The organism is Shewanella sp. 10N.286.51.B7 (assembly GCF_002873615.1).
Classification (GTDB): domain Bacteria; phylum Pseudomonadota; class Gammaproteobacteria; order Enterobacterales; family Shewanellaceae; genus Shewanella; species Shewanella electrodiphila.
Window position 1 is genome coordinate 1 of the sequence record NZ_MCUF01000058.1, and the last position, 57,671, is coordinate 57,671.

Consider the following 57,671-nt stretch of genomic DNA (forward strand, 5'->3'; position numbering starts at 1 on the left):
ATATAATAGGTTAATTTTTATATGGTCTATATTTCTTTATCTTTATAGTATTATTAAAATTTTTCACTTAAATTAAAAAAGTATCCTAATAAAAAACTGGTTCAAAACTTGCTGTGTTTAGTGATAAACGCTTTGACTGAGTTGCACTTGCGAATAAATTTAATGATTTGGAGAGTACATGTTTGATAATCAATCTATTCTGATCACAGGCGGTACCGGCTCGTTTGGGCAGAAATATACCAAAACTATCTTGGAGCGTTATAAGCCAAAAAGGTTAATCATTCTGTCAAGAGATGAACTTAAGCAATACGAGATGCAACAGGTTTATAACGATCCTTGTATGCGGTATTTCTTAGGTGATGTACGTGATGCAGATCGAATGCTGCAAGCGTTTAAGGATGTTGATTATGTTATTCACGCAGCAGCTATCAAACAAGTACCAGCGGCAGAATACAATCCAATGGAATGCATTAAAACCAATATTCATGGTGCAGAAAATGTCATTAAAGCTGCTATCGCAAATAACGTTAAGCGCGTCATCGCACTTTCTACTGATAAAGCTGCTAATCCGATCAACCTGTATGGCGCAACAAAGCTTGCGTCAGATAAATTATTTGTAGCAGGCAATAACATTGTCGGTGAAGGGCGTACACGTTTTTCTGCGGTACGTTACGGCAACGTAGTCGGTTCACGTGGCTCAGTAGTACCATTTTTTAAATCACTTATTGAGAATGGTAAAACCACACTTCCAATCACACATCCCGATATGACTCGATTTTGGATTACTCTCCAAGACGGCGTTGATTTTGTGCTGAAAAACTTCTCTAGAATGCAAGGTGGTGAGATTTTTGTACCTAAAATTCCTTCAGTACGCATTACTGATTTGGCAGAAGCCTGTGCTCCAGGAATGAAACAGGAGATTGTCGGTATTAGACCTGGCGAAAAAATGCATGAAATCATGTGTCCAGGTGATGACTCACACCATACTATCGAATTTGATGATCATTTTGTCATTACACCAAGTATTGCATTTTTTGGTAAAGACCATGATTACTATACGAATAAACTAGGTGAATCAGGTGAACTCGTGCAGTTAGGATTTGAATATCACTCAGGAAATAATCCAGACTTTCTATCCGTAGAACAAATAAAACAACTTGAGGATAATTAGTCATGATTCCTTATGGGCGTCAATCCATTTCACAGCAAGATATTGATGCCGTGACCGATGTTTTACAATCTGACTTTCTTACTCAAGGGCCGCAAGTACCTCGATTTGAAGCTAATATAGCCGCTTTTACACATTCGAAATTCGCAGTAGCAGGAAATAGCGCAACATCATTATTGCATGTCGCTTGCCTTGCCCTAGGTGTGACCTTTAAAGACACTGTCTGGACAAGTCCAATATCTTTTGTTGCTTCATCAAACTGTGCTGTTTACTGCGGTGCGACTATAGATTTTGTTGATATTAATTATGAAACAGCCAACCTTTGCCCAAAAGCATTGGCAAAAAAGTTATCACAGGCAGCATTAAATAATAGCTTACCTAAAGTTATTATAGCGGTACACATGGCTGGTCATAGCTGTGATATGCAAAGCATTGCGCAACTGGCTCGTCAGTATGGAGTTAAAGTCATCGAAGATGCTGCACACGCAATAGGTGGCAGGTATCTTGATTTCCCTATAGGTAGTTGCCAGTTTAGCGACATTACTGTTTTTAGTTTTCATCCCGTCAAAATTATCACTACAGGTGAGGGAGGCGTCGCAACGACTAATGACGCTAAACTTGCAGAAGCGATGAAACGTTCATGCAGTCACGGCATCACTAAGCAGTCTGAAGAGTTAATTAATTCGGATGAAGGTGACTGGTATTATGAACAACAATCATTAGGTTTTAATTATCGTATAACTGATTTACAGGCTGCTTTAGGCAATAGTCAATTATCATCGCTTGAGAGCTTCGTTGAAAAAAGAAATAGTTTAGCTAAACGTTATGTTGAACGATTAAAAAACACCAATGTTCAAATTGTATTACCTCTAGAAGAAACGGTTAGTGCCTATCATTTATTCATTGTTTTACTGCCCCAAAAAGTTGACCGTAAAGAAGTATTTAACGAAATGAGGCAAGCAGGAATAGGTGTGCATGTGCATTACATACCAATTCACCTTCAACCTTTTTATCAAGAGTTAGGTTTTACAAAAGGTGATTTCCCTCAAGCTGAGTCATATTATCAATCGTGCCTGACGCTACCCATTTTTCCAAGTTTAACCGAAATTGAACAAGACTTAATTTGCGAAAAACTCAAGGGGTTACTTAATTGAAAATAGCAATTATTCCTGCTCGTGGCGGTAGCAAACGAATTCCTAAAAAAAATATTCGTCACTTTTGTGGAAAGCCTATCATCGCCAGATCAATTGAGGCAGCTGTTGAGTCAGAGTTATTCGATCATGTGATTGTGTCGACTGATTGCTTTGAAATTGCAGAGATAGCGAGAAGTTATGGTGCAACGACCCCCTTTATGAGACCCGCTGAGTTATCTGACGACATGGCGACAACCCGTGTAGTTGTCAATCATACTATTAATTGGGTGATTGATAATGTGGGCAAGGTTGATCATGTTTGTTGTTTATATGCCACAGCCCCATTTGTTACAGCAGAGGCTTTAAAGCTGAGTTTTGACCAATTACTCAATATGGGGACCGATTTTTGTTTTAGTGTAACCAGTTTCGCTTCAGCGATTCAACGTGCCCTTTATATGGATGATTTCGGTCATGTAAAAATGTTTGCTCCTGAGCATCGACAAAGTCGTTCTCAGGATCTTATTGAGGCTTACCACGACGCAGGGCAGTTTTATTGGGGTAAGTCTGAGGCATTTTTAAGAGGCGATATTATGTATTCAGAGAAAGCGACTTCATATATCGTCCCAAGATACCAAGTTCAAGATATTGATACAGAAGAAGATTGGCTGCTTGCTGAGCGTTTATTTTTAGCTGGAAGCATGTGACACAGGTTTTAATCCGTACCGATAGCGGACAACATATCGGCAGTGGCCATATCATGCGCTGTTTGACTATAGCCAACTCATTGTCCAGAAAAGGGGCGACTGTCACTTTCTGTTGCCGTAACCATAGTGGTCATCAGGCTAAAGTTTTGGAAGGTTTTAATGTTTTACAGCTTTCTGAATCAGCGCAATATATCCAAGGCGATGGAGATTACCCTCATAGTCATTGGTTAGGATGCACTGAAGCGCAAGATGCCGAGGACACATTAGAAGCTGTCAAGCATAAAGGAATTAAACCTGATTGGATTATTGTTGATCATTTCTCTTTAGGTGCACAGTGGGAGTCACGAGTTGCAACAGAGACTCAATCTCAAATTGTTGTAATCGATGGTTTGAGAGATAGGCCTCATCAATGTCAGATGCTAATAGATCCTACTTTAAATAGTCGTCCTTGTTCGCCGAGTGACGGAAGAGTATATATAGGACCTTGGAACATACCGCTTCGTGAAGAATTTAGGGGTGTTAATCCGAGTTTAAGAACACAGCTTAAAAAGGTGTTTGTGTGTTTCGGTGGTGTTGATAAAGATGATGTAACAGGCCAAGTTTGCCAAGTGTTATTGCAGCGTTCACTTCGTCAGGAATTGGATAGAGTCGATGTGGTGGTGGGGGCTTCGTATCCCCATATTGAGCGACTCGAAGCTTTATGTCGTCAACATGCTAACTACTTGAACCTTGAGGTTCAATCTTCGCAAATATCGCAGTTAATGGAACAGGCCGACTTAGCAATAGGTGCTGGTGGCGGTATTTCTTGGGAGCGCTGTGCTGCTGCTTTACCCGCTTTGTGTTGGACGATTGCGGACAATCAATCTGTACCTAATGAACAATTAGCTAAGTTAAATGCAATCATGCACTTAGGTAAAGTAACTACGGCATTAGAACAACAGCTAGAATCGGCTATTTGGTCATTAATAAATCAACCTAATCAGCTGCAGTTAATGTCACAGAGTGCAAAAAAAGTGATGCAAGGATGGCAAAAAAGAAGTGTGTGGATGGCAGAGTTAATTAACTAAGTTATTCGTAATCAGGAATAAAAGAATATGAGTAAAAAGCGAGTGGTCATTATCGGCGGCGCAGGCAATGGTGCAGTCTTAGCTCAAATCATTATGGATATGCAGCGCGCGGGCGATGCAATAGAGCTAGTGGGTTTTCTTAATGACCATCATAGCGCTGGTGAGTTACTTTTCCACTGGCCTGTACTAGGGAAGTCTTCTCAGTGGCAAGAATTAGATAAAGATATCTTATTTGTATTCGCGCTATTAAGCGTGGGAAAAATGCGTGAGAGAGCAGATTTATTAAAATCTTTAGCTATTCCTTCGAGCAGGATGGCAACTTTAATCCATCCTAGTGCGATGATAGGTTTCGATTCTCAAATTGGCGCAGGGAGCGTGATTTGCTCACAGGTATCGATTCAGCCGCAGGTGAACATAGGCGAAAACGTCTTGGTAAGAGCGGGAGCTAATATTGGACATGATGTTCAGGTATCTGATTATGTTGATATTGGCCCGAATGTTTGTCTTTGTGGATATAGCAGTTTGTGCGAAGGTGTTCATGTTGCAGCAAATGCAGTTGTACGTGATGGGTTAAGCCTTGGTGCTTATTCAGTAGTTGGTGCAGGTTCAGCACTGTTAAAAGATGCTGGCGAAGGTTCGACTTGGTTAGGGAATCCTGCCCGCCGAGTTAGCTAAGTAAAAGGTGGTTAAATGTTCGAATTTAAAGGTAATCGTAATTATTTACATGGAACAGATTTTTATTTGTTCACTGTTGAGTATGCCAAGAAGAACTATCCAGAAGGAGCCAGACTGACACAACTTAGCTTTCGAAAACTTGCTCGTTTCCAATGTGAATTAATGACACAAAAACCTGAAACAGGAACAATTGTAGCAACAGGAAAATTCCATCTAACCGATGGGACTAAAGTCCCGTTTTGGTGGGTTGAAGGTAGTGCTTCAGTCGAAGGACGCTATGAGTTTGATGAAGATGGATTAGTTTCTAACGCACAGATGACAACTCATCCAGCAACAATCAATATGCTTAAACCTTCAGGAAACTATACCTGTATTGAAGTGCTCGTTGCCTTAACTAAGAAAATGCACAATGAGATCGCGCGACCAAGCAAAGGGAAGTGGTTATTTGGCCAACTAAACCTTACGAAAAGTTTACCGATACAGTATGAAGCAGCAGAAATTAGGCTTCAGTCGATGTTACATGACAAATTTTCGGTTTCTGAAGTATGGCTGGATGGACAATTAATGGGGCAAATTAGGTTTATCGTGGAGGGGCAATAATGGATATTGGCATAAAAGCGGTAGCAAGTTACATTCCGTCTACCGCAATTGATAATCTAGAGCAGGGGCGTCAATTTGGTGAATCTGCTGAGTTTGTTGAGTCTAAACTTGGCGCCCTTGTTTTACCTCGAAAAAGTCCGCAACAAGAATGTTCAGATTTATGTGTTGCAGCTATTGAACAACTAGTAAAACAGCAGCCCAGTTTTGAAAAAGACAAAATCGATGCTCTTATTGTTGTGACTCAAAATGGTGATGGTGAAAACATTCCTCACACAGCAGCCATAGTACAAGAAAAAGCAGGCCTGCCGAAAACAATAGCCGCTTTTGACGTGTCTTTAGGCTGTTCAGGTTATGTTTATGGTCTTTATATCATCAAAGGCTTACTGCAAGCTGCAGGGCTCAAACAGGCATTATTAGTGACAGCCGACCCCTATTCAAAAGTCATTGACCCTGCAGACAGGGTCACTTCAATGTTATTTGGAGACGCCGCAACCGCGAGTTGGATTGGTCATGAACCTGTTTTTAAACTGGGTTCTGTGCTGTTTGGAACTGACGGCAATGGAGCAGAAAGTTTGCAAACAAAACAAGGCATTTTGTCAATGAATGGCCGACAGGTGTTCAACTTTGCTTCGGTGAATGTGCCTAAACATATTAAAGCGTTGCTAGAAGGTAGCGAAATGTCTGAGGCTGATATTGATGCTTTTCTTATCCATCAGGGAAGCGCCGCGATTGTGGACACGATTGCGAGGCGTTTTAAAGACAAGAACCGCTTTATTAAAGATCTCAAAGATACTGGTAATACCGTTTCATCCTCTATTCCTCTTCTTATTGAAAAGCACGCGATGAGTAGTGAATGGAACAATATTGTGTTGAGTGGATTTGGTGTGGGTTTCTCCTGGGCCAGTGCATTAATTCATAGATAATAAGGAGGCCATTATGGTCAATTTAGAAGTAATTAAAAAAGCGCTAGAAGAATCTGGCGCAGTCGATCTTGAAGCGCTAGCACTTGATGTCACTTTCGAAGACGCAGGATTTGACAGTCTAGACATGTTTAATTTATTTGTGGAACTTGAGCAACTTACAGGCCATCAAGTTTCTGACGAAAAGGTTGATGAATTGACCACACCTGCTGCTTTGATTGCTTACTTTGATAGTTTAAATGACTGATTGGCTCCCGAAAAAGGCCATCATCATTGCTGAATTATCAGCCAATCATAATGGTAGCTTAGAAAGAGCTTGTGACACTATTAGAGCTATGGCAGCTTCTGGTGCCGATATTGTAAAGGTTCAAACATATCGCCCTGAATCATTATGTCTTGATATTGATAATGACTACTTTGGTAAGCGCAAAAAAGGCTTATGGAAGGGGAGGACGTTATGGAGTCTTTACCAAGAAGCCGCATTGCCTTATGAATGGCATCAGCCTTTACAAACGCTTACCCATGAGCTGGGGATGGAGTTTTTCTCAAGTCCATTTGACCTTGAAGGGGTGGACTTTTTAGAAAGCCTTAATGTGCCATATTACAAAATTGCCTCCTTTGAAGTTAACCATATTCCCCTGATAGAAAAAGCAGCACTAACAGGTAAGCCACTTATTATCTCTACCGGTGTTGCTGATGATAAAGATATCGAACTAGCCCTTAATACTTGCTTCAAGGCTGGTAACTTTAACGTTGCTTTACTTAAGTGCACATCTCAGTACCCAGCAAGCTTAAATGATGCCAATCTGAAGATGATCACCGATATGCAGCAAAGATTTAAGGTACCCATAGGATTGTCAGATCACACAATGGGCTCACTAGTCCCCATGACTGCAGTGAGCCTAGGGGCAAGAATCATTGAAAAGCACTTTACCTTAAATCGAAATGATGGCGGCGCCGATGGCGCGTTTTCTATGGAGCCCCATGAGTTTCGAGAAATGGTTGATCAGATCAGAGCTGTTGAGTCCTGTTTAGGTGAAGTGAGTTACAAAGTGACTGAAGAAGATAAACTACGCCGCCGTTCGCTCTTTTATTGCCGAAATCTATCCGCTGGAGAAGTGATTGGTGAAGAGGATATAAAAGTGCTGCGTAATGGTAGTGGCTTACAGCCTAAATATATGGAGCAGTTATTGGGTAAAGCCTTAGAACGCAGTGTAAAAGTGGGTGAACCTGTACTTGCAGATGACCTGCCGAATAAAGATGACTGGCAAAACTAGATACAGTAATGAAAGGATGTTTTTCCATGTGGACTGAACAGATTGAACTAATTAGCACAGATATGAAGCAAGCTGATTCCAAATATTTGCCTACCAGCTTTTGGCAATTTGGTGCTAAAGGTTTGCAGCAGGATATTGAAACCAATGGCATTGAGAACTTTCGGGGGCTGAAAAGTGCCTTGTCATTCTTTGTTCCTACCTATACTTTCCATGGTTGGGCATCATCACCTGCAAAATATCAGGAAATGATGACACTGTGCGAAACGCACTTATCAGGAAATCAAAAAGCAATCCTATCGATGCAGGACTTCTTGTCTGGTGAAAATCATGCAAGAAGTGATTTTCGAGTTTACAAAGCGAGCGATAGTAACAAAAAACCTTTCACTGATAACTTTAATGAAAGCTCAGTTGGCTCACCTGTTGAGCAATTTGAATTTGAAAATCGTAAGTTTAGTCGTTCAAGTTTAAACTATTTATTAGGTCTCAATTTTTTAAAGCAACAACTCGCTGGTGTACCTATTAAAAAAGTATTAGAAATTGGCGGTGGTTTTGGCTCGTTAGGTGAAATCCTGTTGAGTGATGAGCGAAATGACACTTTTTACTTAAATGTTGATATTGCACCCACTTGTTTATTTTCAACATACTATCTTCAGTCTATTTTCGGTCAAGATAATATTGCTGATTATAAAACCCTGACAACTTGTGATGACTTCTCACTAGAAAATCTATCAAGTCAGTTTCAAGGTGCGGTAATGTGCCCTTGGCAGCTTCCAAAAGTGACCGGTGAGCTGGATTTGTTTGTTAATTTTATCTCGTTTCAAGAAATGGAACCGGACATAGTTGAAAACTATTTGGGTCATGTGTCGCGATTAAACTGTAAATATGTGCTTTTAAGGAACCTAAGAGAAGGTAAGCAACTTGCCATTGATGGAAAACGAGCAGGTGTTAAAAAGCAAATTAAGGGAGAAGATTATGATGTTTTCTTACCTGATTATGAATTACTTGCCACCAATGTTCATCCGTTTGGCTTTGAAACCATAGACGGTTTTCATTCAGAACTGCGTCTGTATAAACGTAAGAGCTAAATCGGGAATTAAGAAAGGTTGGTATGGTCTCCCCACAAGTGAGTTTGGTTGACTTTAACCAAAGTTAACCAATTTTAACTAAATATTATTTATCAATATGTTACATTGAATTTGTTGTTTTTGACATTAACCAAAATTACTGTAAATTAGTCAAAATAGTTCCCTATGGCGGCACATAGGCGGCACAATATTTGAGGCTAAGTGATTATGGTAAAAGAATTAACCTTCACAAAACGTTGTTTTGAACAGCTAAAAATAGCCCCAAAACGCTATAGAATTGCCGATTTAGGCCTCAGAGACTCCGTAAACGGCCTAATTTTAGAAGTTATGCCATCAGGGAAAAAGTATTTTCGCTTTAGGCGCAAGCACTTAGGTAAAGACGTCACTGTTACAATAGGACTCTCCCCAGACATTACCATCGAACAAGCCCGTAAACAGGCTAAAACAATAGCGGTTAATATTGCTCAAGGGGTTAACCCTAACGAGTCAAAACGAGAAGCAAAACAAGCCCAAGCATTAGAAGATGCACTGTCCATAACGGTTGCTCAATTGTTTGATGCCTACGTTGCAGAGTTCACCATTAAAATTAAGTCAGGTGAGCGCCGTCAAAAATCCTTAGATGATGTTTATTCGATTTGGAATAAGCATATAAAAACGCGCATAGGTCATTTAAAAGCTGAAACCATTACGATTGTTGATGCTGATAACTTTATAAAACTCATCATCACCAAAAGTTCTGTCGCGATTCGCAATAAATGTTTAACGCTGCTCAAATCGATGTTTAGCGCCCAAAACCCCAATCCATTTTTCCATATCAAAAAACTCGCTGGTACTAAACGAGAACGTATTTTAAGTGAGCTTGAAGTTAGGCGATTGCTGCAAGCCCTAGAGCTTGAGTTACCTATCTATCGTGATGTTGTCATGATGCTACTGCTTACTGGTCAGCGTAAAAGCTGTGTGTTCAGTATGGAGTGGCGCGAGATTGATCATCAGCGGGGCATTTGGCTTATTCCGACCAGTAAAATGAAAGTTAAAAAGCCTCATGCTGTGCCACTCACTAAAGAAGCGATGGAAATTTTAACTAGGCGCAGTCAAGACGCTAATCAAGGCGAACGCTTTGTATTTCCCAGCGAGCGCAGTCAATCAGGCCATGTTATCGAAAAGGCAGGTAAGGGCAGTTTCTGGCATCGCATTACAGAGCGTGCAGAGCTTCGTGGAATAGAGAAAGGGGATAACGTCACCATACATGATTTAAGGCGCACTATAGCAAGCTGGAGCGTCATGCGTGGCGGTAATATCCAAACAACCAGTAAGTTATTAGGTCATAGCGATATTAGCATCACAGCCAGCACTTATGCTCATTTGGATATTGAACACGTTCGAGAAGAGTTAGGGATCACTACAGCACATTTACTTGGGACGTTTGAGGAAGAATCGAATGTTGATAGATTGGTGAGAGAGATAAAACAGCTCTCTCAAGAAGAAAAGAGAGAGCTGTTAGGTAAGATTGCAATCAACTAAAATAAATGTTTACACTGCTTTCACTAATTATGATGGTAAAAGGATAGGCTGTTTTATAAGCAATCTATTTTTGTATATTGGTCTTAACTTTTATCTAGTAATGTTTTCAAACATGTTAGGATCAATATCTAGCATCCTTGATTTAAATTTTTACAATTAATGCTAACAAATAAATCCTTCTGGATTGGATTATAATTTGTTCTCATCTCTTAACGGTATAATCTTATCATTTATTCTATTCACCTTTTTTATGTTGTCAAAGTTGTGTTTTGCTAAGCTTGATTTAACTAAATTTTTTAGGAGTTGTATTGATTTTTCAGAGGCGAAACTAAACTGATATTCAGACAATAACCTTTGATGTACACCAAATAAATAGAATGAGTTTTTACTCTCGTTGGCTATATAGTCATTTATATAATCAGCCCAACCATTAGGGCGGTTGGATATAATGAGTAAATTTAATAAATGCTTATGCAACATATTACTTTCAGCCTTAGCCCTATTTAAAAGTGTGGTTCCAATTTTTTGAGAGAATATATCTTTCTCAAACCATTTTATAATATTGGAAGGCGTTGAAGATACTACTTCTATTAGTCTTTTTTCTGGCTCTTTTGAAAAGTCTTGATTTAGCCCAAATCTAGCGCCACCAATTATAAAATAACCGTTCTTGCTGAGTGCTGGTGAAATAGATGTTAAAAAACTTGATAGTTGAGACCAAGAAAGTAATAACTCTTCTAATAGTTTATGTCGTGCTTTAAGGTTTCCATAGTTACTATTTCTAAGAGTAATAGCCCCTGTATGTATTGTTTTCATTAGTCTTAAGAATGAATATTCCTCTAGAATTTGAGTTATATCTTGTGTGAGAGGCTTAAGGTGGTTATATGATTTGTCAGCATAGCTATCCTTAATAGATGTCGGTAAGTCTGAGTTTAAAATGCCATTGGAAAGATCCTTATTAAGCTTATTTAAACCTTCTGAGGTTGGGTGCCATTGAAAATCATCGAAAACGTTAAAATCAGTAGGGAAATTACATTTATCTATAACAGTGTTTCTAATGATTTTTAAATCGTTAGTTACTTGGCTTATTGCATCAGTTCGTTTTCTATCTATTCCTGTATAAAACTCAATCATTTCAGGATAGTTAATGTAATTCATGTCGGATAGGATGTAAGAAGAAAACTCACTATTATTTAACATGCCATGAGCAGCAAAGTAGAACACCCAATAACTAAACTTAAAGTAGTAAAAACCTCCACTGAATGCAAAAATGTTATATTCACAAAAAATTTGAAAAATAACATTTATATCTAGATCTATTTCATTGTTTTCACAGAAATTAGTTAGTTCGTCAATAAATTCTTTTTCTGTAAATTGGTATTTTTTGTTTTTTATCATTAGCATACAGAAGTGACCAACTGTGTGTTCAGTATCAAGAAGGTCTGGGCGTGTTTTATATCTGGGTTTGAAACCTGCATTGAAAATATAACTCAAAACCCTGTTAATCATATCAGGTCTATTCACTGGGCTATCATCAAATTTGTCTTCAGATATTTTAAGAATAGTCAAACAGTTATATGGTGTGCGAGGTATATTGATCGCCTCAAGGTCAGAAATAACTTTATTTAACACTCTGTTTTCGTGTTCAATAAATTCTTCATTTATATTATATTGTTTAACTAAGCTCCTTACAGAGCTTCTTGGTAGCGCCCATAAGTAAATTTTTTCAAATTTTCGTTGGTTAAGTTGGTCTTCAGATTCCGCTAGTAAAGGGTGAACCTTAATTGTATTTAATATTACTATAGGAATAGAAATAAACATGTCATGAATAATGTTTATTATTTCTTCTGAGTTTTCAAGGACACATGATAACTCGTCAATTACAAGACATTCTAATTCAGAAGTGGTGAGTTTTGCTTCTTTTATTTTTCGGCTTATTACTTTATTTATATTGCCTTTCTTTGCCTGTAAAGATGAGGCGTCAAGGTATAACCAAAAAGATTTTTCAGAGTTTTCCCAAGCTGATTTACACAAATAGTGTGCCAATGATGTTAATCCATACTGCTGTGGCGCATGAATAATAACATCCTTGGGGTTATTAATGATTGAATTTATATCTATTTTGTTGCTTTTTTTTACTTCCTGTGAGGGGGTTCCTTCTGTAATATTGTATAGCTGAGGTTCAATCCATACATCATTATTATCTATGATCGCTGATAGTGAAGTTTTAAGGTTTTCTGATAAACGACACTTTATAGATAAATTATCTTCAACAGATAGATTAGATGTGATTTCTATCTTTGTATAAGATTTAGGTTTTATAACTTCTTCTGTAACTTCTTCTGTAATTTCTTCTAATGGATATACCTCTAATAAATGTTTAGAGCAAATAGCGTAATTTTTAGATTCACTTTTTTGTATGCAAATTATACCTACAACCTTATCTGAATCCTCACATATAACTGGCGAACCACTATACCCATTTGAAATAGGTTCTGGAGTGGTAAGACCTATTGTGCTAATTGAAGTAAGGGGGCTCTCAATTTTTATATTTCTTTTGACTGAAATGGAACTTATAGGTTCCCTAATTTTGCTTCTCATTATTCGACTGTAACCGATAACTTTAACAGTATTTATATTCTCTTTAACCTGAACATGTAAAGGTGGATGGGAGACTCCTTTAACATATAAAACCGCTAAATCTAATCCATTATCGTATTCATTAAGAATTATTTTAGGTTTTACCCCTTCAACTAACATACTCGAACCACAGTTGTTAACAACATGTCCGCATGTTGCGATATAAGCTCCTTCATTATCAGTTTTAATGACAAAGCCAGTCCCAAGTTTAGTATCTTCTTCGTTATAAATCGCTAGGATAGAGTTATCCATTTTTCATTCTCAATGTCATTTCTATTTGGATATTTGCACCAATTGAGCTTTTTGCTAAGATAAAACTCCCTTCTGCCCCAACTTTTACGCCTATTGTCACTTTTGTTGATTCTATATCAATGTCTTTTGCCATTGAGTTTAATGTCTGACCAATTGGCGAGCATACTCCAGAAATCAAAGATTGAATTTCACTTATTGAAGAGTCTACAATGCTACTATGTGAAATTAATTGTGCTTCGTCCTGAGAGACTTCTACTTCTACTTCGATACCATCCTTCAGCTTAATTATCTTGTTCATTTTTACTCCTTTCCATTTGAGATATGAATTTTTACTTTAAAGTATTATTCATTAAAATCAAGGGATAATCCTCAGTACAGTTATTGACAGGACTCCAAGTTAAATCAAGTGCACAAGCTGGGCTTGATTGAGTTAATGTCCATTCATGGACTCGGGTAATGATTTCTACTCCTAAAGCCACAATGCCTTTGAGCTGAGTAACAAACTCATCTCCGTAACGGTTGGTTTTGTATATGTAGCCTTGGTGGCTATCTAGTGAGTGATTGCTGGAATATGCAGGATATGGTCTCGGGATTTCAGTAATCATTGCTGGATTGCTTCCAGCACATAATGCAGGCATTGCTGAAACCGTTTCGAGATTGATTGCAGAAATTTCTGTAAATGGTTCTGCAATTCTTGAAAGGTAATTTTTAGTGAACCCTGCATGGTGTATAGGTTTTCTTGCAATATTGCCGTATGGACTCATAGCGCATTGATGTGCTGTAGCCTTAGTGTTTATGTAGGGTTTACAGGAATCATCGTTAACTATTGTTTTAGACTCATTGGTAGCCACTGTTTTAGTTATAGGGTGAGTAGATTGCTTTTTAAGTTGATATAACGGCCTGATAAGTTGGTCTTCACGTTTACAAAATACGCCACCCATAAGTTCGGTATATTTGCTCCAGTTAGACTCATCTGCTGCTTGTCGAACCGTTTCAACCCAATCTAAGCTTTCATCTGTAATGGCTGATAAACGTCTCAATTCCCGCCACTGTGTTACACCTACACCACCAATTTGCTGAAATTGGCGTATGCCCCAGCATGAAGCCCAAACTTTAATTCGCACTGCTGAAGTGGTTGCCTCCTTCCCGTATGAGTCATGTTCAATGCCTTCACCGTCAATACTTTTAGAAACATACTTAACTATGTAACCTGTTGCAGAACCTTTTTCAGGATCAATGTACTCAACTTTAAAACGGTGCTTTTTAGCGCCATTTTCATCACCATCTTCTTCAAAGCAATAATGCTCGAAGGTTTCTACCAGTCTGTCTTGATGTTCTGTTGGTACAAAATAGAGTAAGTGCCAATGGGGTGTACCGTCATGGTGGGGTTCGGCAATTCTGAAACCAAACGGGGTGATATTGTCACGGTTTAATGATGCTCTAATACGTTGGAAGGTGCGATTAAGATAATCCTGTCCATCAAGCGGAGTAGCGCCATTCCATTTAGGATTCTCGGCACCTGATTTTGAAAAGCTTCTATGGTATTTAGACGGAGTTGTCATGGTTAAAAATATTGCTGAATAGTCCATGTCTTTGGCGTAATCTTCAAAACCAAGGATGCGAACCATTAATTCTGCTTTTCTTATTTTGGGATTCGATACGTTTAAATCTGACAATTCAGCCAAACTCATTGAGTAATCATGCTCATTGGTGGCAATGGTATTTTCAAGTAACTCACGATTGTTTTGCCACTGGGTTTTGAAGTTGCTTACTGTTACGTTACTGGCATATATTCCCTTATATTTGTTTACTTGGTTTAGTAAGCGGGATACCGACTCAATTTGTCGGTTATGTTGTCTTCTTAATTTGGTTACCCACCAAGTATCAGTTGAAGCCCTTTTAATCACGCCAATTACCTTGCTTTGTTCTATCTCTGATAAGCAATCATTCTGTAAATTTGCAATAATAGCGTCACTAATTTGTGGTGGCTCTATTCCATAGGTTTTCACGTAATGGATAATTGAGCGATAACCTTTTTCTAAACCAAAATTATTAACTCTTGTCGCTATTTTAGAGCAAAGTTTTGCGTGTAATTTAGCCTTGGTTTTATAGTCCACTTCCTCAATGTTTACACTGCATCGTTGACCGTTAATACCTATTATTTTATCGATTTTTTTAGTGACATCGAGAATATAAAGATTGGATAATCTTCTTGTCGGAATACGCTTGTAACATCGCAGAATTGAAAACTTATGAACGTTAGGCAGACCGAAAAGTTTCTTTTTAAGCCACTCTTTATCATGGGGATGCACACTAGGCATTCTTAAGCCCTCCATGCTGTTTTAACCATTGATAGCCACGTTGATTTAAAGAACATTTCTGCCATTTCATACCCATGTCGTTACGAGTGCTTTCAGCCAGAAAGCCTTGCTGCTTGAGCTTGAATAAGGTGCGTTTTTGAAAGCTGCCTGAAAATGACTCATAACCAGTCATCTTGCCAAGGTCAGGGCAAATCTCTATGCACACTTCAATATGGTTGCCTTTCGACAACCATTCAATAAAGCTAATTTGTTCTTTGCTAAAAGTGGCCATTACTCACCACCTTTTTGTGCATTAATATCTCTGATTGCAGGAATGTAATTAGCTAATAGGGCAAGTATTTCAATTAGGGAATAATTAAGCAGTATGTTCATAAACCCTCCCATTGATGAAGTTTTCAACATCACTTTGACGGTACATGACTCGACGACCGACTTTGATAAAGTTAAGTGGGTATCTGCCAGTACAACGCCAAACGGAAAGGGTGCCAATAGTAACGCCCAAGAACTCAGAAACCTGAGAAGGGGTAAGTAGTAGATTATTCATGTTAACTCCGATTAGTTTGTGTTCGTCGGAGTGAACAATATGATCAAAGAGGAATAGGGTATGCGCTTGTCAGGCTCAAAAAGGTGTTTCTCAGGGTGAGAAACACCTTTTTACTTTAGGTTCTATTTTGACATTTTTGACTGATTTGAAGCATTATTTCGCTTCTTTCATAAACTTTAGATTCATTTTTAGGCGCTAATTGAGGTAATCGAATGCCACTATAGCCACCAACTCCAATAGGGCCATAATCTTCATCCCATTGCTCACCTGTATCCATATTTATTGCATAGTGATCATCTTGAGTTACATCAATTTTGTTTTCTTTAGCAAATAACGCCCAGGCATGCTGTTCAATAGGGTCTCTAGAGTTTTCAATTAATTCAGAGATTAAACTTCGATTAGGTTGCTGTAAGGCTGAGAGCTTTAACCATTGATTAAAGGGCTGCTTTTTGAAGTCACTATCATAGTCTTCCCCCCAATATTGATTGAGTAAGTGGAGTGTTTTCTCAGCATCTAAAAGGTAGCAGATTGATTTTTCGATTGAATTAGAATTATTTGCTTCAAAAATATCATCTATATTGGGAAAAGCTAAATCAGAAATAGTTACTTGAGAAATAAACCGTTCGAATGCTTGAGTAGGCTTTATCTGTTTCGCATAGTTATCTGCCCACTTTTTTTGGGTGTCGCCCATAGTTTGGCCTTTTAAGCTTTGCTCATACCAGTGTTGACTACTTTCACCTCCAGTAACTGAAGATAAATCATCTAGTAGCCATAAAAACTCCAAAAGCGTTGATTGTTTATCGCCTTTTATAGAACTCTGCTGTAACTCAGTAAAGAGGTTTTTAATGTCAATTTCGAATCCATTATAAGAAAACTTATTTACTGATTCATTTTCAAATCTGCTACTAGATTCACTGGAGTCCCTGCTGTCAAAATCATCATAGTTGGTAAGACTGTCAACATAGGTTAAGTAGTGTAGTGCTTGCTGATTGATTAGTGATGATTGCATACCAATAAGCGAAGCTAATTCATCACGTATTAAATTGGCAAGTTGAGTTGAGGCTGTTTCGGTTTGATTTAGATGGATTGCTTTGAGCTTACATCTCTCAAAGGCTATTAAAGGTTCTTTATTTGCTTGCTCTAATAGATTTGTAATTGATGATGTTTTTAAGGCTGCATAAGTTTTTTTACCTAGGTATGCGGCAATTAGTTCGAGGATTTGTGCTCTAGAAATCGTGCATTCAGGCAGTTTTTTTGCGCGTGAGGATACGTTATAAGTGTAAGTTGAAAGCATGTTCATAAATTAACTCCGCGGTTGAGTGCGAGGTGCATTAAAGCATTACCACATGCGATTACGGCGAGGCTTCTCAACCTAGTCATTTATGAAAAATTGGTTTTAAATTTTGATTTTAAACTTTCTTTTTTAGTGCCTGTTTTCACTCGCATGTAAGTGAGGCTGGCGCCTAATAAAGAATCTATATTAATGAGTAAATTGAATCAAGTTTATTTGATTTAATTTTGACTATATGCGATTGCTACTTATTTTCCGCAAGAAACCAACGGTATACGGTTTGAAACCCTTGGTAATCGCTTGTGAAAGGGTGATGAATTGTGTTGGCAAAATCATTAATTGATGGAAATAGGCGTTCCGTAGCTTGCTTTGGATTTGTGAAAGATTTCTTTGCATATAAGGTAAGAGCAAACTCTTTACGTTGGCGGTTTTTGCTGTGCCTAGTATTTTGCCCTTTTATTGAATGACTTTGAGCTGTTTCAATGATGCCTTTCTCAATGTTTATGTCTGATTGCAATGATTGATAGCTTTCATTTTTATCTATGAATTGCTGCTGCAAAAAAAGCTTAAACAGGTACTGTGAGTTTTTTGTCAGTCCAGCAATTTGGCAAGTCATAGCTGCGTGCAGTAGTTCATCAGTTTCTTGGGATACGGTATTTTTAAAAACTGATAACCCAGAAACGCCAGCACCTTCTAGAGCCTCAAAAAGCGAAGGTGAATTACCGAATACTCTGAGCTCGTTAATATCATCACAAGGTTCAGCATTTGAAAACTGTTCAAACATTTCAGTAAACACATTGATTAACTGTGACTGTTCGTCTGCCAAAGTCTGTTGGCTGTTATCAATTTGGGCTAGAGTTTTAGCGAGTGTTTCTTCAGTTATATCATCAGGAAGGCTTTCTTTTAATGCTGAAGGTGATGAAGATAAAGATTCGAGAGTAACGAATTTTTCCAATAAATCTTGATTATCAACAGTGCTATTTTCTTTAGAGGTAAGAATTGCTAACAGTTGTTCTTTTTGTTCAGCAGGCATTTCACTGAACATTTTGTTAAGCGATTCATCTGTGATTTTATTGTGATTACTACTTGATGAGGTGTCATCCATCACGTTTAATTTCCATATTTTTGTTTGATACAAAACTATTAGAAATGAAGCAAAAAGTCTATAACTGAGATGAACTGAGTAAAACAGAGGTTTTTAAGAAAGGTAAGAAAAAAAGTAGTAATTAGGGGGTGTTCTATGGCGGCACATAGGCGGCACAATTTTTAGGTATTTTTGTAAGTAATTGATAAATCTATATAAAAGAGGTGTTATGGTCTCCCCACAAGGACTCGAACCCTGATCGGCCGCTTAGGAGGCGGCTGCTCTATCCTGTTGAGCTATAGGGAGACTTTACTAATTATACAAGTTTTACCTTTGATTAAAAGCGTTTAAATTTAGTTGCTTAGTCCTTAGCCACTTCTAATATCATTTCCTTATCGAATCAATGATTATTATAGCTTTTCCCCGAAAATGTGGGCAAACCAAACCTGTCAAGATCAGCAGACTAGTAGGTTAATATTCAAATATGTATAAGCTAGTGAATGGTTAAGCTTGCTGGAGTACTTGCTCCAAATAATTTTTAGCTGAAATGCTATCAGGGTTAATACTTAACACTTGTTCAAAAGCTGACTTCGCTCCCCCAAGTTGACCAATTTTAGCAAGAAAAATTCCAAGCTTAAGTAAAGTGCCTTCGTCCGTCGGGTATTTATCTAAATAATCAAGATAGGTATCAAGTGCTTGTTGATTATTGCCTTGTAGCGAGAAAATATGAGCAAGTTGAGGGAAGTATTCATCGCTGTAAAGTGAAAGGCTTTTGATGGTTTGTTCTGCAAGATCAAGTTGATGAAGCTTTAAAGCCACCAATAACAGTTGTTTGAGCTCTAACTCTGTTCTATCTGCCTTTTCAATTTGTAATAAAGACTGCAACGAAGATTCAAAATCTTTTTCAATGAAATAAATATAATGTTCAGCAAGGAGGAGTAGCCTTGCCGCAAAAGCATCTTTTTCGATTAAAGGTCTAATACTATTAATCAGTAAAGTTAGCCCTTTTATATTGTTATGCTTCTTTAAGTCCAGAATTTTGGCTAATGTATTATCTAAATTCTGATTGGTTTTTTTCATGGCAAAATATGGATGAGAAAAACTAGTTAATTGTTCTTGATATTGCTTTTTTGATTCTGCTAATTGTTCTGATTCTTTTGCTGATAATGTATCCAAAGAAGTTGCATTGAGTTTTTGTTCCAATAACCATACTCGACCTGGTTGATTGTATTTATTCCAGCCAATGGTAAGCAGCTCAATGTTGGGCTGAACTTTAGTTTCTTCACGTCTAATTCTAATAGTCTCTATCGATGTTTCTGTCAGATTTTGTAGCTTTTGAGTGATGACTTCATATGCGCTGTAATACAACTTTGTCATCTTAAGCATATGTTGTTCAGACCAATCTTGTTTTTTTTTGGTGGTCAGAAACTGAGAAAACTCAAAATAGCCAAACACTTTAATCGACATGTTATAGCGATTAAACTTCTTATTGATTTTAGTTTCAATGCTATCTATTTCTTTAACTTTACCTTGATATTCAATGGATTCAGGTTTAAGTTTTCTCGCTGAGTTAGTCAAATTTAATGCTTTTTGGGACAGCTTTTTAATGCTGACAAAAGCATTTTTAGCATCGATGACTTCAGTTTCTAATGTGCTAAGAAAGCTTGATTCATTATCGGTATTCGACGGTATCATTGCCAATAATTGAGCAGGAGAACATTGTGCAGATACAATATTAATATCGTTGAAGTTTTTATAAGCAACGCCTTTTATTTTGGCAGCGTGTTCTGAGAGGTTAATAATTTTAACATTAGGAAATTGCGAAGCTTCTTCTTCAAGCCCTTGAGCTGCGTATAGTAATTGAATCGGTGTCTCAGCTATTTGCCCTGAATAGGTTTCAACCCACTCGTGGATTTTACTGTTTTTACTGCCTGCACTGGCTTCAAGGCTACCTTTAGCATGAGTAACCCCAGTTGGAGAATGACAAAAATCAACGCCGGTTAATAATACTTGTTCAAACCCCATTTCTATAGCGATTCTGATGGCACTGTTTGTGACTGTTGGTCCGATGGTCAGAATATTATCTGTTTCAATCCAAGGTAACTGATCTCCCAAGAACAATGATTTACCTTGCCATTGAGCAAGAATTCTATGATTGACATGATGTGAATTGATGAACAGGCTTTCTCCTGCTAATTTCATCATGTCACGATTCACTTCAAAGCTCGTATCTTGGGGATCAACTGAAACAATAATATGTGCGGGAATACCAGCTTGGGAGAGTTTTGCTGCAAATCTTGAAACGGTAAAGATAAAGAGTTGTTGATAGTTTTCTTTTATCCACTCTAGGTGTAGATCCAGTGACGGGCCACCACCAATGACAATGGCGGTTTTACCAAGAAACTTATTTTTTAATAATGATGCAGGTAACTGGTTTTCAACCACGTTAAACATCTGCTGTTCAAAAAAAGACTTTTGGTTAAAGTTGGTTTTATGTGAAATAGAGTGTTGATTTATGGTTCGATAAGCTTGGCTGTATAACGTTGAATACTCCTCTATCACGCCTGATGAAGCCGCTAGTGAAAGAGTCACAGCAATCTGGTCTTTAATAAAGTATAAGTCGTCTTCTGCAGATTCAATATGGTGTGTTAACTCATCAAAACTGATGACTTTTAGGTAATCCTGTTGCTCTGTAGGTATCTCAATGTTGAGCATGTTCATCACTTCTGGTAGTTCAACAAAAATGTATTTACTGCCATCAGTTTTTGGCGCTTCCAGAATGTAATTTACCAATAATCCAGAATCTAAGCCCAGAACAATATGTAGGGTGTCTTTAGCAAAAATATCTTGTTTAAATTTTTGTTTAAACGCAGTTGTCGAATCCACTTTCTCAAAGGTATTACGATTAACACTCGGTAAGTAATATTCGCCAAATTGACTAATTGAAAATTGATTATTAAATACTGAGCTAGATCTTTCCATTGTTTGTAAGCCTTTTCTTTTAGTAGCAAATCGCAAATTATCTTTTAATAATTTGACCTATATATCAGGGTTTTACTTCAGTAAAGTTTGTATTAAATTTTAATCACAATATCTTGTACTTGAATATTGCCTGTACTTCCAATCCCTTCTAGCACCGCAGTTGCGCTTTCTTCTGATACTTGCTCAATGGTAACTGTGGCGCGATTTTTCGTTGCGACTGCACGCATTAAGTTGACTCTGTCTGGGATATTTTGCTGCAAGACAATTTGAAAGTTATCACCCATTTTAACGTTATTTTTTCGGCCTAGATTGATGATAATTCTGTTTCCTTGCTTAGCGACGATTTGTCCTAATAATGGACGACAGTTTAGGAGGTTATCAATATCTTGCGTGCTTTGTTGAAATAATTGGTTCATTGATTGTCCGTAAGTCGAACTCCAAAAGCGCTTTGTTGTTGGAGAGACGGTTTCATCTTTATCAAATGCCCATTCTGCTGTAGCGGCGTAGTCTTTACTCCATACTTTTTCGCCGCTAATGCCATGAAATAATGTAAAGCGTAAATTAATTTGTCGTTGAGGGTAATCACTCCACAGGCCGAACATTGAGCTCTGATTTGGCTCTGTGGAAATATCTAAAATCTCAGGCTGTAAAATATATTGGCTATCAGTAATTTCGCCTAACCAACTTGGGATCCTGTTGCCTCTAAAGTTTATCAATTGATTTTTATGGTCTAGTTTTTCTTCGGCGTGCATATGCGCAAAACTAAACTCTGACATGCCATTAATCACTGCACCATATTGTTGTGACAGGGCTTGTTCAAAATTGGCTAATTGACCATAACGCAATTGGGAGCGATCTCGCATGGTAGCTTGTGGAATCATCAGTGCCGCTTTAAGTTGCTGGCTGTGACATTGCTGAACGACCTTCTGTGATTCGAGATTTAGCCTTAATGAGACAGTAATATCAGTTGAGGTGATTATTTCTGATACCACTTCAATATTTTTAGCCTCACCCATGCGTTGTACTTGAAATGCATTTTGAGTCAAGTTGCCTTGATTAATGGTTTGACGACTATTGAAGTTCACTCCAGCTTTTAAGCTGGCATAGTTTAATGCTTGATTTATTGCAGCTTCACGGGCTTTATCAATATTGCCATCGACTATGCTCGCTTGACCTGATACTTCGATTCTTTGTGCAAAAGCGACGTGACTGATACTAGCCAATTGCAGTACAAGCACTGAAAAAAATAATAATTTAATGTTTAAATTCGGCATGTTCAGTTTCACTTTTTACAAAATAATGAAGATATCAGTGCCAACTTAATGACTTTTAGACACCATTTTTATGAGTATTTATAGCAAAGCAATAATTGTGCCCTTTGTGTATCTGTGGCTTTGATAAGTGTGAACATTTAGAAAAGGCTCATCATGGCTAATTAATAGCGGTTAAATGATAAAGTTTTTAGCTTAAGTGCCGATAGGGTTTCAGAGAGTGTGGCTATTAACATTGTTATGAGTGTGATGACGAATATGGTTATTAATAAAGTTAGGCCACTTGATACCCATTGAATGAATAAGGTTTGTTCACTGGGTTTAAAACGATACTTTTCTAGATAACGTCAATGACAGTGCATGAATTGAGTTAAGGATATAAATGCTATGCGTCAATTTATTTTATTACCCATTGCTTTATTAATGGCAGCTTGCGCAAGTGAGACGTCAAAGAGTGGCGATGAGTTAACCTATACTGGGCAGCCTACTGACACTAACTCATGGTTTATGTCCGAACCAGAAGGTCAGACGCCAAAAGCATTAAGCTACGATATAGAAAAGGTCGGTTTAGCCCCAAAGTCTCAAGTGAACACACTTGCAGAAAAAATCGTCAATGAACTGGTATTACAAAATGATAGCCTGCGTTCAGATCAACCTTTATTGGTGACGACACCTGTAAAAATAGATGCTTTTAGTCAAACTGACGCTCTAGGTTTGCAGCTACAACAAGGTTTTGTTGCAGCATTTCATGCTCATGAATTTAATTTAGTTGATATGAATGTGGCTAATGCCATAAGAGCAACAGAACAAGGTGAGTTTATTCTCAGTCGCGATTGGAAGCTATTGCCGTCTGATTTACCCGTGTCCCATGTTGTTGTGTCGACAATGGCTACAACAACACAAGGAGTCGTGTTGAATGCCAGGATTGTTAATGTAACCAATAATCGAGTGGTGTCTGCTGTACAAACTTTTGTTCATACAGACAGTTTACCGGGTTACTTATCACCCTCTAATAAAGTTACCTCAGAAAATGGTTTGCTCTATCGTAATGAGCAATCTGGGGATGGAAAAGTGGCTGTGCTAGGAGAGAAATTATGAAAAAGCTTTTAATGGCAATGATGTCTGTCGCAGCATTATCGTTAGTCGGTTGCTCAAGTAATGATAAATATGTTCAGTGGGAAACAGAGGCGCCTGAGCAGTTTCCAAAATTAACCGCGATAGGTTATGCCCCTCTCGCGACCCAGCCAGCAAAAGAGCAATCTCATAAAGTGTTAATGGCGATGCAAGCGTCAAAAATTGCGGCGTATCGTGAGTTAGCAGAGCAGGTATATGGTCAACAAGTGGATGCTCATAGCCAAATGAGCGAGTGGTTATTAAATAGTGAAACCGTGTCGACTCAGGTTTCTGGCATGATTAAGGGGGCTAAGGTGATTAAAAGCTATCCCGCTGGTGATATGTATGTTACTGAATTAGAATTAGATTTTGCTCAAGTGTGGAACTTATATCAGCAAGACAATCGACCAAGAAAAATCAAAGAAGTCACTTATTTTTAGTGCTTTAATGTTGATTGAGCTATTACAAATAAATACAAGAAAGCCGCTGATGACAGCGGCTTTTTTATAGTTTTTATTCATGGGAGCAGAAATTGACGCTTACATTAGGCTTTTAGATTAGAGCCTAATGATGAAATGGTCGACGTTCGCCCTTTGTCATTATAAGTGAGGCTGGTAGCGTTTCGACTCATTTGCATCGCTTGAGAAAAGCGATTTAAACTCGCAATATTCAGTTCAATCAAGCTGGCATTTTGATTATTAATGTCTTTACACTCTTCTAATATTACCTTGGCTTCTTCCACTTTCTGAATTAATACAGTGTCAGTGCTAAGTAATTCTTTATCAGGATGGTTAGCGAGCTTCTGATCATTCTGCTGCAGATTATTGAGACAGGTTACTTTCTCGCGGGCTAAAGCCAAAAGGGTATCTGCATCTTGATCTGTTAACGCTTGCTTTTCTGCAGATACAAGTTTTTTCAGCGACGACAAAGTGCCGTGCTGAAAAGATAACAGCTGTAGTAATTCATTCATAAGTTACTCTTCATAAAATCCACATTACATTTGTAATGCTTGATTAGCCAAGAGTCATTATGAAATTACTCTTGGTCGAAATTTAGTCCGCTCATGTCAGCTTCAAAACTGGCAATATTAGCAGCAAGCTTTTCTGGATCGACTTTATATCGACCTTCAGAAATCGCTGTTTTAATTGCATCAACTTTGCTTTGATCAATTTCAGGTAACGATGCCATTTTGCTCTGAGCTCCTTGCAGCTGTTGTGCTTGCGAGGTAATGCTGACCGAATCAGTTTTCACTGCTGCTGTATTACTGCTCGTTGACTCTGCAGTTTTTGTCGCAGCACTTGCGTCACGGTTAGTACGTAACTGAGTGTGTGAAGCTGTTTTTAGATTGTTAATATCAATTGCCATGTAAGGCTCCAGCGTAATTTATGGTATTCCTAACAGGGTATCGGCCATGCTGGAAAGAACTTTAGGATTATTTTACATCCTAACTTCAACTTCTCCAACACCTATGACAATAACATCTAGTTTCCTGTTTGAGTTAGAGTTTTTGACTCTAATGGTCTCTCCCACATTTCCGTCTCTTAATGCTTCACCGGCTGTTTTTATTTCAAAGCTATTAGTTTTTGCATATATGGAGACTGAATCACCTTTACATACAAAACATAGGTTATTATTGAGTAATGGGGCTTTGGCTGGGACTCGTCTTTTTGAGCGAGTGCCAATAATGTCGGATACACCCGAGAAAAACTGGCCACGAATACTGTGCTGATCAACATAATTTATTTCTATGGTGTCATTGGTGATGAGTTCGCCTTTCTCGATAATACTTTTAGCCGTCACTACAGGGTAGAGTACTTCAACTTTGACGGATAAATACATTTGCCAAGGGTAATCGTACTCCGGACTGTTGCAACTTATCTTTACGGTATTGGTTCGGTTAATCGGTCTGTCGCTGGCCATTTCTACATTGATTGGCGGGTAGCATGATGGAGGGGTTAACCTTCCTTCAACACGTTGTGGCAAGATATTTATCTTTGCATCACTATTATATGAAGGACTATTAGCAATTTTTTTTGCCACAGTCTCTTTAGCTAACTCAGTAATGGTCGATAAAGAGTAGGTAATAGTGCTGTCTTCACTGGCGAAAGCCGGTAAAGAGGAACACAATATAATGAGTAGCCATAGCATTCTTTTATTCATTTTTAGTTTCTAGCCAGTATTGCCAGTATGTCTCTATACTTCTCTATTAACGGTTTAAATCTGTGGATTTAAACAAGAATATTAATTTAGTTGTTTATATGAGTCGCATTGTACTCATCAGTGAGTCAGAAGTTTGACTGTTCAACTATCAATATGGGGTTTTATTGTCATTGTTTTACATGAAGCAATAAGCATGCCCAGTTAGTATGTTGATAATCATATTGTCAGAAAATCGAATTTAGCGTGTGGTACAATTTGATGGTAATAGATTTACTGTCGCTTTAAATCATAAGAAAAACGCCCGGAAGGGGCTGTAAAATAAACAAGGCAGGGTTATGTCGAGTATTCTTGAATCAGTCAATAAACGTACCCAACTCGTTGGTCAAAATAGACTTGAGTTGTTACTTTTTAAATTGAATGGCCGTCAACGATTTGGTATCAACGTTTTCAAAGTAAAAGAAGTCTTACAGTGTCCACCATTAACGACATTACCGCGCTTAAGCCCAATGATTAAAGGTATTGCTCATATTCGTGGTTCGACTATTTCTGTGATTGATTTGAGTGCGGCAACAGGCGGCCGTCCTTTAACTTCAACAGAGAACTGCTTCATTATTATTGCTGAGTATAACCGCAGTATTCAAGGGTTCTTAGTCAGTTCTGTTGAGCGTATTATCAATATGAACTGGGAATCAATTATGCCGCCGCCACAAGGTGCGGGACGTAATTCATATCTAACAGCAGTGACTGAAATTGAAGGTGAATTGGTCGAGATTTTGGACGTTGAAAAAATCTTAGATGAAATCTCACCTGTTAAGACTGAAATCAGTAAAGAAGCTGATGAAGCGTTAACTATCGACCGTGATCAGCATTATCATATTATGGTCATTGATGACTCTGCGGTGGCACGTAAACAAATTATTCGTTCTTTAGAGTCTTTGAATCTGCAAATTGATACTGCAATTGATGGTAAAGATGCACTCGAAAAACTCAAAGCTATAGCAACAGAAATGGACAATGTCGCTGACGAAATTCCATTAATCATCTCTGATATTGAAATGCCTGAGATGGACGGTTATACCCTAACTGCTGAAATTCGAGATGATCCAAAACTAAAAGACATTAAAGTTGTATTACATACTTCGTTAAGTGGTGTCTTTAACCAAGCAATGGTTGAGAAAGTCGGTGCAAATGATTTTATCGCAAAATTTAATCCGGATGAGCTGGCTTCTGCTGTAAATAAACACTTAATTTTATAAGCATTATTATCATTCTCTGTCTATGATTAACTTAATAGACAGATGAATGTTATCTATGAAACTGCAGCATCTCGTTAAGTTCATTAAAATGAATGTTTGAGTTAGCAAGTCAACATTGATAGCGTTAGATGAGTCAATCAAGTGACCGGTTCACACTGAAATTACTTGTAGGTAGTTTCTTTATAATAGGGTGTAAATGTGACGAATAAATCACTCGCTGAAGCAGAATATAATCAGTTTAAGCTTTTTTTAGAGCAGCACAGCGGCATTGTATTAGGTGACAACAAGCAGTACTTGGTCAGAAGTCGTTTGGCTCCATTGATGGGTAAACATGATTTACCCTCATTATCTGAAGTCGTTAAACGCTCAATGAAGCCAACTGAAAGACATTTACGGGCAGAAGTTATTGATGCCATGACCACAAATGAAACCTTGTGGTTTAGGGATAAATACCCCTTTGAATTACTTCATAATTCATTATTACCTGAATATAGCCGTTTAGGGCGTCCATTGAAAATATGGTCAGCTGCATGCTCGTCTGGGCAAGAACCTTACTCCTTAGCGATGACCATTCTTGAGTATCAGCAACGTAAGCCTGGTGCGTTACCCGGAAACGCGACTATTCAAGCAACTGACTTATCACCTTCGATGTTAGAGCGGTGTAAGAATGCAGAATATGACAGTTTAGCGTTAGCGCGTGGGTTATCTCCTGAACGCAAACGCCAATTCTTTGATCAATTACCGTCTGGTAATATGAAAGTTAAAGATAACGTTAAGCGATTAGTGAACTTTAGAGCGCATAACTTACTTGAAAGTTATAGCCTTTTAGGTAAATACGACATTATTTTTTGTCGTAATGTACTGATTTATTTTGCCCCTGAGGCAAAAGCTAAAATACTGCGGCAATTTGCTGCCGCTTTGAATCCTAACGGCATACTATTTTTAGGTGCGTCAGAATCTATCTCAGGTTTGACTGACGAATTCAGCATGGTTCGATGTAACCCTGGTATTTATTATCAAAAGAAAACCTAATTATAATACATTGTAAATAAAGGTTTTTTATCATTTTCTATGCCAGCTTCTGCTGGCGTTATTTTTTTTATCTATTTCGCATCTACTTCCTAAATGTTTTGGCATAACCTTTGCTTTATTCCTCTCAGTTAGCTGATGGAGGCAATTTTATGGCGATTAATTTTGAAAATGGTTTGGGGATACATCAATACTCATTGGGCATTCGTGCTCAAAGGGCTGAAGTGCTATCAAGTAACATCGCCAATTCAAATACGCCTGGCTATAAAGCACGTGATGTAGACTTTGCGTCTGCCATGAATAGTGCTCGTTCTCATCAGCAAGGTTTACAAATGAGTCAAACAACTGACAAGCATTTTGATTTAAAGGCGCTTAGCCAAGAACATGTTCAGTTCCGCGTACCCAATCAGCCAGATACAGGCGATGGCAATACCGTTGACTCCCAGCAAGAACAAGCTGCTTTTATGCAAAACTCTTTAGAATATCAAATGTCATTGGGTTTCCTTGAAAGTAAGTTTTCTGGCATGCGTAAAGCGATTAGAGGAGATTAATCATGAGTCTATTTAATATTTTTAATGTGTCAGGTTCAGGTATGTCAGCACAATCAGTGCGACTGAATACGACTGCCAGTAACATTGCCAACGCCGATTCAGTCTCTAGTAGTGTTGATCAAACTTATAAGTCGCGCCATCCGATTTTTGAAGCTGAAATGGCTAAAGCGACGAGTCAACAAAATAGTTCTCACAGTGTCAGTGTTAAAGGCATTGTTGAAAGTGATAAACCATTATTAAAGGAGTTCTCTCCTGATCATCCAATGGCTGATGGTGATGGGTTTATCTATAAACCGAATGTGAATGTGATGGAAGAAATGGCAGACATGATTTCTGCATCTCGGTCATATCAAATGAATGTCCAAGTGGCTGATGCAGCTAAATCTATGCTGCAGCAAACGCTTCGTATGGGTAAGTAATATGAAATTTGATGGAGGTAACAGATGAGCCTCGTAAATCCTTACAGCAGTCAAACATTGCCGCAGACACAGTCGAGCAGTACAAGTAGTGTTGCTTCAAATACAACACAAACGGCTACGACAGGTAATGCTTTTCTAGACAGTGTTCAGCATGCTGAAGTCGCTGAAACACCTGAGCCTAATAGCCAGGAGCTGACTCAAGCGGATTTCTTCGCTTTATTAAGCCAACAGCTGTCAATGCAAGATCCATTTAAACCTGTAGAAAATGACCAGATGATTTCTCAAATGGCATCTTTCTCAACGGTTGATGGTATCTCAAAATTGAATGAAGAAATCCTAAATCTAAATAACTTAACTAGCTCCAGCCAAGCGTTACAAGCATCAGGACTTGTTGGTCAAAAAGTACTTATTCCATCAGATACAGGGCATATCTCTAGTGAAAGCCCTGAAGTGAAAGGGGTGATCAGTACGCCGACACCGATTGACAGCATTACTGTGAATATCGAGGATGAATCCGGCCAAGTTATCAGAACATTCGAAGTTGATGGTTCTGCAGGCGGTAACATCGATGTGACATGGGATGGCCTAGATAAAAACGGTGAGCCTGTTGCTGAAGGAAATTATGCCATTAAAGCTAACGGTAAAATTGATGGCACATCAGAAGACTTAGCGGTATCGACTTACGCACATGTTTCCAGCGTTTCATTGGGTGATGTCACAACCGGGGCGATATTAAACCTTCGTGGTATTGGCGGCATTCAATTGTCAGATGTACTTGCTGTTGCGGAAAGTTAATTTACTAAAAGTTAGACCGTGGAAAGCTTAAAACCAAATTTCAATAATGGTCAGAATACTGACTATTAACAATAAATAGAATTAGTAAGAGAAGGGGTGAATTATGTCGTTTAACATTGCTTTGAGTGGTATTTCAGCTGCTCAAAAAGATCTCAATACCACAGCAAATAACATTGCCAACGTTAATACAATTGGTTTTAAAGAGTCTCGTGCTGAATTTGCTGATGTTTATGCTAATTCTATTTTTTCAAACAGTAAAACTGCAGTGGGTGGTGGTGCAACCACGACTCAAGTGGCACAACAGTTTCAACAAGGTAGCTTACAATTCACCAGTAACTCACTTGATATGGCTATCAGTGGCGGTGGTTTCTTTGTTACGGCATCTGAAGTGGGTACGCAAGATCACTCATTTACACGTGCTGGTGCATTTAAAGTGAACTCTGAAAGTTTCATGACAGATTCAGCGGGTAACTTCTTACAAGGTTTCCCAGTTGATGCCGATGGTAACTCTACTTCGGTGAGCTTATCGAGTACTGTACCGATTAAAATTCCAGATACTGCTGGTAGCCCTGTAAAAACCAGTAATGTTGGTTTGCAAATGAACTTAAATGTAGGTGAGTCAGCATTAGATCCTGCTAACTTTGATCCAAACGATCCAGATACGTTTAATAACTCAACGTCAGTGACTATTTATGATTCATTAGGTGAGTCGCACATTATGACAACCTATTTCATCAAACCAACAGATGGTGCTTATACCGGTGAGAGTAACTGGGTTGCCTTTTATGCCGTTGATGGCGAGCAGGTCGATATTGATCAAGCAAATGGTGGTTCATACGGTGTAGATACTACCGGCGATGGTATTGCAGATGGTACGGCACTTGCTGAAAATGCATCAGGTTGGAAAGGGTCAGTATTGAAGTTTAATGATGCCGGAGCTTACACAGGTTCAGATCCCGCAACTGTTGAAACGGTCGAGCTGGGTGTCAATGGCGCAAATGTTCTAGGTCCTGGTGCTGATGGTACTCAAAAATTAACTCTTGGTTTTAATAACCCAACACAATATGCTTCACCTTTTGAAGTGACTGAGTTAACCCAAGACGGTACAACAGTAGGTCGTTTAACCAATGTGGGTATCGGTTCTGATGGCTTAGTGACTGCAAGTTACAGTAATGGTTCAACTGAGCCACTGGCGCGTGTTGCACTAGTGCGTTTTGCTAATGAACAAGGTTTGACTCAAGTGGGTAATACCTCTTGGAAAGCGAGCTTAGATTCTGGTGCAGCCTTGGCAGGTGAAGCCAATAGTGGCACGTTCGGTAGTATTCGTTCATCAGCACTTGAGCAGTCTAACGTTGATTTGACCACAGAATTGGTTGACTTAATCTCAGCTCAACGTAACTTCCAAGCTAACTCTCGTACGCTTGAGGTGAATAACACCTTGAATCAGTCAATACTACAAATCCGCTAGTTATCGATTAAGGTTTTGATTAATCATAGAGTTTAGATTTTCAAAGAGTTGCCGCAACGGCAACTCTTTGCCATTTTAATTGACCCCCTTCTTATTAGTACCTCACCAGGTAATCGTTTTATTCCATCTCAAATTCATTAGCTTAGCTTTAATTATTTCTACTTTCATGTGTTGGCACACTGATTGCTAGTTCTGTATATATCTTTTGTTATGTAAAAAGTTTGACGGAGCAGCAAATGGACAAATTACTTTATGTTGCCATGAGTGGGGCAAAGCAGAATATGAATGCTTTGGCTGTTCGTGCCAATAATTTAGCTAATGCCAATACTGATGGTTTTAAAGCTGATCTTGCTCAAGCTCGCTCTATGCAAGCATTTGGTGAAGGTCTACCTACACGTGTGTTTGCCATGACAGAAAGTCCCGGACACAACTTTAATTCTGGCCCGATTAAAACTACAGGGCGAGATTTAGACATTGCAATTAAAGATCAAGGTTGGATTGCGGTTCAAAGTAAAGAAGGTGGTGAGGCTTATACCCGTTCTGGGAGTCTAAGTTTTGACAGTACCGGTTTACTGACCAATGGCCGTGGTAATCCAGTGATGGGTGAAGCTGGGCCAATTGTACTGCCTTTACCAATCGATAAAGTTCAGATATCACCTGATGGCATTATTTCTGTAAGACCACAGGGGGCTACCGCAGATGTGATTGAAGAAGTGGCGCGAATTAAATTAGTCAATCCAGATAATGCAGAAATGATGCGTGGCGAAGATGGTTTATTTAGGCTGACATCGGGCTTAAATGCGCCGAATGATCCTAATGTAACCGTTGAGAGCGGCGCAGTTGAAGGAAGTAACGTTAATGCTGTATCGGAAATGGTGGCGTTAATTGATATTCAGCGTCAATACGAAATGCAAGTGAAGATGATGAAAAATGCCGAAGATCTAGATCGCGCATCCTCGTCTTTAATGAGAATTAGTTAGGAGTAATTATTATGCATCCCGCTTTATGGATCAGTAAAACAGGCCTTGATGCCCAACAAACCGATATTGCTGTTATTTCTAACAATGTGGCCAATGCCAGTACCGTTGGCTATAAAAAGAGCCGAGCAGTATTCGAAGATTTACTCTATCAAACCGTCAATCAGGCTGGGGGTATTAGTGCTGATAACACTAAGTTACCTAATGGCTTAAACATTGGTGCAGGTACCAAAGTTGTCGCGACGCAGAAAATGTTCACTCAGGGCAATATGCTAACAACTGACAACTCATTGGACTTAATGATTGAAGGTCCGGGTTTTTTTGAAGTTGAAATGCCGGATGGCACAGCAGCTTACACGCGTAACGGCCAATTCAGTCTTGATGAAAATGGTCAAATCGTGACTCCAGGTTCAGGGTATGTTTTACAACCCTCTATTACTATTCCTGATGATGCCACTTCAATAACTGTATCTTCAGAAGGTGAAATCTCGGTTAAATTATCTGGCGCGACAGAAAGTACGGTTGTTGGTCAATTGGCGATGAGTGATTTCATTAATCCATCAGGGTTAGATCCAGTGGGTCAAAACCTTTACACCGAAACGGGTTCAAGCGGCACGCCTATTCAAGGCACTGCATCATTGGACGGTTTAGGGGCGATTCGTCAAGGCGCGCTTGAGACATCGAATGTAAACGTGACTGAAGAGTTAGTGAACCTTATTCAAAGTCAGCGAATTTATGAGATGAACTCTAAAGTGATTTCAGCTGTTGACCAGATGATGTCTTACGTAACGCAAAACTTATAACGTTTGATGATTAGGAGAGGGATGATGAAAACATATCTAGTCATAGCATCAGTTATTGTGCTATCAGCTTGTAGCTCAACCCAAAAAAAGCCCATTCCTGACGATCCATTTTATGCGCCTGTTTATCCTGATGCACCCGCAACTCAGATGGTATCGACAGGCTCTATTTATATGGACCATCAAGCATCGAGTTTATATTCAGATATCAGAGCACATAAAGTGGGCGATATCATTACGGTGTTATTAAATGAGTCAACACAAGCCACTAAAAGTGCTAACAACGAAATCAAAAAAGATTCAAATTTAAGTGTCGATCCGATTTATGCCGGTGGCGGTAATGTCACCATCAAAGGGGTGCCACTCGATTTGCGCTATTCAGATTCTATGGATACCAAACGTGAGTCTGATGCCGATCAGTCAAACAGTTTAGATGGCAGTATCTCAGCCAACGTAATGCAAGTGCTCAGTAACGGTAATCTAGTGATACGTGGCGAAAAATGGATCTCAATCAATAATGGAGATGAATTTATCCGTGTTACAGGCATGGTTCGTAGTCAAGATATCACCCCAGAAAATACCGTTGAATCAACCCGTGTTGCCAATGCCCGTATTCAATACAGTGGTACTGGCACGTTTGCAGATGTCCAAAAAGTGGGTTGGTTAAGCTCCTTCTTTATGGGCGAATGGTGGCCTTTCTAAGGAGTATGCCATGAAGACTAAATCATTTTTAAAAGGTGTGGTTGTTACAGCAGCTATTACTACAATGTTGGCCCTTACAGCGCCTGTTCAAGCGCAACGAATTAAAGATATTGCCAATGTTCAAGGGGTGCGTAGCAACCAATTGATTGGTTATGGTCTTGTTGTTGGCTTACCAGGCACAGGTGAAAAAACGCGTTATACCGAACAAACCTTTAGAACGATGCTGAAAAACTTTGGCATTAACCTACCTGATAATGTTAAACCGAAAACCAAAAACTCTGCAGTGGTAGCTGTACACGCTGAAATGCCAGCATTTATCAAACCAGGTCAAAATCTTGACATTACCGTATCCAGTATTGGTGAAGCCAAAAGTTTACGTGGTGGAACACTGCTGCAAACTTTTCTTAAAGGAGTCGACGGCAATGTTTATGCTATTGCGCAGGGAAGTTTAGTTGTTAGTGGCTTTAGCGCAGAAGGCCTAGATGGTTCGCAAGTTATTCAAAATACCCCAACAGTGGGACGTATTCCTGGTGGTGCAATGGTTGAACGTAGTGTGATGTCGCCTTTTGCTACAGGTGACCACTTGACGTTTAATCTACATCGTTCGGATTTTTCAACGGCAAAGAGCATGGCTGATGCGATTAATAGCTTTTTAGGCCCTGGAATGGCACGCGCGTTAGATGGCACTTCTATTCAAGTCAGTGCACCACGTGATGCATCTCAACGAGTGTCATTTTTAGCCACATTAGAAAATGTTGAAGTCGAGATAGCCAGCGAGTCGGCGAAAGTGATTGTTAACTCTCGTACAGGCACGATTGTTGTTGGCCAAAATGTGAAGTTAATGCCAGCTGCAGTTACCCATGGCGGTCTAACGGTAACCATTGCTGAGGCCACGCAAGTTTCTCAACCTAATGCTTTTGCAAATGGTCAAACAGTTGTCACTACTGATTCAACCATTGATGTGGCCGAAGCTGACAGCCGTATGTTTCTTTTTGACCCTGGTACCACCCTTGATGAGCTTGTGAGAGCGGTAAACCTTGTAGGTGCAGCTCCTTCTGATGTACTTGCAATACTCGAAGCGTTAAAGATGGCAGGCGCTTTGCATGGAGAACTTATCATCATCTAAAAATTGTCGGTACGACTATGGAAAAGCTGTCAAATTCATCGCACTTTCTGGATCTAGGAGGACTAGATTCATTACGTTCTCAAGCTCAGAAAGACGAGAAAGGCGCGCTTAAAGAAGTCGCGAAACAGTTTGAAGGTATCTTCATTCAAATGCTGATGAAAAGCATGCGTGATGCCAATGCAGCTTTTAAATCAGATAGTCCAATGAACAGCCAAACCACCGAGTTTTTTGAAAACATGCGTGATCAACAAATGTCGGTGGATTTATCAGATAAGGGCATGTTGGGCATAGCAGACTTGATGGTGCAGCAGTTATCACCGCAAGATACCCCATTTAGACCAGCGTCAGTGCTTCGTGGTGATATCGATGCAAAAATAAAGCATGGCATGTTCGATAATCATTCTCGTGATGATAAAACGCTAAATCAACCTGCCATACCGTCTTCTAGCATTGCAGTGCATTCAATTCAGCAACCGGCCATTAATATTGAGCAATTATCTTCGAGCCATGATGCGATTGATGAGGCGGCACTTCAGCAAATTTTGGCTGGAAAGTCGGTGACTTCTGTTGCCACGAGTGGCAATCAATTGCCGCAAACGATAAATAAAGCCCCTAGCGAATTTGAAAATCCTGAGCATTTTGTTGCCGTGTTATATCCCCATGCAGAAAAAGCGGCGAAAGCATTAGGTACCACACCAGAAGTCTTGTTAGCACAATCAGCATTAGAAACTGGCTGGGGACAAAAAATGATCCGCCGTCATGATGGTGAGGCCAGTAACAACTTATTCAATATTAAAGCTGATAAGCGCTGGCAAGGTGATAAAGCCTCGGTGAATACCTTGGAGTATGAACAAGGGGTAGCAGTGAAGCAAAAAGCCGACTTCAGAACCTACGACAGTATTGAGCAGAGTTTTAATGATTTTGTGTCATTTATTTCAAATGGCGAGCGTTATCAAGAAGCTAAAAAAGTGGCAGCAGAGCCTGCCAAGTTTATACATGCATTACAAAAAGCTGGTTATGCCACTGATCCACAATATGCACAAAAAGTGTTGAAGGTGATGGAGTCAGTGACCAATGGGCTTAAGTCTGTATTACCAGGAGAGACTAACTAATGGCTGTTGACTTACTAAACATTGCCCGTACGGGTGTACTGGCTGCGCAATCTCAAATGGGCGTGACCAGTAATAATATTGCCAATGCCAATACGGTGGGTTATCACCGTCAAGTGGCTGAGCAATCGTCATTAGAGTCCCAAAAAATTGGTAATAGTTTTTATGGACAGGGCACTTATGTATCCGATGTTAAACGGATATATAACGACTATGCAGCAAGAGAGTTGCGTATTGGCCAAACCGCAATGAGTGGCGCGGAAACTCGCTTCACTAAAATGAACGAAATGGATCAGCTATATTCTCAAATTGGCTCTATGGTTCCTGATAGATTGACTGATTTTTTTGCCAGTATTAATAGTGTCGCCGATCTGCCTACAGATATTGGTATGCGTGACAGTATGTTAGGTGCTGCACAGCAAACTGCGACTAGCTTGAATCAAATGCAGTCTCACTTAGATTCACAGATGAAACAAACCAATAGTCAAATTGGCGCTGTTGCAGATCGAATCAATGAAATTAGTACTGAGCTCGCCAATATTAATTTAGAGCTAATGAAATCGGGCGGACAACAAGATAGCCAGTTACTTGATCAACAAGATGCGTTAATTCTTGAATTAAGTGAATACTCAGAAGTGAATGTGATTCCGTTAGAAAATGGTGGCAAAAGCGTCATGTTGGGCGGCTCTGTGATGCTAGTGTCTGGTGAAGTGGCTATGCAAGTGGGCACAACCACAGGCGACCCTTATCCTAATGAGCCGAGACTGACAACGTCAACAGGTAACCAAACTTTAGTTATTGATGGTTCTAAACTTGGCGGGCAACTCGGAGAGTTGTTCAAATTTAGGGATGAAACCTTAATTCCAGTTAACCAAGAGTTAGGACAACTTGCTCTAGGTGTTGCTGATGCATTCAATGAAATGCAGTCTAAGGGTTTTGATTTAAATGGTGAGCTTGGACAGAATATTTTTACCGATATTAATGCTCCAACGATGGCAGCTGGCCGAGTTGGCGAATACGAAGGTAATACTGGTACTGCCAAATTAAAAGTTAATATTGATGATGTCGGTCAATTAACAGGGAGTTCATATGAGCTTTCATTTACTGCACCTTCATCTTATGAATTAAAAGATACTAAAACGGGTGAGACCCAAGCGTTAACTTATGATGCTGTGAATAACCAATTAACGGGTGGGGATGGTTTTTCTATTCAAATTGATTCAGTTCCAGCGGGTTTCGCTGATGGTGATAGGTTTGAAATAAGACCAAACGCAGGTGCAGCCGCAGGTATCGGGGTTGAAATGACAGACCCAAAAGGTATTGCTGCAGCAGGCCCTAAAATCATAGGCGAGTCAACAAATTCGGGTGATACGAGTGTTCAGTTAACTAGCATAGATCGTACTAATGCTAACTTCCCGCTCACAGACAGTGAAATCACGATTCAGATTGATACCGTCACTAATACATATCAAGCATTTGATGTCGATGGTACTGCTATTGGTGGACCTACTGCATTTACACCACCTCAAATCAGTACACCTTTTGGATTTGATTTTGAAATCGATGATAGTTCTGCTGGCGGTGTTATTGATACTTATACCTTCGACTTGTCATTTGCTGAAGGTGATAACAGTAATGCAGTTGAAATGGCTAAATTGTCAGATGCAAAATTGATGAATGGTGGCACTACAACCTTAGCCGGTGTTTTTGAGGGCAGTAAATTAGATATTGGCAGTAAAACTAAAGCTGCAGCAGTATCTGTTGCGTCTAATGAAGCGGTTTATCAGCAAGCTTACAATCGAGTTCAAAGTGAGTCTGGTGTTAATTTAGATGAAGAAGCAGCTAACCTCATGCGTTTTCAACAGTCATATCAAGCTTCCGCCAGAATCATGACAACTGCTCAGCAGATGTTTGACTCATTGCTTAGTTCTGTTCGCTAGGAGAATCAGTTATGCGAATTTCAACCGCTCAAATGTTTAACCAGAATACTTCTAGTATTTCAAAGGGGCAGTCTGCAACCAATAAAATTCTTGAACAGTTGGCAAGCGGCAAAAAGATTAATACTGCTGGCGATGATCCTGTGGCGGCAATTGGTGTTGATACCTTAAGGCAGAAAAACGCACTAGTTGATCAATATGTCAAAAATGTTGATTACGCTCAAAAGCACCTTGGATTAAGTGAAAGCAAGTTAGGCAGCACTGAAACCTTGATGAGCAGTATGCGTGAACAGCTACAACGCGCTGCAAACGGCAGTTTATCTCAGTCTGAACGGCAAATGATTGCCGATGAAATGAAAGATAGCTTAGAAGAGTTAATGTCGATAGCCAACACTAAAGACGAGTCTGGCAATTATATTTTCGCGGGGAACAACACGAATAACCCTCCGTTTGCTTTTGATAACAATGGCGAAATTGTTTATAGCGGAGATAGCGGAGAGCGGCAAAGTATTGTTGCCTCCGGTGTCACCGTAGGAACAAATGTGCCAGGGGATACGGTATTTATGAATGCCTCAAACCCTTTAGGTGACTATGGCGTCAATTATCTGCCATCCCAACAAGGTGACTTTACCGTAGATAAGGCGGCAATATTTGATTCCGCTGCTCATGTTGAAGATACCTACACGTTTAAGTTTGTTGATAACGCCGGTGTATTGGATTTACAAATAGAAGACTCTGGCGGAGCAGTTATTTCTACAGTGCCCAATTTTGATCCCAGTAACCCTGTAAGCTTTAACGGTATTGAGGTTCAATTGTCTGGACAGCCCGTTGCAGGTGACTCTTTCACTATGGAACCGCAAGAAACAGTCAGTATTTTAGATACCTTTAATCAAGCAATTTCTATGCTTGAAGACCCTACAATACCAAATACTCCCCAAGGTAACTCAAAGTTGGCACAGCTATTGAATAATATCGATAGTGGTCAAATTCAAGTCAGTGCGGCAAGAAGTATTGCAGGCAATAGCTTGAAGAGTTTAGAAAGTATCTCTACAAATCACGCAGAAGAAAAAATCGTTAATGACAGTGCTTTATCCATGCTTGAAGATTTGGATTATGCCGCAGCAATAACTGAGTTTGAAAAACAGCAACTGGCATTAAATGCCGTGTCGAGTGTATTCGGCAAAGTCGGTTCTATTTCGTTGTTTGACTATATCTAGCAAGGTTTTTGAATTTTGCAAAATATGTAAACAATAATGACCCACGTTAAATTGTAAAATTTAGCCAAGCTCCAAAGTCTTGGCAACAAAACTAAGAATGAGGATTTATTTATGGCTATTACAGTAAATACAAACGTTACATCAATGAAGGCACAGAAAAACTTAAACACTTCAACTCAGGGGTTGGCGACCTCGATGGAACGCTTATCTAGTGGTTTACGTATTAACAGTGCAAAAGATGATGCGGCAGGTCTGGCTATTTCTAACCGCTTGAACTCTCAAGTTCGCGGCTTAGAAGTGGGTATGCGTAATGCAAATGATGCAATTTCGATTGCACAAATTGCTGAAGGCGCGATGCAAGAACAAACAAATATGCTGCAACGTATGCGTGATCTAACGATTCAATCTGAAAATGGTGCAAACAGCACAGAGGATTTAGCTGCACTTAAAGCTGAAATGGATCAACTTGCAGAAGAGATTACCGCTATTGGTGGCAGTACTGCATTCGGTGATACTAAGTTATTGGATGGTAGTTTTTCAGCAGGTAAAACTTTCCAAGTTGGCCATCAAGATGGCGAAGATATTAGTATAACTGTAAAGCAAAGTGACTCAACAAGCTTATCAGTTGCCGCTTTAACTAATGCTACTTCTGCAGGGCGAGCTTCTTCCCTTAACAAAATTGATGCAGCGATTAAGTCAATTGATGAACAACGTGCTGACTTAGGTGCAAAACAAAACCGTTTAGCACACAACATCGCTAACAGTGCTAACACTCAGGCAAACGTTGCTGATGCTAAGAGCCGAATTGTAGATGTAGATTTCGCCAAAGAAACAGCTGAAATGACCAAAAATCAGGTATTACAACAAACAGGTAGTTCAATGCTTGCACAAGCGAATCAATTACCTCAAGTTGCACTTTCGCTACTGGGGTAATTTACATCCCAGAAATGTAGTTTAGTTAACCAATTGCATAAAAAGCCATATCCATTTTTGAATGAATATGGCTTTTTTAATGCCTGTAAGCCACTGTTTTCTAGCTAATATGATAAATGTTCGAAAAATGTTCAAATAATTTCTAAAGTATCTTAAAACGCTGCCGTTAAAGTATTTGTAACCCAATAGACCCGCCTGGCAATAAAGACAGGCAATGTTTTAAAGCCAGGTATAAAGAGGAATCAAATTATGGCTATTACAGTAAATACAAACGTAACTTCAATGAAAGCGCAAAAGAACTTAAACGCTTCAACTGGTAACTTAGCCACATCGATGGAACGTTTATCAAGCGGTTTACGTATTAACAGTGCAAAAGATGATGCGGCGGGTTTAGCGATTTCTAACCGTTTGAACTCTCAAGTTCGTGGTTTAGAAGTGGGCATGCGTAACGCTAACGATGCAATTTCAATTGCGCAAATTTCTGAAGGCGCGATGCAAGAGCAAACTAACATGCTTCAGCGCATGCGTGACCTGACTGTACAATCTGAGAATGGTGCAAACAGTACTGAAGATTTAGCAGCTATTAAAGCAGAGATGGACGAGCTTGCCTTAGAAATCACTGAAATCGGAAACAATACTGCATTTGGTGATACTAAATTATTGGATGGTAGTTTTTCAGGCGGCAAGAATTTCCAAGTTGGTCACCAAGATGGCGAAGACATTACTATTACAGTAGCTACAAGTGATTCGACTAGCTTATCAGTTGGAGGTCTAACTAATGCTACCTCCGCAGGTCGTGCTTCAGCTCTAACTAAAATTGACGCAGCGATTGCCACTATTGATAGCCAACGTGCAGATTTAGGTGCGAAACAAAACCGTCTTGCTCACAACATTGCTAACAGTGCTAACACTCAAGCAAACGTTGCAGATGCTAAGTCTCGAATCGTAGATGTGGATTTTGCTAAAGAAACAGCTGAAATGACTAAGAATCAGGTTTTACAACAAACGGGTTCAGCAATGCTTGCACAAGCTAACCAACTACCTCAAGTTGCACTTTCTCTTCTCTAATTTGACTAATCGAATTAGAGTTTGAAAATTTAAGAAGGGAGGTCTTGATAGATCTCCCTTTTGTCGTTTTTGATGATGATTATCGTAATAAACTAACTAAGAGGCGTAAGATGGCTATGGATATCAATTTTACTGGTACCTCAAATACCCTTACTGATAATATGGGGACTCGTCAGCTTACTGAGACTAAGGCTGCGGTAGCTGAAGAAAAGTCGAAAGTCACTGAGCTTGAAAAAACAGAGCAAGAAAGTAAAGATTTGACAGAAAAAGATTCTGACAAACAAGATTTAGCAGATATTACCAACGATCTTAATGATATGACTGCATTGATGCGAAAAGGTTTGGCTTTCAAATTAGATGATGATTCCGGTCAAAATGTCATTAGCGTTATGGATGTAGATTCAGGTGATATAATAAGACAGATACCCAATGCCGAAGCGTTGGAATTATCAAAAAAACTGGCTGAAGTGGCAGGAATTTTGCTTAATACAGAAGCATAAAATCAGCAGTTTTAGTAATCTTTGGTCGCTCACATTTTTATCGAAGTATCTAAGAGGAAATTATGGCATTAACAGCAACTGGTATTGGCTCGGGCCTTGATATCAACACCATTGTCGGTGTATTGGTCGATGCTGAAAAACTTCCCAAAGAGGCACTATTCGACAAAAGTGAAGCAACAATAGATGCTAAGGTTTCAGCTATCGGTTCATTGAAAAGTAAATTATCTACCTTCCAAGATGCGTTAGAGAAACTGAGCGATCCTGATTCATTAAATATTCGCAAAGTGTCTACGGGTGACAGTATTTATTTTGGCGCTACGGCCGATAAAACTGCGCAAACAGGTAGTTATCAGATCCAAGTCGAGCAACTCGCATCTTCACATAAAGTGGCTGGAGCAAACGTTGCTGATCCAACTTTAGGTGTCGGGGCTGGTAGTTTGGACCTCTCTGTCAACGGTGAAGCTTTCTCTGTTGATATTGAAGCGACTGATTCACTTGAAGATATTGCCAGTAAAATTAACAGTTCAACTGATAATTCTGGTGTGACAGCCACCATTATTACAAGTGATGCTGGAAGTCGGTTAGTGTTTAGCTCAGATGAGCCTGGTACAGACAATGAAGTTACTATAACTGCAACAGATACTGCAGGTACAGGACTAGATGACATGTTTGGCGCCGGTAACCTGACGACATTACAAACTGCTGAAAATGCAGTTTTATACATAGATGGTCAAAAAGTAACATCACAATCTAATGAAGTTACAGATGCCATCGCTGGTGTGACTCTGTCGTTAACAGATGCTGACATTGCTAAGACAACAACATTGAAAATAGAACAAGATGACGAGCTGGTTAAAGAGAATATCCAAGCCTTTGTTGACGCTTACAATACATTAGTTACTTCAATTAGTGACATGTCTAAATACGATACTGAAAAAGAAGAAGCGGCTGCTTTGCAGGGGGATTCGATGATCCGCTCAATCGAATCTCAAATGCGCAGTATGATCAGTAACCGAGTCGATGTTGATGGACAAACTGTTGCATTATATGACATAGGCATCGAGACTGATCGATACGGTAAAATGTCAATTGATAGTGATAAGTTAGATACTGCAATTAGTGAAAATATGGATTTAGTTGAAGGCTTATTTGCGACTCCTGATACTGGGATCGCTAATCGTTTAGATACTATGGTCGAAGGTTATGTGAAAACTGGTGGACTCATTGATAACCGAAATAATAGCTTAACCAGTGAAAAGAGTCGTTTAGATGACCAACGAGACGCATTTAGTTTGAAAATGGAGCTGTTAGAAGCAAGATTATTTAAACAGTTCAATACAATGGATTTAATCGTTGCTCAAATGAACCAACAAAGTTCGGGCCTCGTAGAGCGTTTAAATTCACTTCCAGGCTCAGTTCCAAGCAGTTAATTTATGAAACAACTTAACGAAACTAATAAAAAAATAGAACAAACACTGCAGACATTAGAAAATACCCCATCAGAAAATGAACAGTCTGATGAGTTGGTATCTATTTTGCAAGAGTTGACTGTAGAGCGTCAAATTTTACTCGATAGTATTGATGAGACAGATGTAGAACTTGCTAAAAAGACACTTCAAGAACAGATCGTAATTAGTGAAGGGTTTGAATTAAGAGCGAGAAATGTTCTTAAGCATATTCAGGCATTGCTTCAAGCTAGAAAGAAAAATCAACGCCAAATTAATATATATCAATCAGTCGATTCAAATAAGTAGCGAAGGTGACCTATGAGAGGATCAATAAAATCTTACCGCAAAGTATCTCTAGATAGTGAGATTGCTGTTGCTTCCCCGCATCGTTTAATCCAAATGATGTTCGATGGTGCTTTGTTGCGTTTAGCTCAAAGTCGTTACGCAATCGAAACTCAAGATTTACAAGGCAAAGGCGTTGCAATCAATAAAGCGATTGGAATTATAAACGGTCTAAATAACAGCTTGAATATGGATGTAAAAGATTCTGTAGCGGGTAATTTAAGTGAACTATATGACTTCATGTTACGCCGTATTTCAGAGGCAAATATGAATAATGATGTTAAAGCGATTGATGATGTTTCGGGGATTCTTCGAACCATTAAAGAAGGCTGGGATGCCATTCCTCAAGATATGCACTTGATGACTTCAGAAGCAAGTTGATACTAAGTGTTACGATTGTAAAACAGGCGCCAATGGCGTCTTTTTTATTGCTGATAAGTTTTAAGGTTGCAGTTAAAGCGAATGCTCGTTTTATTTACTTTTTGAAATAAAATGTTGAAACCTGCCTATAAAAACAACTGTTGGTGACTTAAATCAACAGCATGGTAGAATAATGTCTTCTGATGCTTGATTCTCATGCTCTGATAATACAATATTTAATTTTTGCGTATTCGTTTAAACTTTATTGCTGGTTTGGCTATATTTAAGTAAAGATTAAAAAATATGAGTATGCATTCTGCTATGTTAATGTTTATATTATAATTGTGTCTTCTGACTCAAAAAATATAGCGTGATAATCAATATTCAAGTCTAGACTCTGTAATGTGTGCTAACTCTATGATGTTTGCAAATAGACAGCCAATAACATGAATATGACTTTGAATAACTAATAACTAGAGCTTTGGCCTTCTTAATGATGCAAATAGAACAACGAATTTTAATTGTTGCTGAACCTTCTGAGCGAGTCTCTCGTCTTTGTTGTATTTTTGAATTCTTAGATGAAAAACATCATGTCATCTCTACTGATGATCTTGCTTCATTATCACGTGAATCTCGTTTTAGAGCCTTAGTCATTGATACTGAATCAGTATCGCCAGAGTTTATTAAAGATGTTCAGTCATCCATTCCTTGGCAGCCAGTATTATTGATTGGTACGGTTGAAATTAATGGTGTTAATGTACTTGGCACTATTGATGAGCCTATCAATTACCCACAATTAACTGAGCTACTCCATTTTTGCCAAGTTTATGGTCAAGCTAAACAACCGCAAATTCCCACTAGTGCGAATCAGACAAAGTTATTTAGATCTCTTGTTGGACGAAGTGAAGGGATAGCCAATGTTCGTCATCTGATAAGCCAAGTGGCCACTTCAGGTGCGACTGTTTTAGTATTAGGTCAGTCAGGTACAGGTAAAGAAGTTGTAGCCCGCAATATTCATTACATGTCAGAGCGACGGGATGGTCCTTTCATTCCGGTAAACTGTGGTGCAATTCCACCTGAATTATTAGAAAGTGAACTTTTTGGACATGAAAAAGGCTCATTTACTGGCGCAATTTCAACTCGTAAAGGCCGTTTTGAATTGGCTGAGAATGGCACACTATTTCTAGATGAAATTGGTGATATGCCGCTGCAAATGCAGGTTAAGTTACTACGCGTATTGCAAGAAAAAGTATTTGAAAGAGTGGGTGGTTCTAAAACTATTACCACTGATGTGAGGGTTGTTGCTGCAACACATCGTGATTTAGAAACGATGATAAATGATAATTTATTTCGTGAAGATCTTTATTATCGATTGAATGTCTTTCCAATCGAAATGCCATCGCTGAGCGAGCGCCGTGATGATGTGCCTCTTTTACTGCAGGAATTGGTGAGCAGAGTCTTCAATGAAGGGCGGGGTAAAATCCGTTTTACCCAGCGTGCAATAGAGTCATTAAAAGAACATAACTGGTCAGGAAACGTGCGTGAGTTATCTAACTTGGTCGAGCGCCTGACGATACTTTTCCCTGGCGGACTGGTCGATGTTAATGATTTACCGCGAAAGTATCGTTATATCGATGTGCCAGAGTACAGTGTTGAAATTAGCGAAGAGCAACAAGAGCGTGATGCATTAGCGTCAATTTTCAGTGATGATGAACCTATTGAGATCCCTGAAACCCGTTTCCCAAGTGAATTACCGCCAGAAGGTGTCAACTTAAAAGATTTATTAGCTGAGCTAGAAATCGATATGATCCGCCAAGCTCTAGAGCAGCAAGATAATGTGGTTGCTAGAGCAGCAGAAATGTTGGGGATTAGACGAACAACCTTAGTTGAAAAAATGCGTAAATATGGCATGAGCAAAGATTAACCAGTTTTGCCATAAACAGTTACACTAAAGCATGCCTCATGGCATGCTTTTTTATGCTTATGATTTACACATAACGTTTTGGCACACCAAATGCATTAGCTTACACAAAAGTTAATATTTTGACGGAGTGGCTATGTTTTCGGCGCACAGCAGTTTAGCACAATCGATGGTAGAGCCTAATTCTATTACAGAAGTGGGATCGAGTTATAATGCCTCAAATTCCTATGCTCTTAACGATACGGCTCAAGAAAGCTCCTATTCAGCACCTCAAGGATTAGACTATCAAGAAGTCGGTTATCAAGCACTTGATAATCAAGACCTTTACACCTCAAAAAACGATAATCTTTCCGAGGCTTCAGCAAGCGTTAATCATGATTTAGCTGGACAAATAGCCCGTTCAGCACCGCAAAAGGCGGCGAATATGTCAAATCAAATGGCGCACATTCTGCAAGCGATGCCTTCAGGTGTTGTTATCATTAATGGTGATGGACTGGTTACATTGGCAAACCCTGTGGCAACAGAGCTTTTAGGTAGACCGCTACAAGGGGCTAAATGGTTCGATATTATTAACCGCGCTTTTTCACCGCAAGAAGATGATGGTCATGAAGTCTCACTTAAAAACGGTCGAAGAGTTAAACTGGCTATTACTCCGTTAACGCCAGAACCTGGACAATTAATTGTTTTAACAGATTTAACCGAAACACGTTTATTACAGAAAAATTTGTCGCACCTCCAACGCTTATCGGCGTTAGGAAAAATGGTCGCAACCTTGGCTCACCAGGTAAGAACACCGCTTTCTGCCGCTATGTTATATGCATCTAACCTTGCTAGTCCAAAACTGAATGATACGGCTAAAAAACGATTTCAAACTAAATTAGTCGACAGGTTGAATGAACTTGAGCGACAAGTAAATGACATGCTGTTAATGGCTAAAAATAAGCAAGATGATGCATCCCAGGTGACTGACGTTGAAGATATTATCGAACCTGTACTTGCTAGTTGTGAACCCATTGCTGAAAAAAAACAGTGTCAGTTAAATTATTTTAATCAAGCTAGTGAACGAATGTTAGCTAATAGTAATGCGCTAAGTTCAGCAATTAATAATCTTGTTATGAATAGCTTAGAGGCTAATGCCACAGAAATTAGAATCATTACAGCTTCATCTAATACTCATATTAATATTGATGTTATTGATAATGGCAAAGGATTAGCAGCTGATATGCAGCAACAGATTCTAGAGCCATTTTTTACAACCAAAAGCCAAGGTACAGGTTTAGGCTTAGCAGTTGTTCAAACGGTAGTAAGAAATCATAAAGGGACAGTGCAAGTCTCATCACAACCAAATAAAGGCTGTTTAATCAGATTGTCATTCCCGATTTATCAATCGCATAAAACTCAGACGACAGGTTTCGAAAGTGAAGTGTTAAACAATGAAGCATTAGCTGATAACAACATTACAGATAACGACTTCAGTAAAACAGAACGTGGCGCAGAAAATCACAATAGCCCGGAGGCATCACATGGGTGAAGCAAAACTATTACTCGTTGAAGATGACGCATCTTTACGTGAGGCCTTACTCGACACCTTACTGCTGGCAAGCTATGAATGTGTTGATGTTGCATCTGCAGAAGATGCAATTCTTGCTCTCAAGTCAACAGAATTTGATTTGGTTATTAGTGATGTTCAAATGGAAGGCATTGGTGGTATAGGCTTGTTAAATTATTTACAGCAGCAAAACTGTAAAGTGCCAGTGCTACTGATGACCGCTTATGCAACCATTGATAGTGCGGTTAGTGCGATTAAACTTGGTGCTGTTGATTATCTAGCGAAACCATTTGCGCCAGAAGTACTACTTAACCAAGTGTCACGTTATTTACCCCTAAAGCAAAATCTTGATCAGCCTGTGGTGGCTGATGACAAAAGTTTGGCATTACTTTCTATTGCCCAGCGTGTAGCCAGTTCAGATGCGTCAGTGATGATTATGGGGCCAAGCGGTTCAGGAAAAGAGGTATTGTCACGATACATACATCAAAATAGCTCGCGTTCACAACAACCCTTTATTGCAATTAATTGTGCCGCCATTCCAGAAAATATGCTCGAAGCGACATTATTTGGTTATGAAAAAGGCGCTTTTACTGGCGCATACCAAGCTTGTCCCGGTAAATTTGAACAAGCTCAAGGTGGTACGATTTTATTAGATGAAATTTCAGAAATGGAATTAGGTCTTCAAGCTAAGCTACTGCGAGTGTTACAAGAACGAGAAGTTGAACGTTTAGGCGGGCGTAAAACTATTTCTCTTGATGTGCGTGTGCTTGCTACTTCTAACAGAGACTTAAAAGAAATGGTGGCATCAGGCGGTTTCAGAGAAGATTTATATTATCGAATTAACGTATTCCCGTTAACTTGGCCTGCTTTGAATCAACGACCAGCTGATATCTTACCACTTGCGCGTCATTTATTGGTTAAGCATGCTAAGAATGCCAATATCTCACCTGTGCCGACTTTGGATGAAGTGGCTTGTAGACGTTTGTTGACTTATCGCTGGCCAGGAAATGTTCGTGAGCTGGATAATGTGATTCAACGAGCATTAATTCTTCATACTGGAGAGGCTATTTCAACAGCAGATATCATATTAGATTCAAATGAAGTTGAATTACAGCAACCTGAACCTACTCAAGTCAAACCTGTAGCTGAAAATGAAGGACTTGGTGATGAGTTAAAAGCTCAAGAGCATGTAATTATTCTTGAGACACTTAACCAGTGTAATGGTAGCCGCAAAGACGTTGCGGAAAAGCTAGGTATCAGTGCTAGAACCTTACGTTATAAAATGGCCAAGATGCGCGATATGGGAATACAAGTCCCTGCTTAGCTTTTAGCTAGACTGCTACAAAGTAAACCTGATTTGGCTTTCGATCAGGTTTACTTGTTCACTTGCTAGTCAAACAGTCATCCATTAGTAATAAAATCACCCAAACTATCGCGTTAATTCTATTGTTGGCATCCTACTTGCTAAATCTATTGTAACTGGTTTTTAGTCGTCAAATATCCGACGAATAGGAGATTACAATGCAGATTAGCTCGAATCCTTTCTTACAAGAAATGCAATCACTTCGTGGTGAAATCTCGCCTAATCTTCGCTCACCTATCCAACCGGATATGATCCAGAAAGTAGGCAATACTTCAGGTGCAGACTTCGGAGAATTGCTTTCTCAAGCTGTTGGCGGTGTGACAGAGTTACAGAAAAACTCGGCTAATCTAGCCACTCGTTTAGAGATGGGTGATTCTACGGTAACTTTATCAGATACCGTTATTGCTCGTGAAAAATCTGGTGTGGCTTTTGAAGCGACAGTACAGGTAAGAAATAAGCTTGTCGAAGCTTACAAAGAAATTATGAGCATGCCTGTTTAGGCCTCTTTATCAGATTAGAAAGTAGGTAATTATTGTGAGTACAGATCTCGTATTAGATTCAGATACCGCTAGTAGCACAGGGATTCAGCAGGAAAATAAACCTGGTTTGATGAGTTCTTTTGGTAGTGCTGATTTTATGCGTCAAATTACTATGATTCTGGCATTAGCCGTTTGTTTGGTATTGGCTGTATTTATGATGATGTGGGCGCAAGAGCCTGAGTACAGACCGTTAGGTCAAATGGAAACAAACGAAATGATCCAAGTGTTGGACGTTTTGGATAAAAATAAAATTGCCTATAAAATTTCTGGTGATGTCGTCAGTATTCCTGAAGACAAATATCAAAATGTAAAACTATTACTAGCTCGTGCAGGCGTTGAAGCATCAAGCCAGCCAACAGATTACCTAAGTAAAGACAGTGGCTTCGGTGTTAGCCAACGAATGGAGCAAGCACGCTTAAAGCAAAGCCAAGAAGTCAATTTAGCCCGAGTAATTGAAGAACTAAATAGCGTAACTCGCGCTAAAGTTATTTTAGCTTTGCCAAAAGAAAATGTTTTTGCCCGCAATAAATCCAAACCAAGTGCAACTGTTGTGGTCAATGTTCGTCGAGGCAGTTTAGGACAAGAAGAAATTGACTCTATCGTCGATATTGTTGCTTCAGCAGTACAGGGCTTAGACCCAACGAGAGTGACTGTAACTGACTCTAATGGCCGTTTATTAAATTCAGGCAGCCAAGATGCGGCATCATCTAGAGCGCGCCGCGAACAAGAATTGGTTCAACAGAAAGAAGCTGAGTATCGTAATAAAGTCGAATCGATTTTAATGCCGATATTAGGACCTGAAAATTTTACTTCTCAGGTCGATGTGAACATGGATTTTACTGCGGTTGAACAAACGGCCAAACGCTTTTCACCTGATTTACCTGCGATTCGTAGTGAAATGACCATTGAACGTAATTCATCAGGTCAATCAATGGGCGGTATTCCTGGCGCTTTATCAAATCAACCGCCAATGGAATCAAACATCCCACAAGAAGTCGGTGAAGCAGAAACTACCTCAGTCAGTGGTGACAGCCACCGTGAAGCGACCCGTAACTTTGAGTTAGACACCACAATTAGTCATACACGTCAGCAAGTTGGCCAAGTAAGACGAGTCAGCGTGTCAGTGGCGATTGATTATAAACCAGGTGCGGTTGATGAAAATGGTGTGGTCACTAGAGTGCCAAGAACCGAACAAGAGCTGACGAATATTCGCCGTTTACTGGAAGGGGCTATGGGCTTTACTAGCCAACGTGGTGATACTTTAGAAGTGGTTACCGTTCCATTTATGGATCAATTAATTGAAGCATTACCTGAGCCTGAGTTATGGGAGCAACCTTGGTTTTGGCGCGCGGTAAGACTGGTTTTAGGTGCATTATTGGTATTAGTCTTGATTTTATTTGTTATCAGACCAATGTTGAATAAGTTGCTGAAAGCCAATGAAGTTGAAATGCCAGAAGAGGCTCGCTTAGGTCATGAATTGGCTGAGATTGAAGATCAATATGCTGCAGATACACTCGGAATGCTCAATACTCAGCAAGCTGATTATAGTTATGCAGATGATGGCTCTATTCAAATCCCAAATCTTCATAAAGATGATGATATGATTAAGTCAATACGGGCATTAGTGGCAAATGAACCTGAACTTTCTACCCAAGTAATTAAGAGTTGGTTACAAGACGATGGCAAATGATGACGTTGCGGTAGCAGAGGCTACTAAAGGGTTTAACCCAGATGATTTAACGGGAACTGAAAAGACCGCTATTTTACTGTTAAGCCTAAGTGAAGCTGACGCGGCTTCAATACTAAAACACTTGGAACCAAAACAGGTTCAAAAAGTCGGTATGTCTATGGCGGCCATGGAAGACTTTGGTCAAGAAAAAGTCATTGGCGTACATAAGTTATTTCTTGAAGAAATTCAAAAATTCTCGTCTATTGGTTTTAATAGTGAAGAGTTCGTGAGAAAAGCCTTAACAGCAGCACTTGGCGAAGATAAAGCCGGTAATTTAATTGAACAAATTATCATGGGTAGCGGTGCTAAAGGCTTAGATTCATTAAAATGGATGGATGCACGTCAAGTTGCAACCATCATTCAAAATGAGCATCCGCAAATTCAAACCATTGTTTTATCTTATCTAGAACCTGATCAGGCAGCAGAAATATTCAGTCAGTTTCCTGAAAATACTCGCTTAGATCTGATGATGCGTATTGCTAATTTAGAAGAAGTACAGCCAGCTGCATTGCAAGAATTGAATGATATTATGGAGAAACAGTTCGCAGGCCAAGGCGGCGCACAAGCAGCGAAAATGGGTGGACTTAAAGCTGCTGCTAATATTATGAACTTCTTAGATACAGGCGTTGAAAGCCAGATTATGGAAACAATGCGTGAATCAGACGAAGAGATGGCTCAGCAAATTCAAGATCTTATGTTTGTATTTGAAAACTTGATTGATGTTGATGACCGCGGAATTCAAGTTTTACTAAGAGAAGTACAGCAAGATGTGCTGATGAAGGCATTAAAAGGCACTGATGACCAATTATCAGATAAAATTATCGGTAATATGTCTAAACGTGCCGGTGAATTATTACGTGATGATCTTGAAGCAATGGGACCTATTAGGATCAGTGAAGTTGAAGTGGCCCAAAAAGAAATTCTCGCAATTGCTCGTCGCTTAAGTGATAGTGGTGAAATTATGCTTGGTGGCGGTGGTGGTGAAGAGTTCTTATAATGCCATCATTATAATTTTATCCATAAGCCATTACCGTTTAGCTGCAATATAAAACCATTAATCGCTGTAGAAATTAGGCATATCCATGACGGAATCTAAAACCAATAAATCAATCGAAAATGATGACTTAGATTTCAGTCATTGGCAATTGCCTGATGTCACCGAAGATCAAACAGACTCTCCGTCTAATTTATTTGGACACTTAGGTAGCCAAAACCCACCTGCTAAATCAGAAGAAAAACCGCTTCTACCTCCAACCATGGCAGAAATTGAACAAATCAGAGTTGAAGCTGAGCAGGAAGGGTTTGAGCAAGGAAAAGTAGCAGGTCACAGCCAAGGTCTTGAACAAGGTAAACTTGAAGGTCTTGAAGTCGGGCACGCTGAAGGCTTTGCTCAAGGGGAACAACAAGGCTATGAAGTTGGCCAAGTTAAAGTCAATGAAGTGCTCGAGAAATTATCTCAATTGGTAAAACAATTCGAACAACCATTGATGTTACTTGATGCTGAAATTGAAGCAGAAGTATTACAGTTAGCAATCAACCTAGCTAAATCTATTGTTGGTCATGAACTCAAAACCCATCCTGAGCATATTTTATCAGTCTTGCGTCAAGGTGTTGACTCCCTGCCGATTAAAGAGCAACAGGTTAAACTCAGACTGCATCCAGATGATGCTACCTTAGTGATGCAATTATACAGCGATGCACAATTAGAAAAAAATCATTGGGACATTGAAGCTGACCCTTCATTAAATCCAGGTGATTGTATTATCAATAGCATGCGTTCAAGCGTTGATTTGCGGGTAGAAGAGAGAATGCGTCAGGTATTGCAAGAGTTACACGAGCAAGCCTCTGGCATTCAAGCAAATGTGCAAACGATAAAAACTGAACATCCGCAATATACGACTGAGGTCGTGGATCACTTACCAGAAAGACAATCTTCAAGCTTAACGACGGAAAGCAGTCAAATTACTGAAGTGACTGATTCAAAAATCAGTGAGAATGATACAAGTCTGCAAGAAGCAACTCGTCATGAACCATTGATAGAAGAATCATCTATAAAAGATCAAAGTTTCCAAGTTGCAGATTCTTCAGTTGACCTTCATAACACAACAGCAATTGAAAATGGTGCAGACGAGCAATCCAAAATTTTAGAAACTGATGAGGTACGAGACAATGCAAAGCCGTCAACATCAGTTACTGAATAAACTCAAAAACCAAAGTCAAAAAGTCAGCCCACTTAGGCCGGTAGCCAGTGGGCAGTTAGTGCGTGTTGTGGGCTTAACATTAGAAGCTACAGGCTGTAGAGCACCTGTGGGCAGTTTATGCTCGATTGAAACTATGGCGGGTGAATTAGTTGCCGAAGTGGTTGGGTTCGATGACGAGCTGTTGTACTTAATGCCCGTTGATGAATTAAGAGGTGTACTACCTGGGGCAAGAGTGCGGCCATTAGGTGAGCAGTCAAGTTTGAATGTCGGACTGAGTTTGTTGGGCAGAGTGCTTGATGGCAGTGGTTCACCACTTGATGGCTTAGGGCCATTAAATACAGATCAACAAGCTTCTCGTCATGCACCACCAATTAATCCACTTGCTAGACGTGCCATTTCTGAACCTTTAGATGTAGGGGTAAGGGCCATCAATGCCATGCTAACAGTGGGTAAGGGTCAGCGAATGGGCTTATTTGCTGGCTCTGGTGTGGGTAAAAGTGTGCTATTAGGCATGATGACTCGCGGGACAACTGCTGACATTATTGTTGTAGGGCTAGTGGGCGAGCGTGGTCGTGAGGTAAAAGAGTTTATTGAAGAGATCCTTGGTGAAGAAGGACGGGCTCGCTCCGTTGTCGTAGCCGCACCAGCTGACACTTCGCCATTAATGCGTCTTCGTGCTTGTGAAACATCCACTCGTATAGCTGAATACTTTCGTGACTTGGGGTACAACGTTTTATTATTGATGGATAGCTTAACCCGTTATGCTCAGGCACAACGTGAAGTGGCGTTAGCTGTTGGAGAACCACCAGCAACAAAAGGCTATCCGCCATCAGTATTTGCTAAATTACCAAGACTGGTTGAACGGGCAGGTAACGGAGGCCCTAGACAAGGTTCCATAACTGCTTTTTATACTGTACTGACAGAAGGTGATGATCAGCAAGATCCCATTGCAGATGCGTCAAGAGCGATTCTTGATGGTCATATTGTTTTATCTCGCACACTTGCTGATTCTGGTCATTACCCAGCTATTGATATTGAACAATCTATTAGTCGTGTTGCGCCAATGGTGATTGCGCCAGAACATTTAGAATCGATGCGTTTAGTTAAGCAAATGTATTCTACCTATCAGCAAAATCGCGACCTCATATCCATTGGAGCATATTCTCAAGGTAGCGATCCGCGAATAGACAATGCCATTAGGTTACAACCTGCGATGAATGCATTTTTAAGACAGGGCTTTAAAGATGTTATCTCGTTTAATGATAGCCAAACTATGGTGGGGCAAATCGCTGCCCAATGTAAATAATGCGCCGCGCTGATCCTCTGTTGACAGTATTAAAAATCAATAAAGAAGCTGAAGAGCAAGCTGCTTTGCAATTAAAGTCTGCCCAGCTTGAGCAGCAAAAATGCCAAGGTCAGCTAGATGCTCTGAATAACTATCGTCTTGAATACATGAAGCAAATGGGTGAAACCCAAGGCAAAACTTTAAGTGCCAGTGAATACCATTCATTTCATGAATTTATTAAGCAAGTCGATCAAGCGCTCATTCAACAAGTTAATGCAGTAAAAGAAACTGAAAAACAAACGGGTTATCGCCAAGTACATTGGCAAGAAAAGCAGCAAAAACGTAAAGCTGTGGAAATGTTACTAGAAAAAAATGCATTAAAAGCGCAAATAATTGCAAATAAACGTGAACAAAAAGCATCGGATGAATTTGCGATGCAACAATTCATCCGTAAAAAACCTCGCTAGAAATCTTCTTAAACTTAACGCTTAAACTTGACTCTAAAACTTTCATTTTTCAGTCTGATAGTTACCTTGCGATGAAAGAGTAAATAACCTTAAAAACTAATATTCTAATAAGCTGGCATTTTAATTGCTTATTTATAGAGTTAGTTAGTGAAGTGTCAGCTTTGTGACTGTTATCAGGATCCGATTGTTGTACCAATTGGTTCGTTATGAGTGATGTTGAGTGGAGTTTGTTATGCAACAAATGAGCAGTATTTTATTGGGGAATAGTGGCAAAACCACCAATTCGCAGGTTTCAGGAACCGTGCAACTCGATGATAAACAGTCTTTTTTATCTGTCTTTAATCAAGCATCACAAGTGGATGTAGATAAAACTAAGCTCAGTCTAAATACTAATGAACAACCAGCAAGTATCGATGCTCCATCGGCAGAAGGTTCGGATGTTGACCTTATTTTTGCTCAAATAGATTTAGCTGAAAATTTCGATACTCAGGCAGATATTGAAAAAAGTGGCAAAGACTTGCCGCTTGAATCTGAGTTGTCAGAGTTAGCGCTTTCTCAAGCCGATAGCGAATTAGTGTTAACTGAAGAGACTCAGCATTCAATTGAAAAGGGTTTATTGGTTAATGAGCTCGCAGTTGATGTTTTGCCGAAAGAAGCAGGAATTGAAGAATTAGATAAAGAGTTAGATAAAGAGTTAGATAAAGAGTTAGGTAACGAAATAAGTACCACTTCTTTTTTAAGTTCACTGAACACTGAGCAACTAGATGCATTGACTCAATTTTCTTCGATGAGTGAACAAGATCTTGCCGCCTTAAGTGCTGTTGAACTGAACAAACTAATTAATGGCTATAATCAACAAATCAACATCACTGATAACCAAGCCTTACCTTTGTTAATCGATGGGAAACTCAATAACCAGACAGCAACAATCCCTGTTACAGAGGCCAATGCTGATTTAATTACTGCTGAAAAAGCTAAGCTTGCTAACTCAACATCTAATATCGCAAATAGTGTCCAAAGTACTGCGAATGCCACTGATACAGCTAACAATATTGCCGCTTCAGCTCAGGTTGCCAATGCTGAGAAAGTTGTGGCTGATTCAAAAGTCATAGCTGATACGAATAAACTAGCTAAGAACGAAGATAAAGAAAGTGCCCCTGTGAATCTTAGTAAAGCCGAGATAAGTGTGGCATTAGATAAACCAACCTCCAAAGTCGCCTTTAATAATGCCATGGTTAATGCAGCAGCTAACTCAAGTCAATCAACACTTGCTGAACTAGGGCAAGAGAGTGAAACGATAGATGTAAAAGCACTACAAAATCAAAGCAGTTTTACACCACAGCACAAAAGTGATGTACCTCAATTCCAACTTTCGTTACGTCAAGGGGCTGAGTCCGTAGTGCAAATGCAGGATATGATTCAAAAATTTGCACCTGTAATGAAACAACAACTTATCACTATGGTTGGGCAAGGCGTTCAGCATGCTGAAATTCGTCTAGATCCTGCCGAGCTTGGGCACATGGTAGTAAAAGTTCAAGTTAACGGTGAGCAAACTCAAGTGCAGTTTCAAGTAGCTCAATCTCAGACAAAAGACCTCATTGAGCAAGCGATTCCAAAATTGAGAGAAATGCTGGCTGAGGAAGGATTACAACTTGCAGACAGCCAAGTATCTCAAGATGGCGAAAGCCAGAAAAAATCCGAGTATGATGAACAAAACAGCAGTGGCGAGAATATGCTGGATGAAATTTCAGCACAAGAACTCGAGATTGCTACAAAACATGCAAAGAGTAGCAATTCAGCTATAGATTATTACGTCTAAGTCGGTAATCTATAGCCATTACGTTAATGCAGTCAAAGCCCTGTAATAATTGAGATGAGATTATTACCAATGTGGCAGCACATAAAATGGAATAAATGATGGCTGAAGAAGAATCTCTAGAGTTAACAACAGAAAACCAACCTAAAAGTAAGAAAAAGCTGATTATCTTTATTGCTATCGGTGTCGTCGTTATTGGTCTGATTGCAGGCGCAGCATTATTTTTTCTAGGAGGCGATGAGGAGTCAATTCCTGCAACTCCTGGTACTGCAACTTCAGCAGAAGCCGAAGTTGATGAATCTAAAAAAGGCAAGGCTAATTATGTTGGCATGCCGAGGCCATTTTTGTTTAACCTTCCTGGGGTTGATCGAGCTCGCTTAGTGGAAATAAAAGTACAATTGATGGTACGTGGCGATGATGGTCAAACTGCGAAAATGCATATTCCATTAATTGAAGATGCTTTATTAACCACGTTTAGTGCTGCTGATGTACAAAAGCTAAGTACTCAGGCTGGTAAGGATGAACTAAGACAATTAGCGCTACTTAATGTGCAAAATACACTACAACCTGTAGCTGGCCGCAAAATAGTAGAAAAAGTACTATTTACTGGTTTTGTGATGCAATAACACCAGTGAATAAGACAAGGTGATAATGTGAGTGATTTATTAAGCCAAGACGAAATTGATGCGCTGCTTCACGGAGTCGATGATGTTGATGAGGATGACATTAACGACGGTGAAGATACTCGTGTCTATGATTTCTCCTCTCAAGACCGCATCGTTCGTGGACGAATGCCGACGCTGGAAATTGTCAATGAGCGTTTTGCCCGCCATTTACGAATTAGTATGTTTAATATGATGCGCAGAGCTGCTGAAGTGTCAATTAATGGCGTACAAATGCTTAAGTTTGGCGAATATGTCCATACATTATTTGTTCCTACTAGTCTTAATATGGTGCGT

General features: G+C 39.4%; 56 protein-coding genes and 1 tRNA gene (1 of these 57 running past the window's edge). 44 read left to right on the forward strand and 13 right to left on the reverse strand.

Going from position 1 to position 57,671, the window contains the following annotated elements; genetic code table 11:
* Positions 1-178 precede the first annotated feature (178 nt).
* The 11 genes from pseB (at position 179) to BCU84_RS15465 (ending at position 10,150) form a co-directional block, all read left to right on the forward strand.
* Positions 179-1,171 carry a UDP-N-acetylglucosamine 4,6-dehydratase (inverting) gene (gene pseB, locus BCU84_RS15415; protein WP_102528964.1) on the forward strand — a complete coding sequence of 331 codons (993 nt, stop codon included), beginning with the start codon at positions 179-181 and terminating at the stop codon, positions 1,169-1,171.
* 2 nt (positions 1,172-1,173) lie between these two features.
* Positions 1,174-2,322 carry a UDP-4-amino-4,6-dideoxy-N-acetyl-beta-L-altrosamine transaminase gene (gene pseC / locus BCU84_RS15420; RefSeq protein WP_102528965.1) on the forward strand — a complete coding sequence of 383 codons (1,149 nt, stop codon included), beginning with the start codon at positions 1,174-1,176 and terminating at the stop codon, positions 2,320-2,322.
* The gene (gene pseF, locus BCU84_RS15425; RefSeq protein WP_102528966.1) at positions 2,319-3,005 is read left to right on the forward strand and encodes a pseudaminic acid cytidylyltransferase; all 687 of its coding nucleotides are present in this window, start codon (positions 2,319-2,321) and stop codon (positions 3,003-3,005) included. Before pseC ends, pseF begins: the two co-directional genes overlap by 4 nt.
* Entirely contained in the window at positions 3,002-4,072 is a 1,071-nt protein-coding gene (gene pseG, locus BCU84_RS15430; protein ID WP_157936233.1) for a UDP-2,4-diacetamido-2,4,6-trideoxy-beta-L-altropyranose hydrolase, read from the forward strand. Before pseF ends, pseG begins: the two co-directional genes overlap by 4 nt.
* Before the next feature lie 27 nt (positions 4,073-4,099).
* On the forward strand, positions 4,100-4,747 hold the full coding sequence (locus tag BCU84_RS15435; protein WP_102528968.1) for a NeuD/PglB/VioB family sugar acetyltransferase: 648 nt from the start codon (positions 4,100-4,102) through the stop codon (positions 4,745-4,747).
* Between the two features lie 15 nt (positions 4,748-4,762).
* Complete coding sequence (locus tag BCU84_RS15440) at positions 4,763-5,347, forward strand: hypothetical protein (RefSeq protein WP_102528969.1); 585 nt, start codon at positions 4,763-4,765, stop codon at positions 5,345-5,347.
* Positions 5,347-6,270 (forward strand): ketoacyl-ACP synthase III, encoded by a 924-nt coding sequence (locus BCU84_RS15445; protein ID WP_102528970.1) that lies wholly within the window; start codon positions 5,347-5,349, stop codon positions 6,268-6,270. Before BCU84_RS15440 ends, BCU84_RS15445 begins: the two co-directional genes overlap by 1 nt.
* 13 nt (positions 6,271-6,283) lie before the next feature.
* Positions 6,284-6,514: an acyl carrier protein gene (locus BCU84_RS15450; RefSeq protein WP_102528971.1), complete on the forward strand. Its 231-nt coding sequence runs from the start codon at positions 6,284-6,286 to the stop codon at positions 6,512-6,514.
* Positions 6,507-7,544, forward strand: a complete 1,038-nt coding sequence (pseI, locus tag BCU84_RS15455) for a pseudaminic acid synthase (RefSeq protein WP_102528972.1) — start codon at positions 6,507-6,509, stop codon at positions 7,542-7,544. The genes BCU84_RS15450 and pseI overlap by 8 nt, the downstream gene beginning before the upstream one ends.
* A gap of 26 nt (positions 7,545-7,570) precedes the next feature.
* Complete coding sequence (locus BCU84_RS15460) at positions 7,571-8,629, forward strand: putative sugar O-methyltransferase (RefSeq protein ID WP_157936234.1); 1,059 nt, start codon at positions 7,571-7,573, stop codon at positions 8,627-8,629.
* 207 nt (positions 8,630-8,836) lie between these two features.
* Positions 8,837-10,150 (forward strand): site-specific integrase, encoded by a 1,314-nt coding sequence (locus BCU84_RS15465; RefSeq protein ID WP_102528974.1) that lies wholly within the window; start codon positions 8,837-8,839, stop codon positions 10,148-10,150.
* A gap of 189 nt (positions 10,151-10,339) precedes the next feature.
* Here BCU84_RS15465 and BCU84_RS15470 read toward each other — a convergent pair whose 3' ends face one another.
* The 10 genes from BCU84_RS15470 to BCU84_RS15515 form a co-directional block, all read right to left on the reverse strand.
* Entirely contained in the window at positions 10,340-13,039 is a 2,700-nt protein-coding gene (locus BCU84_RS15470; RefSeq protein ID WP_102528975.1) for a serine protease, read from the reverse strand.
* A complete protein-coding gene (locus tag BCU84_RS15475) occupies positions 13,032-13,337 on the reverse strand; it encodes a CU044_2847 family protein (RefSeq protein ID WP_102528976.1) in 306 nt (101 codons plus the stop codon). Before BCU84_RS15475 ends, BCU84_RS15470 begins: the two co-directional genes overlap by 8 nt.
* Before the next feature lie 31 nt (positions 13,338-13,368).
* Positions 13,369-15,360, reverse strand: a complete 1,992-nt coding sequence (locus BCU84_RS15480) for a replication endonuclease (RefSeq protein ID WP_102528977.1) — start codon at positions 15,358-15,360, stop codon at positions 13,369-13,371.
* Positions 15,353-15,631 (reverse strand): hypothetical protein, encoded by a 279-nt coding sequence (locus BCU84_RS15485; RefSeq protein WP_102528978.1) that lies wholly within the window; start codon positions 15,629-15,631, stop codon positions 15,353-15,355. The genes BCU84_RS15480 and BCU84_RS15485 overlap by 8 nt, the downstream gene beginning before the upstream one ends.
* 84 nt (positions 15,632-15,715) lie before the next feature.
* Entirely contained in the window at positions 15,716-15,904 is a 189-nt protein-coding gene (locus tag BCU84_RS15490; protein ID WP_102528979.1) for a helix-turn-helix domain-containing protein, read from the reverse strand.
* Between the two features lie 115 nt (positions 15,905-16,019).
* The gene (locus BCU84_RS15495; RefSeq protein WP_102528980.1) at positions 16,020-17,204 is read right to left on the reverse strand and encodes a hypothetical protein; all 1,185 of its coding nucleotides are present in this window, start codon (positions 17,202-17,204) and stop codon (positions 16,020-16,022) included.
* Positions 17,205-17,439: 235 nt separating this feature from the next.
* A complete protein-coding gene (locus BCU84_RS15500; RefSeq protein WP_102528981.1) occupies positions 17,440-18,300 on the reverse strand; it encodes a hypothetical protein in 861 nt (286 codons plus the stop codon).
* A 209-nt stretch (positions 18,301-18,509) separates the two neighbouring features.
* Positions 18,510-18,585, reverse strand: a tRNA-Arg gene (locus tag BCU84_RS15505).
* A gap of 198 nt (positions 18,586-18,783) precedes the next feature.
* Positions 18,784-21,261, reverse strand: coding sequence for a 6-hydroxymethylpterin diphosphokinase MptE-like protein (locus BCU84_RS15510; RefSeq protein WP_102528982.1), 2,478 nt, complete (start codon positions 21,259-21,261; stop codon positions 18,784-18,786).
* Between the two features lie 92 nt (positions 21,262-21,353).
* The gene (locus BCU84_RS15515; protein WP_102528983.1) at positions 21,354-22,535 is read right to left on the reverse strand and encodes a flagellar assembly protein T N-terminal domain-containing protein; all 1,182 of its coding nucleotides are present in this window, start codon (positions 22,533-22,535) and stop codon (positions 21,354-21,356) included.
* A gap of 384 nt (positions 22,536-22,919) precedes the next feature.
* On the opposite strand from BCU84_RS15515, the gene BCU84_RS15520 reads away from it, so the two are divergent.
* Both BCU84_RS15520 and BCU84_RS15525 read left to right on the forward strand, forming a co-directional pair.
* Positions 22,920-23,630: a FlgO family outer membrane protein gene (locus BCU84_RS15520; RefSeq protein ID WP_102528984.1), complete on the forward strand. Its 711-nt coding sequence runs from the start codon at positions 22,920-22,922 to the stop codon at positions 23,628-23,630.
* Positions 23,627-24,085 (forward strand): LPP20 family lipoprotein, encoded by a 459-nt coding sequence (locus BCU84_RS15525; protein WP_102528985.1) that lies wholly within the window; start codon positions 23,627-23,629, stop codon positions 24,083-24,085. Before BCU84_RS15520 ends, BCU84_RS15525 begins: the two co-directional genes overlap by 4 nt.
* Positions 24,086-24,189: 104 nt before the next feature.
* On the opposite strand, the gene BCU84_RS15530 is transcribed toward BCU84_RS15525, so the two are convergent.
* From BCU84_RS15530 to flgA, 3 genes are all read right to left on the reverse strand, one after another.
* Positions 24,190-24,615, reverse strand: a complete 426-nt coding sequence (locus tag BCU84_RS15530; protein ID WP_102528986.1) for a flagellar protein FlgN — start codon at positions 24,613-24,615, stop codon at positions 24,190-24,192.
* Positions 24,616-24,680: 65 nt separating this feature from the next.
* Positions 24,681-25,010, reverse strand: coding sequence for a flagellar biosynthesis anti-sigma factor FlgM (gene flgM / locus BCU84_RS15535; RefSeq protein WP_102528987.1), 330 nt, complete (start codon positions 25,008-25,010; stop codon positions 24,681-24,683).
* A gap of 72 nt (positions 25,011-25,082) precedes the next feature.
* Complete coding sequence (flgA, locus tag BCU84_RS15540; protein ID WP_102528988.1) at positions 25,083-25,805, reverse strand: flagellar basal body P-ring formation chaperone FlgA; 723 nt, start codon at positions 25,803-25,805, stop codon at positions 25,083-25,085.
* 335 nt (positions 25,806-26,140) lie between these two features.
* Here flgA and BCU84_RS15545 point away from each other — a divergent pair, with 335 nt between their 5' ends.
* The 31 genes from BCU84_RS15545 to fliM form a co-directional block, all read left to right on the forward strand.
* The gene (locus BCU84_RS15545) at positions 26,141-27,061 is read left to right on the forward strand and encodes a chemotaxis protein CheV (RefSeq protein WP_102528989.1); all 921 of its coding nucleotides are present in this window, start codon (positions 26,141-26,143) and stop codon (positions 27,059-27,061) included.
* Positions 27,062-27,259: 198 nt separating this feature from the next.
* A complete protein-coding gene (locus BCU84_RS15550) occupies positions 27,260-28,093 on the forward strand; it encodes a protein-glutamate O-methyltransferase CheR (RefSeq protein ID WP_102528990.1) in 834 nt (277 codons plus the stop codon).
* A gap of 149 nt (positions 28,094-28,242) precedes the next feature.
* On the forward strand, positions 28,243-28,641 hold the full coding sequence (gene flgB / locus BCU84_RS15555; protein ID WP_102528991.1) for a flagellar basal body rod protein FlgB: 399 nt from the start codon (positions 28,243-28,245) through the stop codon (positions 28,639-28,641).
* 2 nt (positions 28,642-28,643) lie between these two features.
* The gene (gene flgC, locus BCU84_RS15560) at positions 28,644-29,060 is read left to right on the forward strand and encodes a flagellar basal body rod protein FlgC (protein ID WP_102528992.1); all 417 of its coding nucleotides are present in this window, start codon (positions 28,644-28,646) and stop codon (positions 29,058-29,060) included.
* Positions 29,061-29,084: 24 nt separating this feature from the next.
* The gene (gene flgD / locus BCU84_RS15565) at positions 29,085-29,855 is read left to right on the forward strand and encodes a flagellar hook assembly protein FlgD (RefSeq protein ID WP_102528993.1); all 771 of its coding nucleotides are present in this window, start codon (positions 29,085-29,087) and stop codon (positions 29,853-29,855) included.
* A gap of 103 nt (positions 29,856-29,958) precedes the next feature.
* Positions 29,959-31,323: a flagellar hook protein FlgE gene (flgE, locus tag BCU84_RS15570; RefSeq protein ID WP_102528994.1), complete on the forward strand. Its 1,365-nt coding sequence runs from the start codon at positions 29,959-29,961 to the stop codon at positions 31,321-31,323.
* Between the two features lie 236 nt (positions 31,324-31,559).
* Positions 31,560-32,303, forward strand: a complete 744-nt coding sequence (gene flgF / locus BCU84_RS15575) for a flagellar basal-body rod protein FlgF (protein ID WP_102528995.1) — start codon at positions 31,560-31,562, stop codon at positions 32,301-32,303.
* A gap of 11 nt (positions 32,304-32,314) precedes the next feature.
* Positions 32,315-33,103 (forward strand): flagellar basal-body rod protein FlgG, encoded by a 789-nt coding sequence (flgG, locus tag BCU84_RS15580; RefSeq protein WP_102528996.1) that lies wholly within the window; start codon positions 32,315-32,317, stop codon positions 33,101-33,103.
* Between the two features lie 24 nt (positions 33,104-33,127).
* On the forward strand, positions 33,128-33,802 hold the full coding sequence (gene flgH / locus BCU84_RS15585; protein ID WP_102528997.1) for a flagellar basal body L-ring protein FlgH: 675 nt from the start codon (positions 33,128-33,130) through the stop codon (positions 33,800-33,802).
* A 64-nt stretch (positions 33,803-33,866) separates the two neighbouring features.
* Positions 33,867-34,928 (forward strand): flagellar basal body P-ring protein FlgI, encoded by a 1,062-nt coding sequence (locus tag BCU84_RS15590; RefSeq protein ID WP_241906460.1) that lies wholly within the window; start codon positions 33,867-33,869, stop codon positions 34,926-34,928.
* A gap of 17 nt (positions 34,929-34,945) precedes the next feature.
* Positions 34,946-36,040, forward strand: a complete 1,095-nt coding sequence (flgJ, locus tag BCU84_RS15595; RefSeq protein WP_102528999.1) for a flagellar assembly peptidoglycan hydrolase FlgJ — start codon at positions 34,946-34,948, stop codon at positions 36,038-36,040.
* The gene (flgK, locus tag BCU84_RS15600; protein WP_102529000.1) at positions 36,040-37,977 is read left to right on the forward strand and encodes a flagellar hook-associated protein FlgK; all 1,938 of its coding nucleotides are present in this window, start codon (positions 36,040-36,042) and stop codon (positions 37,975-37,977) included. Before flgJ ends, flgK begins: the two co-directional genes overlap by 1 nt.
* 11 nt (positions 37,978-37,988) lie before the next feature.
* Positions 37,989-39,191, forward strand: a complete 1,203-nt coding sequence (gene flgL / locus BCU84_RS15605) for a flagellar hook-associated protein FlgL (protein ID WP_102529001.1) — start codon at positions 37,989-37,991, stop codon at positions 39,189-39,191.
* Between the two features lie 111 nt (positions 39,192-39,302).
* Entirely contained in the window at positions 39,303-40,124 is an 822-nt protein-coding gene (locus BCU84_RS15610; protein WP_102529002.1) for a flagellin, read from the forward strand.
* Between the two features lie 249 nt (positions 40,125-40,373).
* Complete coding sequence (locus tag BCU84_RS15615) at positions 40,374-41,192, forward strand: flagellin (protein WP_102529003.1); 819 nt, start codon at positions 40,374-40,376, stop codon at positions 41,190-41,192.
* 110 nt (positions 41,193-41,302) lie between these two features.
* On the forward strand, positions 41,303-41,692 hold the full coding sequence (locus tag BCU84_RS15620) for a flagellar protein FlaG (protein ID WP_241906457.1): 390 nt from the start codon (positions 41,303-41,305) through the stop codon (positions 41,690-41,692).
* A 62-nt stretch (positions 41,693-41,754) separates the two neighbouring features.
* On the forward strand, positions 41,755-43,122 hold the full coding sequence (gene fliD / locus BCU84_RS15625) for a flagellar filament capping protein FliD (protein ID WP_102529004.1): 1,368 nt from the start codon (positions 41,755-41,757) through the stop codon (positions 43,120-43,122).
* Positions 43,123-43,125: 3 nt separating this feature from the next.
* On the forward strand, positions 43,126-43,446 hold the full coding sequence (locus tag BCU84_RS15630) for a hypothetical protein (protein WP_102529005.1): 321 nt from the start codon (positions 43,126-43,128) through the stop codon (positions 43,444-43,446).
* Between the two features lie 12 nt (positions 43,447-43,458).
* Complete coding sequence (gene fliS, locus BCU84_RS15635; protein ID WP_102529006.1) at positions 43,459-43,863, forward strand: flagellar export chaperone FliS; 405 nt, start codon at positions 43,459-43,461, stop codon at positions 43,861-43,863.
* Positions 43,864-44,335: 472 nt separating this feature from the next.
* Positions 44,336-45,766, forward strand: coding sequence for a sigma-54 dependent transcriptional regulator (locus BCU84_RS15640; protein WP_102529007.1), 1,431 nt, complete (start codon positions 44,336-44,338; stop codon positions 45,764-45,766).
* A gap of 133 nt (positions 45,767-45,899) precedes the next feature.
* Positions 45,900-47,294: an ATP-binding protein gene (locus BCU84_RS15645; RefSeq protein ID WP_241906458.1), complete on the forward strand. Its 1,395-nt coding sequence runs from the start codon at positions 45,900-45,902 to the stop codon at positions 47,292-47,294.
* Positions 47,287-48,636, forward strand: a complete 1,350-nt coding sequence (locus BCU84_RS15650) for a sigma-54 dependent transcriptional regulator (RefSeq protein WP_102529008.1) — start codon at positions 47,287-47,289, stop codon at positions 48,634-48,636. Before BCU84_RS15645 ends, BCU84_RS15650 begins: the two co-directional genes overlap by 8 nt.
* Positions 48,637-48,833: 197 nt before the next feature.
* Positions 48,834-49,175 (forward strand): flagellar hook-basal body complex protein FliE, encoded by a 342-nt coding sequence (gene fliE / locus BCU84_RS15655; protein ID WP_102529009.1) that lies wholly within the window; start codon positions 48,834-48,836, stop codon positions 49,173-49,175.
* 34 nt (positions 49,176-49,209) lie between these two features.
* The gene (gene fliF, locus BCU84_RS15660) at positions 49,210-50,904 is read left to right on the forward strand and encodes a flagellar basal-body MS-ring/collar protein FliF (RefSeq protein ID WP_102529010.1); all 1,695 of its coding nucleotides are present in this window, start codon (positions 49,210-49,212) and stop codon (positions 50,902-50,904) included.
* Positions 50,894-51,940, forward strand: a complete 1,047-nt coding sequence (fliG, locus tag BCU84_RS15665; protein WP_102529011.1) for a flagellar motor switch protein FliG — start codon at positions 50,894-50,896, stop codon at positions 51,938-51,940. The genes fliF and fliG overlap by 11 nt, the downstream gene beginning before the upstream one ends.
* Positions 51,941-52,025: 85 nt before the next feature.
* Positions 52,026-53,144 (forward strand): flagellar assembly protein FliH, encoded by a 1,119-nt coding sequence (gene fliH / locus BCU84_RS15670; RefSeq protein WP_102529012.1) that lies wholly within the window; start codon positions 52,026-52,028, stop codon positions 53,142-53,144.
* A complete protein-coding gene (fliI, locus tag BCU84_RS15675; RefSeq protein ID WP_102529013.1) occupies positions 53,113-54,450 on the forward strand; it encodes a flagellar protein export ATPase FliI in 1,338 nt (445 codons plus the stop codon). The genes fliH and fliI overlap by 32 nt, the downstream gene beginning before the upstream one ends.
* The gene (gene fliJ / locus BCU84_RS15680) at positions 54,450-54,896 is read left to right on the forward strand and encodes a flagellar export protein FliJ (protein WP_102529014.1); all 447 of its coding nucleotides are present in this window, start codon (positions 54,450-54,452) and stop codon (positions 54,894-54,896) included. Before fliI ends, fliJ begins: the two co-directional genes overlap by 1 nt.
* 232 nt (positions 54,897-55,128) lie before the next feature.
* The gene (locus tag BCU84_RS15685; protein WP_102529015.1) at positions 55,129-56,715 is read left to right on the forward strand and encodes a flagellar hook-length control protein FliK; all 1,587 of its coding nucleotides are present in this window, start codon (positions 55,129-55,131) and stop codon (positions 56,713-56,715) included.
* 98 nt (positions 56,716-56,813) lie between these two features.
* A complete protein-coding gene (gene fliL, locus BCU84_RS15690) occupies positions 56,814-57,338 on the forward strand; it encodes a flagellar basal body-associated protein FliL (protein WP_102529016.1) in 525 nt (174 codons plus the stop codon).
* A gap of 27 nt (positions 57,339-57,365) precedes the next feature.
* Positions 57,366-57,671: the 5' end (the start) of a flagellar motor switch protein FliM gene (gene fliM / locus BCU84_RS15695; protein WP_102529017.1), read on the forward strand. Its footprint extends 720 nt past the window's final position; only the first 306 of its 1,026 coding nucleotides appear in the window; the start codon lies at positions 57,366-57,368; its stop codon lies off the right edge, out of view.

Bases quoted from the DNA above. Each gene is read 5' to 3' on its own strand.
- pseB (WP_102528964.1), top strand. From the start codon at position 179: ATGTTTGATAATCAATCTATTCTGATCACAGGCGGTACCGGCTCGTTT.
- pseC (WP_102528965.1), top strand. From the start codon at position 1,174: ATGATTCCTTATGGGCGTCAATCCATTTCACAGCAAGATATTGATGCC.
- BCU84_RS15435 (WP_102528968.1), top strand. From the start codon at position 4,100: ATGAGTAAAAAGCGAGTGGTCATTATCGGCGGCGCAGGCAATGGTGCA.
- BCU84_RS15440 (WP_102528969.1), top strand. From the start codon at position 4,763: ATGTTCGAATTTAAAGGTAATCGTAATTATTTACATGGAACAGATTTT.
- BCU84_RS15445 (WP_102528970.1), top strand. From the start codon at position 5,347: ATGGATATTGGCATAAAAGCGGTAGCAAGTTACATTCCGTCTACCGCA.
- BCU84_RS15450 (WP_102528971.1), top strand. From the start codon at position 6,284: ATGGTCAATTTAGAAGTAATTAAAAAAGCGCTAGAAGAATCTGGCGCA.
- pseI (WP_102528972.1), top strand. From the start codon at position 6,507: ATGACTGATTGGCTCCCGAAAAAGGCCATCATCATTGCTGAATTATCA.
- BCU84_RS15460 (WP_157936234.1), top strand. From the start codon at position 7,571: ATGTGGACTGAACAGATTGAACTAATTAGCACAGATATGAAGCAAGCT.
- BCU84_RS15465 (WP_102528974.1), top strand. From the start codon at position 8,837: ATGGTAAAAGAATTAACCTTCACAAAACGTTGTTTTGAACAGCTAAAA.
- BCU84_RS15470 (WP_102528975.1), bottom strand. From the start codon at position 13,039: ATGGATAACTCTATCCTAGCGATTTATAACGAAGAAGATACTAAACTT.
- BCU84_RS15475 (WP_102528976.1), bottom strand. From the start codon at position 13,337: ATGAACAAGATAATTAAGCTGAAGGATGGTATCGAAGTAGAAGTAGAA.
- BCU84_RS15480 (WP_102528977.1), bottom strand. From the start codon at position 15,360: ATGCCTAGTGTGCATCCCCATGATAAAGAGTGGCTTAAAAAGAAACTT.
- BCU84_RS15485 (WP_102528978.1), bottom strand. From the start codon at position 15,631: ATGGCCACTTTTAGCAAAGAACAAATTAGCTTTATTGAATGGTTGTCG.
- BCU84_RS15490 (WP_102528979.1), bottom strand. From the start codon at position 15,904: ATGAATAATCTACTACTTACCCCTTCTCAGGTTTCTGAGTTCTTGGGC.
- BCU84_RS15495 (WP_102528980.1), bottom strand. From the start codon at position 17,204: ATGAACATGCTTTCAACTTACACTTATAACGTATCCTCACGCGCAAAA.
- BCU84_RS15500 (WP_102528981.1), bottom strand. From the start codon at position 18,300: ATGGATGACACCTCATCAAGTAGTAATCACAATAAAATCACAGATGAA.
- BCU84_RS15510 (WP_102528982.1), bottom strand. From the start codon at position 21,261: ATGGAAAGATCTAGCTCAGTATTTAATAATCAATTTTCAATTAGTCAA.
- BCU84_RS15515 (WP_102528983.1), bottom strand. From the start codon at position 22,535: ATGCCGAATTTAAACATTAAATTATTATTTTTTTCAGTGCTTGTACTG.
- BCU84_RS15520 (WP_102528984.1), top strand. From the start codon at position 22,920: ATGCGTCAATTTATTTTATTACCCATTGCTTTATTAATGGCAGCTTGC.
- BCU84_RS15525 (WP_102528985.1), top strand. From the start codon at position 23,627: ATGAAAAAGCTTTTAATGGCAATGATGTCTGTCGCAGCATTATCGTTA.
- BCU84_RS15530 (WP_102528986.1), bottom strand. From the start codon at position 24,615: ATGAATGAATTACTACAGCTGTTATCTTTTCAGCACGGCACTTTGTCG.
- flgM (WP_102528987.1), bottom strand. From the start codon at position 25,010: ATGGCAATTGATATTAACAATCTAAAAACAGCTTCACACACTCAGTTA.
- flgA (WP_102528988.1), bottom strand. From the start codon at position 25,805: ATGAATAAAAGAATGCTATGGCTACTCATTATATTGTGTTCCTCTTTA.
- BCU84_RS15545 (WP_102528989.1), top strand. From the start codon at position 26,141: ATGTCGAGTATTCTTGAATCAGTCAATAAACGTACCCAACTCGTTGGT.
- flgB (WP_102528991.1), top strand. From the start codon at position 28,243: ATGGCGATTAATTTTGAAAATGGTTTGGGGATACATCAATACTCATTG.
- flgC (WP_102528992.1), top strand. From the start codon at position 28,644: ATGAGTCTATTTAATATTTTTAATGTGTCAGGTTCAGGTATGTCAGCA.
- flgD (WP_102528993.1), top strand. From the start codon at position 29,085: ATGAGCCTCGTAAATCCTTACAGCAGTCAAACATTGCCGCAGACACAG.
- flgE (WP_102528994.1), top strand. From the start codon at position 29,959: ATGTCGTTTAACATTGCTTTGAGTGGTATTTCAGCTGCTCAAAAAGAT.
- flgF (WP_102528995.1), top strand. From the start codon at position 31,560: ATGGACAAATTACTTTATGTTGCCATGAGTGGGGCAAAGCAGAATATG.
- flgG (WP_102528996.1), top strand. From the start codon at position 32,315: ATGCATCCCGCTTTATGGATCAGTAAAACAGGCCTTGATGCCCAACAA.
- flgH (WP_102528997.1), top strand. From the start codon at position 33,128: ATGAAAACATATCTAGTCATAGCATCAGTTATTGTGCTATCAGCTTGT.
- BCU84_RS15590 (WP_241906460.1), top strand. From the start codon at position 33,867: ATGTTGGCCCTTACAGCGCCTGTTCAAGCGCAACGAATTAAAGATATT.
- flgJ (WP_102528999.1), top strand. From the start codon at position 34,946: ATGGAAAAGCTGTCAAATTCATCGCACTTTCTGGATCTAGGAGGACTA.
- flgK (WP_102529000.1), top strand. From the start codon at position 36,040: ATGGCTGTTGACTTACTAAACATTGCCCGTACGGGTGTACTGGCTGCG.
- flgL (WP_102529001.1), top strand. From the start codon at position 37,989: ATGCGAATTTCAACCGCTCAAATGTTTAACCAGAATACTTCTAGTATT.
- BCU84_RS15610 (WP_102529002.1), top strand. From the start codon at position 39,303: ATGGCTATTACAGTAAATACAAACGTTACATCAATGAAGGCACAGAAA.
- BCU84_RS15615 (WP_102529003.1), top strand. From the start codon at position 40,374: ATGGCTATTACAGTAAATACAAACGTAACTTCAATGAAAGCGCAAAAG.
- BCU84_RS15620 (WP_241906457.1), top strand. From the start codon at position 41,303: ATGGCTATGGATATCAATTTTACTGGTACCTCAAATACCCTTACTGAT.
- fliD (WP_102529004.1), top strand. From the start codon at position 41,755: ATGGCATTAACAGCAACTGGTATTGGCTCGGGCCTTGATATCAACACC.
- BCU84_RS15630 (WP_102529005.1), top strand. From the start codon at position 43,126: ATGAAACAACTTAACGAAACTAATAAAAAAATAGAACAAACACTGCAG.
- fliS (WP_102529006.1), top strand. From the start codon at position 43,459: ATGAGAGGATCAATAAAATCTTACCGCAAAGTATCTCTAGATAGTGAG.
- BCU84_RS15640 (WP_102529007.1), top strand. From the start codon at position 44,336: ATGATGCAAATAGAACAACGAATTTTAATTGTTGCTGAACCTTCTGAG.
- BCU84_RS15645 (WP_241906458.1), top strand. From the start codon at position 45,900: ATGTTTTCGGCGCACAGCAGTTTAGCACAATCGATGGTAGAGCCTAAT.
- BCU84_RS15650 (WP_102529008.1), top strand. From the start codon at position 47,287: ATGGGTGAAGCAAAACTATTACTCGTTGAAGATGACGCATCTTTACGT.
- fliE (WP_102529009.1), top strand. From the start codon at position 48,834: ATGCAGATTAGCTCGAATCCTTTCTTACAAGAAATGCAATCACTTCGT.
- fliG (WP_102529011.1), top strand. From the start codon at position 50,894: ATGGCAAATGATGACGTTGCGGTAGCAGAGGCTACTAAAGGGTTTAAC.
- fliH (WP_102529012.1), top strand. From the start codon at position 52,026: ATGACGGAATCTAAAACCAATAAATCAATCGAAAATGATGACTTAGAT.
- fliI (WP_102529013.1), top strand. From the start codon at position 53,113: ATGCAAAGCCGTCAACATCAGTTACTGAATAAACTCAAAAACCAAAGT.
- fliJ (WP_102529014.1), top strand. From the start codon at position 54,450: ATGCGCCGCGCTGATCCTCTGTTGACAGTATTAAAAATCAATAAAGAA.
- BCU84_RS15685 (WP_102529015.1), top strand. From the start codon at position 55,129: ATGCAACAAATGAGCAGTATTTTATTGGGGAATAGTGGCAAAACCACC.
- fliL (WP_102529016.1), top strand. From the start codon at position 56,814: ATGGCTGAAGAAGAATCTCTAGAGTTAACAACAGAAAACCAACCTAAA.